Raw genomic sequence first — 56171 nt, 5'->3', positions numbered from 1 at the left:
CGGCGTCACCGAGCAGCACCTCGGCCAGCACGATGCGGTGGTCGCCCGCGGGGACGCGACCGACGACGCGGCACACCAGGCGGGCGAGGACTCCGTCCAGCACGGGCACGCCCTCGGCACCGTCGCGCCAGACGGTGGGCGGGGCGAAGCGGTCGGCGCCGCTGCGGGCGAAGGTGGCGGCCAGCTCCCGTTGGTGCTCGCCGAGGACGTGCACGCCGACGTGCTCCGCGCGGGAGACGGCGGGCCAGCTGGAGGAACCGGTGCCGATCCCGAAGGAAAGCAGGGGCGGCTCGGCCGAGACCGAGGTCAGGGAGGTGGCGGTGAAGCCGACCGGGCCGTCCCCGCCGCGCGCGGTGATCACGGCGACGCCCGCGGCGTGCCGCCGGAAGACGGACCGCAGCAGGTCGGGGCCGGCGAGCCGGTGGGCGCCTGCCAGGTCGGAGAGGGCCGTCATGCGGGGTGTCCTTCTGCGGTTCGCCCCGGCCGGGACGGAAGGGTACGGCCGGAAGACATGGGAGCCAGACTGACGATCATCTTCTCCTACCGTCAAGGGCGGCCTCCCCCAGCGCGGCGATCACGTCCGCCTTGCGCGGCGGGCCCGCCGCCCTGCGCACCACCCGGCCGCCGGCGTCGAGCACCAGCACGGTCGGCGTCCTGACGATGTCCAGCGCGCGCACCAGCTCCAGACGTGCCTCGGCGTCGATCTCGACATGGGCGACGCCCTCGACCATCCCGGCCACCTCGCCGAGGACCCGCCGGGTGGCCCGGCAGGGCGCGCAGAAGGCGCTGGAGAACTGGACCAGCGTGGCGCGTTCGCCGAGTTCGGCCCCCAGGTCGGGGGCGCCGAGCCGGCTGCCGTCGTCCGCCTCGCGCACCTGTACCCTCCGCTCCGCCGCCGTCGCGGCCGTGCCGTGTCCGCGCAGTCGCGGGCGAGCGGCCGGTGCCCGTCCGGCCCGGCCGTCCTGTGGTGCAGCGCCCCGGGGGCCGCGAGGATTCCCGGATGCCCCGGCAGTGACCCGAAGTGACGAGAATCTCGCCGCCTCCGGGCACCAGGACTGGTTCCACGGCCGTTCTTGGGGCACGATCTGCGACAAGCCGAAAACCTACGGCTGCGTAACTTCCGACTGGGAGCCTCTCTTCCCAGGCAGAGCAGGAGGGGTCCGTCCCGCCCATGGCAGAACTCGTCTACCGCCCGGTCATCGGTCTCGCCCGCACGATGTTCAAGGTGTGGGACCTCAGGATCGACTGCCGAGGGGCGGAGAACATCCCGCGCACGGGCGGCGCCGTCCTGGTCAGCAATCACATCAGCTACCTGGACTTCGTCTTCAACGGCCTGGCGGCGCTGCCGCAGAAGCGGCTGGTGCGCTTCATGGCGAAGGAATCCGTCTTCCGGCACCGGATCTCCGGTCCGCTGATGCGCGGCATGAAACACATCCCGGTGGACCGCAGGCAGGGCGACGCCGCCTATGCGCACGCCCTGGACTCGCTGCGCTCGGGCGAGATCGTCGGGGTCTTCCCCGAGGCGACGATCTCCCAGTCGTTCACGCTGAAGAGCTTCAAGTCGGGTGCCGCGCGGCTGGCGCAGGAGGCGGGCGTCCCGCTGGTGCCGATGGCGGTGTGGGGGACGCAGCGGCTGTGGACCAAGGGCCACCCGCGCAACTTCCGGCGCAGCCACACCCCCATCACGATCAGGGTAGGCGAGGCACTGGAGGCCTCCCGCGACAAGTACGCGGGTGCGATCACCCGTCAGCTGCGCGAGCGGGTGCAGGATCTGCTGGAGGCGGCCCAGCGCGCCTACCCGGTACGGCCGAAGGGTCCGGAGGACACCTGGTGGCTCCCGGCCCACCTCGGCGGCACCGCCCCGACACAGGAGCAGCTCCGGGCGGCAGAGGCACGCTGACCTCCGGTCCCTGGCGGCCTCCGGGCCTCAGCCCTGCCGTGTGCCGCTCGCCCACCCGGCGGGGTGCACGGTGATCCAGGTTCCCGGGCTGAACCTCTCCAGCAGCTCGGCGAGTTCCCCGGCCGCCGCCTCGGCCTCGGCGACCGGCATCGGTGCCAGGGTCTCCAGCAGGAAGACGCCCGAGACGCTCTCCTCGGTGAGCCGGGTGCGCGGCCCCTGGCGCCAGTTCCAGCGCCGGCAAGTCACTCCCAGGTCGTCACGCCACACCACCTCGCCCACGTCGGGGTGCTCGACGACCTCCTCGCCGGCGGCGACGGTCACGAATCTCTCCTCCCCCGTGGCGCGTACGAGGCGCATGCCGCCCTCGACGCGGTCGATGTCCTCACCGCCGACCGGGACCAGGTGGGCGACGCTGACGGCGTTGTAGAGGTCGACCAGGAGGTTGATGCGGGGCAGACCGGCCGCGGACAGGGCCCGCTTCGCCAGCGCCTCCGCGGAGTTGCGGGTGCGCGACGGTCTGGCGCCGAAGGCCGTGTACGCCTCCCGCCAGGCGGCCATGTGCGGGTCCTCGTGCGGGGCGCGGCCGTCCAGGCGGGCGGCGAGCCGACGGGTGGCCTCGTCGAGTAGGGCGGAGGACGCCTCGCTGCTCGGGCCGTTGACCAGGCCGTGCGCCTCGACGGCGAGATGGGTGAAGCCGGGTGCGAGCGTACGCACCTCGTCGGCCACGCTCAGGGTGAGGGTCATCGCCTGCCTCAGAGTGCGGTGGGGAGGATCTGCCGGAGGTGGGTCCGGTCCGTGGCGGCCCGCAGGACGTCCAGCACGACCGGGTGCGGTTCACTGTACAGCTCCGGATAGTCCATCTCATTACACTCAGGGTCGGGTGTGAACGCGAGCCGCTCGTCACCCAGGGAGAACCGGGCGTCCACCCCGGGCTTGTTGCCGCGGGGGTCCTGCCGGTGCCAGCCGCCGTTGAACCGTACGGCGATCAGGCCGTGCACCACGTCGAACCGCTGGTAGCACAGCGCCGTCGGAATGTCCTCGGCCCGCAGCAGCGCGGCCAGGGCGTGGGCCTTGGCACAGCAGATCCCGGTGCGCCGCGCCAGGACGTCGGAGGCGCGCCAGGTGACACGGGGGTCGCCGGAGTCCTGGGAGTGCGGGATGGTGTCGCGCACGAACTCGAATGCAAGCCGGGCATAGGCATACGAGTCCTCGGCCTCGCCGGCGAGCCGGGCAGCCGTCTCCCGGACCAGCGGGTGGTCATGGTCGATGACCTCGTCGGCGGCCAAGTAGGCGGACAGGTCGGGGTTCTGCTGGATCAGCTGCATGCCCGGGAGCATAGGAATGCGGCCACCTGACGGTCAATGATTTTTCAGATGGCCGCATATTTATGCGGCTTTGGAGGGACGCTGACGTCAGCGCGCCATCTCCTCCTTGAGCGCCGCCACGAACGCGTCCACGTCATCCTCGGTGGTGTCGAACGAGCACATCCAGCGGACGTCTCCTGCGGCCTCGTCCCAGAAGTAGAAGCGGAACCGCTGCTGCAGCCGCTCGCTCACGTCGTGCGGCAGCCGGGCGAAGACCGCGTTGGCCTGCACCGGATAGCGGATCTCCACCCCGTGCACGGCGCGCACGCCCTCGGCCAGCCGCTGGGCCATCTCGTTGCCGTGCCGGGCGTTGCGCAGCCACAGGTCCTTGGCGAGCAGCGCCTCCAGCTGCACCGAGACGAACCGCATCTTGGAGGCCAGCTGCATCGACAGCTTGCGCAGATGCTTCATGCGGCGCACGGCGTCCTGGTTGAGGACCACGACCGCCTCGCCGAACAAGGCGCCGTTCTTGGTGCCGCCCAGGGAGAGCAGGTCGACGCCGACCGCGTTGGTGAACGTGCGCATGGGCACGTCCAGGGAGGCGGCGGCGTTCGCTATCCGGGAGCCGTCGAGATGCACCTTCATGCCGCGGGCGTGGGCGTGCTCGCAGATGGCCCGGATCTCGTCCGGGGTGTAGAGGGTGCCGAGCTCGGTGCTCTGGGTGATCGAGACCACCTGCGGCATGGCCCGGTGCTCGTCGTCCCAGCCGTACGCCTGCCGGTCGATCAGCTCCGGGGTGAGCTTGCCGTCGGGCGTGGGCACGGTGAGCAGCTTCAGCCCGCCGACCCGCTCCGGGGCCCCGCACTCGTCGACGTTGATGTGTGCGCTCTCGGCGCAGATCACCGCGCCCCAACGGTCGGTGACCGCCTGCAGGGCGACGACGTTGGCGCCGGTGCCGTTGAACACCGGGAACGCCTCGGCGGTGGGCCCGAAGTGGCTGCGGACCACCTGCTGGAGGTTCTCGGTGTAGACGTCCTCCCCGTAGGCGACCTGGTGCCCGCCGTTGGCCAGGGCCAGAGCGGCGAGCACCTCCGGGTGTGCGCCGGCGTAGTTGTCGCTGGCGAAGCCCCGGTACCCGGGGTCGTGGCGGCGGCGGGCGTCGGTCTTCGGGGGGTTCACGGCTTCTCGGTCAGCCACAGACGGTTTCCGTTCACTTCCGCGGCGGGCTTGTCCCAGACGCCGGCGACGGCCTCCGCCAGGTCCTTGACGTCCGTGAAGCCCGCGAACTTCGCGTTGGGCCGCTCGGCGCGCATCGCGTCGTGTACCAACGCCTTGACCACCAGGATCGCAGCCGCGGAGGTCGGCCCCTGCTCGCCCCCCGCCTTGCGGAAGTAGTCCGCCAGGGCCAGCGTCCACGCCTCGGCGGCGGCCTTGGCGGCGCCGTACGCGGCGTTGCCCGCCGTGGGCCTGCTCGCCCCGGCCGCGCTGATCAGCAGGTAGCGGCCGCGGTCGCTGCGCTGCAGCGCCTCGTGGAAGGCGAGGGAGGTGTGCTGGACCGTGCGGATCAGCAGCATCTCCAGCAGGTCCCAGTCGTCGAGCCTCGTCTTGGTGAAGGTCTCGCTGCCGCGCCAGCCGCCGACGAGGTGCACCAGGCCGTCGACGCGCCCGAACTCCTTCTCGATGCGGTCGGCCCACCGGCGGGTGGAGTCCAGGTCGAGCAGGTCGACCGTCTCGCCGGTGACCGTCGCTCCGCCGTGCGCGTAGCGGGCCGCGTCCACGGCTTCGGCCAGCCGCTCCGGATCGTTGTCCGAGCCGACCACGACCGCACCCGCATCGGCGAGCCGCAGCAGTGCCGCCCGGCCGGCGGGGCCGCCCGCACCGGCCACCGCGATCACCGCGCCGTCAAGCGCCCCGTTCCCCATGGTCCTCGCCTCCCGAGCCTGTGTCTGCGTGTCGGTGGTGCGGTCGCTCACGCGGCCGCCCGCCCGGCGCCGTCCGAGGTGATGCCGCGGGTCGCCGCGATCACCTTCCTGAGTTTCTTGGACAGGGCCTCGTAGAACATGCTCAGCGGAAACTCGTCCGGAAGCACGTCATCGACGAGTTTCCGCGGCGGCTGGGTCAGGTCCAGGGCGTCGGGGCCCTTGGCCCAGGTGGAGCCCGGGTGCGGGGCGAGGTAGGTGGAGACCAGCTCGTACCCGGCGAACCAGTGGACGAGCTTGGGGCGGTCGATGCCCTCGCGGTAGAGCTGCTCGATCTCGCCGCACAGCTGGTTGGTGACCTGCGGGGCGCGCTCCCAGTCGATGGAGAGCCTGTTGTCGGTCCACCGGACGACGTCGTGCTTGTGCAGATAGGCGAAGAGCAGCTGGCCGCCGAGCCCGTCGTAGTTGCGGACCCGCTCGCCGGTGACCGGGAACCGGAACATGCGGTCGAACAGGACCGCCACCTGCACGTCGCGGGCCTGCGGGACGCCCTCTCCGGCCAGCTTCACGGCCTCCCTGAAGGCGGTCAGGTCGCAGCGCAGCTCCTCCAGGCCGTACATCCAGAACGGCTGGCGCTGCTTGATCATGAACGGGTCGAACGGCAGGTCGCCGTGGCTGTGAGTGCGGTCGTGGACCATGTCCCACAGCACGAACGCCTCTTCACAGCGCTTCTGGTCGTGCACCATCGCAGCGACGTCCTCGGGCAGCTCCAGGCCCAGGATGTCGACGGCGGCCTCGGTGACCCGGCGGAAGCGCGCGGCCTCGCGGTCGCAGAAGATGCCGCCCCAGGAGAAGCGCTCGGGGGCCTCGCGGACGGCGATGGTCTCCGGGAAGAGCACCGCGGAGTTGGTGTCGTAGCCCGCGGTGAAGTCCTCGAAGGTGATGCCGCAGAACAGCGGGTTGTCGTAGCGGGTGCGCTCCAGCTCGGCCAGCCAGTCCGGCCACACCATGCGCAGCACGACCGCCTCGAGGTTGCGGTCCGGGTTGCCGTTCTGCGTGTACATCGGGAAGACGACGAGGTGCTGCAGGCCGTCCTGCCGGTTCGCGGCCGGCTGGAAGGCCAGCAGCGAGTCCAGGAAGTCGGGCACCTGGAAGCCGCTCTCGGCCCAGCGGCCGAGGTCCGCCACGAGGGCCTCGTGGTAGTCCCGGTCGTGCGGCAGCAGCGGGGACAACTCCCGGACGGCCTGCTGGACCTGCGCGACGGCCTGCTCGGACTCGGCGCGCCCCGGGGCGCCCTCGGCCTCGAAGTCGATCGACCCGTCCTTGGACTGCCATGGCCGGATCCGCTCCACGGCATCCTTGAGCACGGGCCAGGCCGGGTGCTCGATCACCCTGCCCACCGAAGGAACCTTCTCCTCCGAACCCACCTGCACAAGAATTTCCGTCATGTCTCATCCTCCACGGGAGAACCTCGCGTCGGCTCACACCGTACGCATATGACGTTTCAGCCAGCAAGAGGGGCCTCAGGAAATTATCCTGCCGCACCCTGGGCTTCACCGCATTTTTTCCTGCGAGACGCCGCTGGTGTGTGCTGCGCCACGGAAACGGAGCCCTCCCCGCCGTATACGGAGCGCGGCGCAGGGGAAGAGGTCCGGTTGTTGGCCCCGGTCGTCGACGGGAAATGAGCGGACCTTGAACTTCCTCACCATCGGTCACCGCGGAGTGGCGGGTGTCGAGCCCGAGAACACGCTGCGCTCCTTCGTCGCCGCCGAGCGGGCCGGCCTCGACGTCGTGGAACTGGACCTGCATCTGAGCAAGGACGGCGCACTGGTCGTCATGCACGACGCCGACGTGGACCGCACCACCGACGGCAGCGGGCCGATCGCCGAGAAGACGCTGGCCGAACTGCGTGCCCTGGACGCGGGCCGAGGCGAGCGCGTCCCGGTCTTCGAGGAGGTGGTGGACGCCGTGTCGCTGCCGCTGCAGGCCGAGATCAAGGACGCGGCGGCGGCGCGGGCGCTGGCCGAGGTGATGCTGCGGCGGGGCCTGGCCGACCGGGTGGAGGTGATCTCGTTCCACGACGAGGCGATCGTCGAGATCGCCGGACTGGTGCCGGGGGTGCGGACCGCGCTGGTCGCCGAGTACTACGGTCCCGAGGTGGTGGACCGGGCCGTCGCGGCCGGGGCGGTGACCGTCTGCCTGGATGTGCGCCGCCTCACCCTGGAGACCGTGGAGCGGGCGCGCGCCGCGGGCCTGCGGGTGCTGTCCTGGACGGTCAACACCCAGCAGCAGCTGCGGCTGGTACGGGCGCTGGGGCTGGACGGCGCGACCACCGACTACCCGGAGATCCGGCGCAGCGCCCGCTTCACCGCGTGAACGTCATGCGGTGAGCCCCCGGCCGAGCGGCTTGACCAGCAGCTCGAACTGCAGGTCCGCGCGCTGCGGGATCCCGAAGCGCTCGTCGCCGTACGGGAAGGGCGTCATCCGGCCGGTACGGCGGTAGCCGCGGCGCTCGTACCAGGAGATCAGGTCCTCGCGCACGGAGATCACGGTCATGTGCATCTCCGTGACGCCCCATGCCTCGCGGACCTGCCGCTCCGCCTCCGCGATGATCACCTTGCCGAGTCCGGCGCCCTGCATATCCGGACTGACCGCGAACATCCCGAAGTAGGCGTGGGCGTCTCGGTGTTCGAGCTGGCAGCAGGCCACGGTCCGGCCGTCCCGTTCGACGGTCAGCAGCCTGCTCTCGGGCGACTTGATCACCTCCAGCACGCCCTCGGGATCGGTCCGCTGCCCCCCGAGGATGTCCGCCTCGGTGGTCCAGCCCGCCCGGCTGGAGTCCCCCCGGTACGCCGACTCTATGAGCGCCACCAGGTCGTCGACGTCGGTGTCGACGGCGTCGCGGAAGGTCAGTCCGGTGGCGGCGGTGTCCATGGCACGGATCTCCGGCTTCTCGGCGCGGCCCGGCGCCGGTCGTCGCGGGGCGGTGGGCACCGAAGAGCGTAACCCGGGCACTAGGCTCCGGTGCATGGTGCATGTACTCAGCAGCCGCATCCTGCTCCGTCCCACCGACCCCGACCGGAGCCGCGCCTTCTACGGCGAGCAGCTCGGGCTCGCCGTGCACCGGGAGTTCGGCACCGGGCCGGAGCGGGGCACCGTCTACTTCCTCGGCGGCGGTTTCCTGGAGGTCTCCGGCCGTGCCGAGGGTCCGATGGAACCCGGTCTGAAGGTGTGGATGCAGGTCCAGGACGCGGCGGCGGCCCACGACGAGCTGCGCGCCAGGGGCGTGGAGATCGTCCGCCCGCCGCTGCGGGAGCCGTGGGGACTGATCGAGATGTGGATCGCGGACCCGGACGGCACCCGGATCGTGCTGGTCGAGGTGCCCGCTGACCATCCGCTGCGGTACCGGCCGGGCATCTGATCACGCAGGGCGGCGCCGCACGACGCGGCGCGGCCCCGGTACGGGCCCCGCCCGGTACCGGGGCCCCGGTACCGGGGCACAGCCGTGCGCGGGCTCAGTGCCGCAGGCCGCCCAGCCTGCCCTCCAGCTGGACGAGGAGGTCGCCGAGCAGGGCGGCGAGGTCGTCCCGGTGGGCGGCCGGCAGACCGGACAGCGCGTCGGTCTCGTAGCCGAGTTGCTCGGGGAGGACCGCGTCGACGAGGTCACGGCCCGCGTCCGTGAGGCGGACGTGGGCGACGCGGCGGTCACGGCTGTCGGCGCGGCGCTCGACCAGCCCGCGCTCGGTGAGCTGCCGGAGCCGTTTGGTGACGGCGGCACCGGACGAGAAGGTCTCCCGGGCCAGCTCGCCCGGGGTCAGCTCGTGCCCGGTCCGGCGCAGCGCACCGAGCAGATCGAACTCGGGGCGGCTGAGCCCGGCCCGGCGCAGCGGGGCGTCCTCGGCCTGCTGGAGGAGCGCGGCGCAGCGGTTGATCCGGCCGATGATCTCCATGGGGCCGGTGTCGAGGCCGGGGTGGACGGCCCGCCACTGCCGGACGACTCCGGCCACGGTGTCCCCGCCCCGTGCGCCCGCCCCCGCGGGCCCGTTCGCCGGGTCGTTGCCGGTTGCCGTCATGGCCGTACGTCCTCCGTGGTCGGGTCGGTGTCACGGTGCGGACGCGGCTGCCGGCGTCGCACCGAGGCAGCGAGCGTACGGTGTCCGGCCTGCTCGGCGAGGGCGACCCGCTCCTGGGGGAGCGAACACCGCGGCCACTCGCCCCCGGCGGCATCGGCGGTGGCCCGCAGCTCGGCCGGCGCGGCGACCAGCCGGCGCCGCGCGGCCGCCAGGGCGCGGGGCGCGGGGGCCGGTTCGGCCAGGAGCCGGGCGGTGCGCTCGCGGGCCCGGTGGGCGGCGGTCAGCGCCTGCTCGACGCGGTCGGCCGCGCGCCGGTCGGTGACTGCGACGGCGACCAGGAAGCCGGCCAGGGCGCCGACGAGGGTGTCCACCACCCGCTCGGCGATCAGCTCGCCGGGCCGCAGACAGCCGGCGAACTCGGTGATCAGCAGCGCCATCGGGGTCACGCAGACCGTGCCGAGCCAGTAGTTCCGGGTGATGAGCGCCTCGGCGCCGAAGGTGAGGGCGAGACAGCACAGGACGAGCAGAGCCCGGTGCAGATGGGCGAGCGGGGCGACGGCGGCGAAGAGCAGCACTCCGGCCAGGTTGCCCACGACGCGCTGGACGGTCCGGTTCCAGGTCAGGGCGAGGCCGGCCTGGTAGAGCGCGGCGGCGGTGACGAGGGCCCAGTAGGGGCGGCCGACACCGAGGGCGAGCGAGGCGTATCCGGCGAGTGCGCAGCCGAGGGCGGTGCGGACGGCGATCGGGGCGATCGGGCCGAGCCGCCACCAGGGCGGGTGGCCGGTCGCCGGCCCGGATTCCGCGCCGGGGCGTTCGTCCGCGCGGATCTCCGGGCCGGTCTCGGTGCCGGATTCCGCGCTGCCGGATTCCGCGCTGCCGGATTCCGCGCTGCCGGATTCCGCGGTGCCGGGGATCCGGCCGGTGCCGCGCAGTCCGCGGGCCCAGCAGCGCAGCCGCTCCGGGTCGGCGTCGGCGGGCGCGGCGAGCGCGGCCTCGGCGCGGACCAGGAGCCGTTCCAGGGCGCGCCGGGCGGTGGCGCGACGGCCGGCGGGCGGCAGCGACAGCAGCGCCTGCCAGGCCGTCCGCACGGCGGCGTACCCGGCGTCACGGACCCCGGTGTGACCCTCCCCGGTGCCGCGGGTGTCGGCGTACGCGGCGGCCGCACGCAGGGCGTGGGCGGTGGCACGGCGCTCGGGGCCGTGCGGACGGACCAGGCCGGGGGCCATGCCGACCAGCCAGGCCCAGCCGCCCGCCGCGGCGGCCAGCGCCAGATGTCCGGGGACCTGGGCTGCGGTCTGCGGGACGAACAGGGAGGCCGAGCTGATGAACGTGGGGACGACGTTGCCCGGCGGGCCGATGCGGGTGGCGTCGCACAGCACCTTCTGCGCGGCGGCGAGCAGGGCGCCGGCAGCGACCAGGACGACCGGGTCGCGGGTGAGGGAGGCAGTGACCAGGGCGGCGGCCAGACCGCCGAGCATGCCGAGGACCACCCAGGCCAGGGCGCGGGCACGGGCGGCGTAGGGGCGGTTGTGGGCGTACAGGGCGCACAGCGAGCCGGCCATGGTGTACATGGCCAGGTCGAGGCGGCCGAGCGCCAGCAGGGTCAGGTTGGGCGGGGCAGCGGCGGCGACGGAGCTCAGGGCCGGCTTGAACCAGATCTCGGAGGGACGGCGCAGCCGGAGCGCACCGGCCGGCGACAGCCGCCGGCGGGGCCGGTCACCGGGGACGGAGGTCGTCGCACTGCTCATGACCTTGACCTTAACAGGTGTTTCACTTGTAAAAGATAGCCTCGCTCCCGGGGAGCCCCGCGGCATGCTCCCCGGATGCACCTTTGCGCTCGCGTGCGCACCGCACCGACCGGGCATCCCTCGCCCGACCGTCGGTGTCGGATGTCGGGGCGGACCGCCGAGCGGGGAGGTGCCAGTGCACGGACCGGCGTCGTCCGGCTGGCTGCTGGTCGCGCTGTGCGCGGCGACCGGCGCCTACTGTGTGCTGCGGATGCGCAGCGGTGCCGCGGAACAGCGCCGGTCGGCGGGCGGCGAGGCGGTGATGGGCTTCGGCATGGCCGGCATGGCCGTGCCCGCTGCGGTGTTCACGCCGCCCGGCTGGGCCTGGCCCGGTTACGCCGCCCTGTTCGGGGCCGTCGGGCTGCACAGCCTGTGGGCGGCCCGGAGCGGCCGGCACCATCTGCACCACCTCGTCGGTTCCGGTGCCATGGTCTACATGTCGGTCGTGATGACGGTCTCCCCGGCCGCCGTCCACGGCCACACCGCTGCGCACGGCGGCTCCGGTGTTCCCCTGCTGACGGGTGCGCTGCTGCTCTACTTCGCCGGTTACGTGCTGCTGACCGGGGTGCGCCTGGTGCCCGTGGCCGCCGTCGACGACGGTCCGGCGGCCACGGGGTGGGGCGACCGGCCGGAGCTGGCGCGGGCGTGCCGGCTGTCGATGGGGATCGCGATGCTCGCCATGCTGCTGACCATGTGACCCGGCACCGCATCTCGCGCAGGTCCCGGTTACCGGTGGTCCGCCCGTGGCCCGCCGGGCGCCGTTGCCTGCGTCACTTTGCGGCGGCAGGCCGTGGCCCGCGCGGCCCGGCGCTCATAGGCTGCCCGCATGATCCTCCCCGCGGCCCTGTTGCTGCTCGGTGCCCTGACCGCCGTCGTCGCTCCCCGGCTGCTCGCCCGGGCCGACTGGACGGACCGCGAACCGGTGGTCGCGCTGTGGGCCTGGCAGTGCGTGGTGGCGGCCGTGCTGGTGTGCTGCGCGCTGTCGATGACGCTGAGCGCGGCGGCGGCGTGGCACTCGGTGGGCGGTTCCGTGTTCGCCCCCGCGCCGCACGGGGTGGTCGAGGCCTATGCGCTCGGCACGGCGGGCCACGGTGCGGCCACCACCGCGGTGGCGCTGGCCTGCGGCGGGCTGTGGAGCGCGGCGATGCTGGTGCGGGAGGTGCTACGGGCCCGGGCGCGGCGTCGCCTGCGCCGCGCGGAACTGCGCGACCGGGCTCCGCTGCTGCCGGGCGAGGTCCCGGGCCGGGACCGGCTGGTCGTCCTGGAGGGTGAGCGGCCGGACGCCTGGTGGCTGCCCGGCACTCCCCCGCAACTGGTGGTCACCACCGCCGCGTTGCACCGTCTGAAAGGCCGCCAGCTGGATGCGGTGCTGGCGCACGAGCAGGGGCATGCGCAGGCCCGGCACGACTGGCTGCTGCACTGCTCCGCCGCGCTCGCGGGCGGTTTCCCGCAGGTTCCGGTGTTCGCCGCGTTCCGCGACGAGATGCACCGTCTGGTGGAACTGGCCGCGGACGACGTGGCCTCCCGCCGCTTCGGCCGGCTGACGACGGCCCTGGCACTGGTGGAACTGAACGAGGGCCGCGGTGTGTTCGGCCCGTGTCCCGCCGCACAGGCCCAGGTCCCGCAGCGGGTGCACCGGCTGCTCGCCCCCCAGGACCGGCTGCCGGCGGGCAGACGGCTGCGGCTGACCGCGGCGGCCTCCCTGGTACCGGTCGTTCCCGTGCTGGTGGCGTTCGTCCCCGGGCTGCGCGCGCTGGGATAGCAGACCGGCCCGGTCCCCCGTTCGGCGGTGCCGCGGTGGGTGATTGGCTCCGCGCCGGGCGCTTCGGCGACCATCGAAGGATGCCGACGCCGCCCCTCGCCTCGCCGCCCCGCCCGCGTGCGGCCGTCACCCTGGCCTGGCTGCTGGGCGTGTGCTCCACGCTGCTGCTGCTGCTCGTCGTGACCGGATGGCGGCCCCTGGTCGCGCTGGACGAGGAGGTCGCGCGGAGCACGCACCGCTGGGCGGTCGAGGAACCGGGCGTCACCCGCGCCTGCCGGATCCTGACGGACTGGGTGTGGGACCCGTGGGCGATGCGGCTGCTGTGCGGGGGCGCGGTGGTGTGGCTGGTGGTGTGGCGGGGGGACCGGTGGACCGCCGGGTGGCTGGCCGCGGCCTGCGCCCTGGGAACTCTGGCGCAGCAGGGCCTGAAGTCGCTGGTCGGGCGGGACCGGCCGGACTGGCCGGACCCCGTGGACAGAGCCGACTACGCGGCCTTCCCGTCCGGGCACGCCATGACCGCGGCCTTCGTGTGCGGTCTGCTGCTGTGGCTGCTGCACCGCTGCGGCGCCCCGCCCGCGGTGCGCCGGGCCGGGCTCACCGTGGCGGTGCTCTCCGTGGCCGGTGTCGGCTTGACCCGGGTGTGGCTGGGCGTGCACTGGGCGACGGATGTCGTCGGCGGCTGGCTGCTGGGCGGGCTGACGGTGGCTCTGGCGGTTCTCGCCCACCGGCGGTGGCACGGCGACCGGTCCGCCTAGCATCGCGGGCACGACCGCCGTGCTGTTCGACTTCTCCGGGACCCTGTTCCGCATCGACTCCACCGGAGCATGGCTGCGCGCGGTCCTCGTACGGGCCGGGGTGACGACCGTGCCCGAGTCCGAGCCGTCCGTCAGGGCACGGGCGCTGGAGACGGCCGGGGCACTGCCCGGTGGGGCGGAACCGCTGCGGGTGCCCCTGAGCCTCGCCGCTCTGTGGGAGGTGCGGGACCAGAGCACCCGGCTGCACCGGGAGGCGTGCACCGGGCTGTCCCGGCAGGTGCCGCTGCCGCGGCCCGACCTGCCCGACGCGCTGTACGACCGGCACACTGTGCCGGCCGCGTGGCAGCCGTACCCGGACGCCGGCGAGGGGCTGCGCACGCTGCCCGTGCGCGGGATCGCCGTGGGCGTGGTCAGCGGTATCGGGTGGGACCTGCGCCCGCTCGTCCGCGCGCACGGCCTCGGCCCCCGGGTGGACACCCATGTGCTGTCGTGCCAGCACGGCGTCCGCAAGCCGGATCCGCGGCTGTTCGCCACCGCCTGCACGGACCTCGGCGTCGCCCCGGGCCGCACCGCCGTCGGCCCGATGGTCGGGGACGACCGCCGGGCCGACGGCGGTCGCGGCGGCCCTCGGGTGCACCGTCCGCTCTCGTGGGCCGGCTGCCGGTGGCCGAGCGGCCGGACGCCCTGCGCGCGGTCCTGGACCTGATCCGGACCGACCTGGCGTGACCGGTCGGCCTCACGTGACCGGTCGGCCCGACGGGCCGAGGCGTTCGTGCGCCTGTACTGCGCCCTTGTGACCCCCGTCCGAGGGGTCGACCGTGATGCGTGGTCGGAGGACACCGCGCTGACAGGGGGCTTCAGGTGGGAGACAGGTTGGAGGAGGCGACGAGGCGGCTGACGCTCTGGCGGGCGGTCGTCCTGCACCGCGCGGCGGCGGCGACACAGGGGCTGCACCAGCGGCGCAACGCCGCCGTGCATGCGGCGCACCTGCGCGGGGTACCGGTGCCGGAACTCGCGGCGCGGCTGCGTCTGTCGCAGGGGCGGGTGCGCACGGTGCTCAGGAAGCAGGCGCTCACCGGAGAGGGGACACCTCGGGCGGCTCCGCGGGAGCGGCCCGCAGGGGACGGGGCGCCCGGGGAAGGACAGCCGCCGGCTGTGGAGGAGGCCGCCTGACGATGCGCGGCACCGGAGCACCGAAGGGACCCGCGGCCGCGAGCGGGGCGGGCAGACGGGCCCGCCCGTCTCGGACGATCCCCCGTGTCGCCCGAGACGGACGGCGACCGGACTGGCCCGCGGCGGAACCGGTCCGGGAGCGCTGAGTATAGTTGGCTGGCAGCCAGTCAACGCAGGAGTTACAGGATGTCCCCGCGGAGCGCCTCGGTCAATGAAGAGTTGCGCAGGCGGTCGAAAGAGCGGCTCCTCCAGGCCGCGGTGGAGCTGGTGGGCGAGCACGGCTACGAGTCGACAACGCTGTCGGACATCGCCGACCGGGCGGGCTCCGCACGCGGACTGGTGTCGTACTACTTCCCCGGCAAGCGGCGGCTCGTGCAGTCCGCCGTGCACCGGCTGATGCACCGCACGCTGGAGGAGGCGCTGGAGCGCGAGCCGCGCACCGAGGACGGCGCGGAGCGGCTGGCGCGGGCCGTCGACGCGATCCTGGGCCTCGCCCGGGACCGGCCCGTGCTCATGCGCCAGCACATGGCGGGGCTGCTGCAGGCCGAGGGCTTCGTGCCCTGCCCGGAGCAGCAGCGGCTGGCCGAGCTGCTGCGGGACACCGTCGCCCGGCACGGCTCACGGGACGTCGACCGTGACTACCCGATGCTGCGGGCGCAGCTGATGGGCGCCGTCTACGCAGCCCTGGTGCCGGGGGTGCCGATGCCGGTGCCGGTGCTGCGCGCCGAGTTGTTCGCGCGCTACCGGCTGGCCTGGGAACTGGGGGACCCGCCGGGCGCCGAGGCGCCCGGCGGGCGGGACGGGACGGATCTGTCCCGGTTCTTCGCGACCGGGTCCGCTCCGCCGTGCGGGCCGGCCGGGACTGCCGGGCCCGGCCGGCCGGATCAGTCTCGCCGGCCGAAGTAGTCGGGCTGCGTCTGGACGTTCAGCTCACGCAGGCGGACCCGCTCGGCCGGGTCCGTGCGCCGGTCGCTGAGCTCGAGGACGTCGAGGCCCTTGGCGATGTCGTTCGAGTAGATGTAGCCGTTGTAGTAGTACGCCGACCAGGAGCCGCCGGTGGTGATCCGGTCCGTGGTCAGCGGGCCGCGTTCGAAGTACGCGATCTCCCTCGGTCGCCGGGAGTCGGTGAACTCCCAGACGGAGACGCCGCCCTGGTACCAGGCCTGCACCATGATGTCGCGGCCCCTGACCGGGATCAGCGAGCCGTTGTGGGCCACGCAGTTCTCGGTGTCCGCCTGGTGGCGCGGGATCTTGAAGTAGCTGCGGAAGACCAGCTTGCTCCGCTTGCCCTTGCCGACGATGTCGTAGATACCGTCCGCTCCGCGGTTCGGCCCGATCTCCGCGTTGCAGGTGGCTCCTCCGCCACCGCCCAGCTCGTCGGTGAACACGACCTTGTTCGCCCGCTGGTTGAAGGTGGCCGAGTGCCAGAAGGCGAAGTTGACGTTGTCCTGGACCTGGTCGATCACCCGCGGGCGCTCCGGGTTCCTGATGGAGAACAGGATGCCGTCGCCCATGCAGGCACCGGCCGCCAGGTCCCTGGACGGCAGCACGGTGATGTCGTGGCAGCCGGTGGTCTTGGACACCCCCGGGTTGGTGGGCCCGCCCGGGTTGCCCCCGCCGTCCGGGCCGTCACCGGGGAACAGCACCGGGAAGGCGACGACCTTCGCCTTCTCGGGGGCCCTGCGCGGCACCTTGATGACCGAGATGCCGTCGTGCGGCGGCCGGCAGTCGGGGTAGGCGGCGTTCGGCGAGTAGGAGGCGACATAGATGTAGACGTTGCGGCGCTCGGGCACCAGCGTGTGGGTGTGCGAGCCGCAGGCGGTCTCGACCGCGGCGACGTACTTCGGGTTGCGCTTGTCGCTGATGTCGAAGACCTTCATGCCCTCCCACGAGGACTTCTCCGTCGCCGGCTGGGTGGTGCTGTGGCAACTGCTGTCGCTGCGCGAGGAGTCGGTGGACAGGAACAGCAGGTCGCCGGAGACGGAGATGTCGTTCTGGCCGCCCGGACACAGCACCTGGGCGACCGTCCTCGGGGCCCTGGGGTTGCTGATGTCGAAGATGCGGAAGCCGTCGTAGTTGCCGGCGAAGGCGTACTTCCCCTGGAAGGCCAGGTCGGAGTTGGTGCCCGGCAGCACGTCCTTGGGGATGTTGGCGAGGTGCCGGATGTTGTCGGAGTGGACGACCTCGTCCCGGGCGGGTATCTCGCCGCTCTCGAGGGCGTCCTGCACCTCGGCCCGGTCGCTGCCGGACACCTCCCGGGAGGCGGCCGGACCGTCCCCCGGGTCGGGGGTCGCGGTGGCCGGAGCTGCGGTGAGCAGTGCGGCCAGGAGTCCGGCGGCGGCGGCCGCAACTCCCAGGCGTCTGCCTCGTGTTCGCGGGTCGTTCAACAGGATCACTGTCTTCCTCCCTCGGTCCGTTCGCTCGGGAACGGCACACACCTCCGCAGTATCGTCTTCGCCATGCACATACCAACAGAGGGCAACGGTCACATGGTGAAGTTTTCTGATCAGTGACACGCGGAAGCGTGCTAACACGGTCACGGCACTCACGAGGTGCCGCCCCTCGCACCCGCCCCAGGAGGTCGTCGTGCCCTTCCGTCCCGCGTCCCGTGCGTCGCTCGCCACCGCCTCGCTGGCCGCCCTGGCCGTACTCGCGCTCGGGGCGTGCGACTCCGGCGAGGAGACCGGGTCCGCCGCGGCGGACGGGCCTTCGGTCCTCGTGCCGGGCCTGCCGGGCGAGGACAACCGCACCCTGTCCGCCGAGGAGGCCCGCGAGCAGCGCACCGACGACGATTCACCCAACGCCGCGGACGTCACCTACGCACGCATGATGATCGTGCACCACGAACAGGCGCTGGTCATGACCGACCTGGCGCCGGACCGGGCCGCGTCGGGCGGGGTCAAGCGGCTCGCCGAGCGCATCGCCGCCGCCCAGGGGCCGGAGATCGACGCCATGCGCGGCTGGCTGACCGGGCACGGCAAGAAGGAGACAGAGACGGGTCCGGACGGCGGGCACGGCGGGCACGACCACTCCGCGATGCCCGGGATGGCGACCGAGGCGCAGCTGAAGAAGCTGCGCCAGGCGCGCGGCGAGGCGTTCGACCAGCTCTTCCTCACCCTGATGATCACCCACCACGAGGGCGCGCTCACCATGGTCGCCGACGTGAAGGCCCAGGGGAACAACGTGCAGATCGAGGAGATGGCGGACGACGTGGTGGCGACCCAGACCAGCGAGATCGTGCGGATGCGCGGGATGCTGTGACCGAGGCACCGCCCGAGGCCCCGCCAGGGCGGGTGCGGAGGCCGGCCGGGCCCGGTCAGCGGCGCGTGCGGCGCGGTGTCAGCAGGCCCTCGTCCCGCGCCCGGCCGATCAGCCGGAGCGCCCGGCGGCGGCTGTGCCCGGTGGCGCACATCACCGCGAGCACCGGGTCGGCTCCCTGCCGGTGTGCGGTGCGGTACGTCTGCGCCAGCTGCCGCTGCCCCTCCCGGCCGCCCGGCCAGGCCGGCCTCGCCCGGCGCCCGGTGGGGCGAGGTGCTCCGCCGGACACCGGTCGGCAGGCCTCGGCCAGCGGGCCCTCCAGCCATTCGCCGAGCACCGCGAGGTCGTCGAGGGACAGCGGCGGCTCGGCCCGTACGTCCTCGATCCGCACGCCCTGCGCGGACAGCACCGCGAGCGCCTCCACCCGGGCCCCGTCGGCGAAGGCCAGCCGGACCTCGAACCACGAGGTGACGCCGCCGCTCGCCCGCACGTTCCACGCGTGTCGCACGGTCGTCTCACCATCGCCCGGACAGCGGTCGGAAAGCTGAAGAGAACGATCAGCGAAGGATGCTTCGAGCATACACGGAACGTAACCTCATGATCACACTCCATACGAACGGACACGCGTCCCGTACGGCGCACCGCACCCTGTCAGCGGACGGTGCGCGGTGCCATGCTGGAAGCACCCTGGGAAGGGAGACCCGCCGTGCTGCGTGTCGCCGTCGTCGGTTCGGGACCGAGCGGGTGCTACACCGCGCAGAGCCTCGTGCAGCAGGACGCCGCGGTGCAGGTCGACGTCCTGGACCGGCTGCCCTGCCCGTACGGCCTGGTGCGGTACGGGGTGGCGCCGGACCACGAGAAGATCAAGTCCCTGCAGAACACCCTGCGCACGGTACTGGAGCACGAACGCGTCCGGTTCCTCGGCGGCATCCCGGTCGGCGCGGGCGGCGTGCCCGCCGACCGGCTGCACGACCTGTACCACGCGGTCGTGTACTGCGTCGGCGCCGCCACCGACCGGCGGCTGGGCGTCCCCGGCGAGGATCTGCCCGGCAGCTGGTCCGCGACCGAGTTCGTGTCCTGGTACAGCGCGCATCCGGACGCCACGGAGGACGGGTTCCTGCACGGCGTCCGCTCGGCGGTGGTCATCGGGGTGGGCAACGTCGCCGTGGACGTCACCCGGATGCTGGCCCGCGGTCCGGCCGAGCTGAGCCGAACCGACATGCCGCAGGCGGCGCTCACCGCGCTCGCCGACGGTCGGGTGCGGGACGTCCGCATGGTGGGCCGGCGCGGCCCCTCGCAGGCCCGGTTCACCACCAAGGAGCTGCGCGAGCTGGGCACCCTGCCGGACACCGGGGTCACGGTGGATCCGGCGGAGGCGGCGCTGGACCCCGCGTACCTGGACCCCTCCGCGCTGCCGGGACCGCGGCGCCGCAATGTCGAGGTGCTGCGCGGCTGGGCCGCCCGGCCCCCGGGGGACGCCGCCCACCGGATCGGCCTGCGCTTCTTCCTCCGCCCCGTGGAACTGCTGGCCGAGGCGGGGCGGGTGGGCGCCGTGCGCTTCGAGCGGACGGCACCGGACGGCGCCGGCGGCGTGCGGGGCACCGGACGGTACGAGGAGATCGAGGCGCAGCTGGTGCTGCGGTCGGTGGGGTACCGCGGAGTGCCGGTGGAGGGGCTGCCGTTCGACGCCGTGAGCGGCACCGTGCCGCATGTGGCCGGGCGGGTGCGGCGCGACGGCGACGTCGTCCCCGGAGTGTACGTCGCCGGCTGGATCAAGCGCGGCCCGACGGGGGTCATCGGCACCAACCGCCCCTGCGCGAAGGAGACGGTGGCCTCGGTGCTGGAGGACTCCGCGGTACTCGCCGGCCGGGAGCTGCCCGCCGACCCGCTGCCGGCGCTGCGCGCCGAGGGGCTCCGGCCGGTCGAGTGGTCGGGCTGGCGGGCCATCGAGCGCGCCGAGGCGGAGCTGGGCGCCGCCCTCGGGCGCGGGGTGGTCAAGCTGCCCGACTGGGAGTCCCTGCTGACGGCGGCGCGGACGGCGCAGGACTGAGCCCGGGGGGACGGGTCGCCGGCCGCGCGCCCGCCGGCTCCGGCCCGCTCGGCCGCCGCCCGGTCCTCCCCGCCACGTCGGCCGTCCGGCCGGCATGCTGCCGTGGCCTGGGTGACCTGGGGCGACGGGCAGCCCGGAGGTGATTGTCAGTGGCGGGGTGCAGACTGGCCGGTGTCCAGGACGAAGGCGTCGACGAAGACGCCGCGGAGGTGATCGGCATGACCGAGGTACTGCTCGCCGTGGGCACCCGCAAGGGTCTGTTCATCGGGCGCCGACGGGCTGGCGCCTGGGAGTTCGACGAGAGTCCCTACTTCAACGCGCAGGCCGTGTACTCGGTCGCGATCGACACACGCGGGGCGAACCCGCGGCTGCTGGCCGGCGGCGACAGTGCGCACTGGGGCCCGTCGGTGTTCCACTCCGACGACCTGGGGCGCAGTTGGACCGAGCCGGCTCGGCCGGCCGTCAAGTTCCCCAAGGACACGGGGGCTTCGCTGGAGCGGGTGTGGCAGCTGCACCCGGCCGCCGCGGAGCCCGACGTGGTCTACGCGGGCACGGAACCGGCCGCGCTGTACCGCTCGGAGGACCGCGGGGAGACCTTCGAGCTGGTCCGTCCGCTGTGGGAGCACCCGACCCGGTCGCAGTGGATGCCCGGCGGCGGGGGCGAGGGGCTGCACACGGTGCTCACCGACGCCCGCGACCCACGGGCCGTGACCGTCGCCGTCTCCACCGCGGGCGTGTTCCGCACCACCGACGGCGGTGCGAGCTGGGCGCCCTCCAACTCCGGTGTCTCCGCGGTGTTCCTGCCGGACCCCGACCCCGAGTTCGGCCAGTGCGTGCACAAGGTGGCCAGGGACGCGGCCGACCCCGACCGGCTGTATCTGCAGAACCACTGGGGCGTCTACCGCAGCGACGACGCCGGCGCGCACTGGACCGACATCGGCGAGGGCCTGCCGTCCACGTTCGGATTCGCCGCGGCGGCCCATCCGCACCGGGGCGACACGGCGTATGTGTTCCCGATCAACGCCGACTCCGACCGGGTACCGGCCGACCGGCGGTGCCGGGTCTTCCGGACCGCGGACGCGGGCCGGAGCTGGGAGCCCCTCTCGGCGGGCCTGCCCCGGGAGGACCACTACGGGACGGTCCTGCGCGACGCGCTGTGCACGGACGACGAGGACCGCGCAGGCGTGTACTTCGGCAATCGCAACGGAGAGCTGTTCGCCTCGGACGACGAGGGTGACAGCTGGCGGCAGTTGGCCTCGCATCTGCCGGACGTGCTGTGTGTGCGGGCCGCGGTGGTCGGATGAGCCGGACCGGGGGGAGTCGGCCGGGGCCCGGCCTTGGCCACCGGTTGATCGCCGTCACCCGTACGGCAGTAGGGTGACGCCGTGGCACCACGACCCTTGCACGAAATCGTCGAATCAGGCTGGGCCAAGGCCCTGGAACCGGTCGCCGGGCGGATCACCGCCATGGGCGAGTTCCTGCGCGCGGAGATCGCCGCCGGCCGTACCTACCTCCCGTCCGGGCCGCATGTCCTGAGGGCCTTCCAGCAGCCCTTCGACGAGGTACGGGTCCTGATCGTGGGACAGGACCCGTATCCGACGCCGGGCCATGCGGTGGGGCTGTCCTTCTCGGTCGCCCCGGAGGTGCGCCCACTGCCCGGCAGCCTCCTCAACATCTACCGCGAGCTCGGCACCGACCTGGGCCTGCCCCAGCCGGCCAGCGGGGACCTGACGCCGTGGACCCAGCAGGGGGTGCTGCTGCTCAACAGGGCGCTCACCACCGCTCCGCGCCGTCCGGGCGCCCACCGGGGCAAAGGCTGGGAGGAGGTCACGGAGCAGGCCATCCGGGCGCTGGCCGGGCGCGGCAAGCCGCTGGTGTCCATCCTGTGGGGCCGCGACGCCCGCAACCTGCGTCCACTGCTCGGCGATCTCCCGGCGGTGGAGTCCGCCCATCCCTCCCCGATGTCCGCCGACCGCGGATTCTTCGGCTCCCGCCCCTTCAGCAGGGCCAACGACCTGCTGATGCGGCAGAGCGGGCAGCCGGTCGACTGGCGTCTGCCGTGACGGACGGCTTCCTGGCCGTCGACTCCGGCGGCTCCGGCCTGCGCCTGGCCGTCGGCACCGCGGAGCGCGGACCGCTGGGACGGCGAGTGTCGCGGGAGCCGGTGCGCACCGGGGCACGGGGTGTCGACCCGGAGCATCTGCTGGAGCAGCTGCTGCCGATGGCGCGGGCGCTGTCGGCGGAGGCAGGGCTGGAGCGGATCGGCACCGTCGTCGTCGGAGCCGCCGGACTGGCCACTCTCGGCGACGCCCTGCGCGCCGAGCTGCCGGGCGCGCTCGACCGGGAGCTGGGCGCCCGGACGGTGGCGCTCGCCGCCGACGCCGTGACCGCCTACGTCGGCGCCCTGGGGCCGCGGGCCGGTGCCGTGGTCGCCGCGGGCACCGGACTGGTCGCGGTCGGCACCGATCTGGCGCGGTGGCGCCGGGCGGACGGCTGGGGCCATCTGCTGGGCGACTGCGGAGGCGGCGCATGGATCGGCCGGGCCGGCCTGGAGGCGGCACTGCGCGCCCATGACGGCAGGGAGGGCGGGTCCGCCGTGCTGCTGGCCCGCGCCGAGGAGCGGTTCGGTCCGGTGGCGGAGCTGCCCGGCCGGCTCTATCCGCGGCCGGACCGGCCCGCCGTGCTCGCGTCCTTCGCACCCGACGTGGCCGCCGGAGCCGACGGCGACCCGGTCGCCGCGGGCATTCTGCGCGCCGCCGCCCGGCACCTGGCCGACTCGGCCGCCGCGGTGTGCCCGGCCGGGGGCGCGCCCCGGGTGGCCGTCACCGGCGGGTTGCTGAGGCTCGGCGAGCCGCTCACGGTACCGCTGGAGGAGGAGCTGGCGCGGCGGCTGCCGCAGGCCCGTCCGGTACCGGCCACGGGCGAGCCGCTGGACGGCGCGGTGCGGATCGCGGGCGACCTGGCCACCGGGTCCCTCACGCTCCCGGACGACGCCCGGATGCTGACGGTGACGACTTGCTGAACGCCTGACGGCGGGTGACCGGATCGCTCCCCCGCGGGGAGGGGAATCATGCCGATGTCGGCCGATCCGTACATCACTCTTCCGACAAAACCGGACGGATACCGCTCACCTGCACCCTCCCCGAACAGGGGAGCACACAAAGCCAGTAACATGCGGCGCCATGAGTTCCCCCACTGGGCCCGCGTCCGGCCTGCCAGTACGAATGCCGCGCCCCCGCCAGCCCGGACGGCACCGCCGTCCCGAACCCGCGGTGGCTCCCGAGGGCGCGCCCGCGCTCGTCCTCGCGGTGCCGGGCACGCCCAGTGGTGCCACGCGGGGGCTCGCCGAGGAAGTCGTCAGCATCGCCCGCTCCGAGCTGCCGGGACTCGACGCGCTGATCGGGTACCTCGACGGGGACGACACGGAGTTCCCGACGCTGCAGTCCGTGCTCGTGCACACCGCCCAGGAGCGCACCGCCCGCTACGAGCAGGCGCTCGCCGCCGGTGTCGAGGCCCGGGAGCCCGAGGGCCCGGTCGCCGTGGTGGTGCCGCTGCTGGCCGGCCCGGACAGCGCCCTGCTGCGCCGGATCCGTCAGGCCGTGATGGACAGCCGGGTCGCCGCCGAGCTGACCGATGTGCTGGGCCCGCACCCGCTGCTGGCGGAGGCGCTGCACGTGCGCCTCTCCGAGGCCGGTCTGGCCCGCGCGGACCGCGCCCGGCTGTTCACCGTGGCGACCGCAGCGGACGGCATCATCCTGGCGTCCGTGGGCGGCGAGGAAGCCGTGCAGGCCGCCGGGATCACCGGCATGCTGCTGGCCGCGCGGCTGGCCGTGCCGGTGATGGCCGCGGCGCTGGACCAGGAGGGTTCGATCGTCTCCGTGGCCGAGCAGCTGCGTTCCTCCGGCTCGCAGCAGCTGGCACTCGCACCGTATCTGATCGGCCCCGAGATCGACGCGGCCCTGCTGGAGGAGGCCGCCAAGGAGGCGGGCTGCTCGGCGGCCGAGGCGCTCGGCCCGTATCCGGCCGTGGGCAAGCTGGCGCTGGCCAAGTACACGACGGCGCTGGGCATCACCCCGCAGCAGCCGCAGGGCGCGCAGGTCCGCTGACCCGTCGCCCCCGGCCCGCGTACCACTGCAAGGGCCCGCTCCGGACGCGGAGCGGGCCCTTCGCGTACGGAGCACGGCCGGTTCGACGGGCCGTCGGAGAGCCGTTCGGAGTCGCGTTCGGGGCCTCGGCTGGGCCCCGGCCTGCGGCCTGTGGCCGCACCGGGCGGCGCGGTGCGGCCGGCTGCCGTCCGCACAACGCCGTGCCGGGCGGCACAGGACGGACCGGCGCACGTCAGCGCACCAGGACGGTCGCCCGGACAGACCGCCGATGCACCCCGTGTCAGGGCCGCCGTACCCCAGGGGCGCGGCGGCACGCCGCGGGCGGGTACGGTCGGCGGCTCAGCCGAGGACCACGCAGGAGGCCGCCGGGACGTCGATGGCCCCGGCCGGCCGGGGCATTCCGGTCCGGTCGTCGACCGCGAACCAGGTCACGTCCCCGGAGCGCTCGTTCGCCGCGTACAGCACGCCGTGCGACTCCGCGAGCGCCCTGGGCCAGTGGCCGCCGCAGGGCACGGTCCCGGTCAGCCGCAGCCCCTCTCCCTCCACGGCGAGCACCGAGAGCACGTCCTCGCCGCGGGTCGCGGTCCACACGAACCGCCCGTCGGGCGAGGCGACGATGCCGGAGGGATACGCGTCCCCGGCCGGGGCGCCCGGCAGCACCGCCGTCTCGGTGAGCGGACGCAGCGAGCCGGCGGTCGCGTCCCAGCGGCAGACGGTGACCGTCGGCGCGAGCTCGTTGACGACGTACGCGAGCGAGCCGCTCGGGTGGAAGGCCAGGTGACGGGGGCCGGAGCCGGGGCGCAGCGCGATCTCCCGGTGCACTGACAGGGCGGCGTCGGTGAGGGTACAGACCCGCACCGAGTCGGTGCCCAGGTCCACGCAGAGCGCCCACCGCCCGCTCGGGTCGGGCTGCACCTGGTGGGCGTGCGGGCTCTGCTGCCGTGCCGGATGCGGGCCGGAGCCGGTGTGCCGCAGGGCGCCGGACGGCGCCTCGGCGAGCGTGCCGTCCGGGCGGACCGGCAGGGCGGTGACGCTGCCGGATCCGTAGTTGGCGGTCAGCAGGTGCCCGGCGAACAGACTCAGGTGCGTGGGCCCCTTGCCGCCGACGGACACCCGCGGGCCGGCCTGCTCGGGCGTCTCGCCGTGGACACGGTACGCGGCCGCCGCCCCGTCGTCGGTCTCGCTGACGGCGTAGAGGGTGCCGCCGTCGGGCGCCAGGGCCAGATAGGAGGGGTCGGGGACGCCGTCCAGGCTGCCCAGTACGGTCAGCGCGCCGCTGTCCGGGGCGACCGCGGCCCACACGATGCCGGGGCCGCCGGCCGCCGTGAACGACCCGATGAACGCCCGCCGCTGCCGCCCGCCGCCCGCTGCCACCGCTGTCCCCTCTCGTCCTGGTCCGTCCGGGGTGACGCTAGCAGTTGATCATGTAAGGTCTAGACCAGACTGCCCGAGGGGCGGGCGTCGTGTCGGCTCAGGCGCCGACCAGGGGCGACCGCGAGGGGGCGCGCAGGGGCGCGGCGAGTTCGGCCAGGGCGCGCTCCACGCCGTGCAGATGGGCCAGGGCGGGCTCGCCCGCCTGCGGCCGTTCGTCGTGCGCGGGGAGGTCCCGGCCGTCCGTGAGCGCCTCGACCGCGGCCTCGACCCGCCAGCAGGCCGCGGCCAGCCGGGCGTCGTGCGAGGCCTCGGGGTCGGCGGCCACGGCGACCAGTCCACGGATCTCCCGGGCGCAGTCGTCGAGCAGCGCGAGCACCCGGCGGGCCCGCCGCTTGCGGCCGAGCATCGGGTTCAGCGGGTGCACCAGCGGTGCGACCGCGAGCCGCACCCGGCCGAGCAGCTGCTCCAGTTCGGCCACCCGGGGTGCCGGGTCCGCGCCCTCGGCGCCCGCGAGACGGGCGGCGGCCTCCGCCGTGCACGCGTGGACGCAGCGCAGCGCCCGCTGGATCCAGCCGTCGTTGACGGCGTGCGTGGTGACCGGCAGGAGCAGCAGTACCGCGAGCGCGGCACCGAGCGCGCCCACACCGGTCTCGGCCAGCCGCAGGGCGAGCAGACCGGGGCTGAGCACGCCCAGGAGCCCGTAGAGCAGCGAGGCGAGCAGGGTGACGCAGAGCATCATCCAGGAGTACGACACGGCGGCCGTGTAGAAGATGCCGAAGACACAGACCGCCGCGAGGACCGCGGTGGGCACGGCCGAGCCGGCCACCGGGACGGCGACGACCAGGCCGAGCCCGATACCGACCACCGTTCCGAGGACCCTGCGGAAGCCGCGCACCAGGGTCTCGCCACGCGAAGTGGTGTTGACGAAGATCCACCAGGTGGCGCCGACCGCCCAGTACCAGCGCTGTCCGGACACCAGCTGGCCCACGACGAGGGCGAAGCCCGCGCCGGCCGTGGCCTGGATCGCCTGGCGGGTGGTGATACGGGCCAGGCCGGTGCCGGCCGGCGGGGCGGGGGCTGCGGCCGGCGGGATCCGGCGCTCGTAGCACCACACGCCGAAGCGCACCGCCGCGGCGGTGGCCACGGAGAGCAGCACGGCCACGTACAGCTCGGGGAGCTGGCCGGTGGTGGCGTGCAGGAACTGCGCCACGAAGAAGGTCATGAACGCGAACACACCGAGGCTGTGCCCGCGCGGACCCCAGCGGCGGGCGTACACGCCCGCGCCGACGATGGCGAGGAAGGTCAGGTCGCGGGCGACCGGCTGGTCGTGCAGGGCGGCCGCGGCGGCGAGCACGGGCAGGCCGACGGCCGGCAGCAGCGCGGTGGTGACCGCCTGGCCGCGCACGGTGGCGTCGGTGACGGTGAACAGGGCGAGCAGCGCGGCGAGCCCGCCGGTGACGGCACCGGCGAGCGAGTGTCCGGCCAGGCCGCAGACGACCACGGCCAGCCCGATGCCGAGCACGGCCCGGGTGGCGAAGCGCAGCCGCGCCCGCCCCGGGTCCGGAGCCACGAACACCCTCTTCAGCACTGCGTACCGCCCCCTCGGACTTCGGAGATCACGTCGGCATGAAAAAGGCGCCGCGGGATCCGCAGCGCCATCGACGCCTCTATATCAGCATCTCTGCCGCCACTGGCTCAAGAGCCGCTTCCAGCGATAGGCCATTGGTACAGTGGACAGGCGCGTGGACGGTCCACGGGCGGGCCATCGGCCCAACGGTGGACAGGAGGCAGGGACCACATGGCCGTGGACGAACTGGACACCCGTATCCTTCGGCTGCTGCTGGAGCAGCCGCGCACCAGCGTGCGCGAGTACGCCCGCATTCTCGGGGTGGCCCGAGGCACGGTGCAGGCGCGTCTCGACCGGCTGGAGCGGGACGGTGTGATCACCGGGACGGCCCCCAGCCTCTCCCCCGCCGCGCTCGGCCACCCGGTGCTGGCCTTCGTCCACATCGAGGTCACCCAGGGGCATCTGGACGACGTGGGGGACGCGCTTGCCGGGGTGCCCGAGATCGTCGAGGCCTTCTCCATCACCGGCGGCGGAGATCTGGTGACCCGGGTGGTCGCGCGGGACAACGCCCATCTGGAGGACGTGATCCAGAAGCTGATCAGCCTGCCCGGTGTGGTCCGCACCCGTACCGAGGTGGCGCTGCGCGAGCGCGTCGCGCCGCGGCTGCTGCCGCTGGTGGAGTCGATCGGGCGGGCCGCCGCCGAGTGACGGTCCGTGGGCGTGGGGAGGTTTTACCCGCGACGGTGATCGGATCGCCCCGCTGATCCGTATCTCCTGGTGTCCGAGCCTGTCTTCGTCCCAGGAGGCCCGATGCGCATCACGCGCACCACGGCAGGAGCCGGCTTCGTCGGCGGTGCCCTGGTCCTCACCCTCAGCGCGCTCGCCTACCCCGCGGTACTCGGGGTGCAGAACACCGCGGGCGGCAAGGACCGCGTGGTCGCCAACACGCGGTTCGGACCGCTCACCGAGGCCGACCGCGACTTCGTGGTCAAGGTCCGGGCGGCCGGACTGTGGGAGTACCCGCTGGGGCTGATGGCGATCGAACGGGGCACGACGCCGGAGATGAAGGAGGCCGGCGAGCATCTGGTCGTGGGGCACGCGCGGCTCGACGCCACCTGCCGCAAGATCGCGCCCGACTTGGGCATCACGCTGCCCAACCAGGCCTCTCCGCAGCAGCAGCAGTTCGTGTCGACCGTGGACGGGACCACGGGAAGGCAGTTCGACACCACCGCGGTCAACATCATGCGGATCACGCACGGCCAGATCTTCCCGGCCATCGCCAACATCCGGGCCAACACCAAGAACTCGCTGGTACGTCAGCTGGCCGACCAGGCCAACGACACCGTGCTCGATCACATCACGGTGCTGGAGAAGACCGGCCTGGTCAACTTCGACCAGGTCAACTTCCAGCAGACCGCCCCGCCGGACCTGCCCGACGTGCAGCTCACCCCGCCGCCGCCGCGGCCCGGTGAGCCGGTGACCGCCCTGACCGAACCGCCGGGGCTGGAGGTGAACACCACCTCGCCGACACCCACCCCGTCGGCCGGCTGACGGCGCCCTGGCGGGGCGGGCTCGCGCAGCCGCCCGGAACGACCTTCGGCGGGGCGGCCTTCCGCAGGCGTCAGGAACCCCGGCGCGGCCGGCCCCGCCGGCCGCCGCCCCTGGTGCCGCCGGGCCCGGAGCCGCGCCGGGCACCCCCGGCGGACGTCCTGCCCCCGGCCCGCCCGCCCGACCTGCCCGGCCTTCCGGCGGGCTGCTGTCCGGACTGCGTGCGCGCGGCGGGCGTACGGCGTGTCCCGCCGGGCTCGGCGTCCTGCTGCTGGGCGGCCGGTCTGCGCCCCCGGGTGCTGTTGACGGTCCGGCCGCGGACGATGCCGATGAACTCCTCGACCAGGTCGGTGTGTGCGTCCTGCGGCCAGGACAGTGCCACGCCGGACTGCGGTGCGTCGGCGACGGGCCGGTGGGCGAGGTCCTTGCGGTGGTGCAGCCGGGCCAGGGAGAGCGGGACGACGAGGACGCCGATGCCGGCCGCCACCAGTTCCACGGCGTCCGCGGTGGTCGCGGGACGCTCGAGGGCAGGGCGGCCCGGCAGCCGCTCCCAGCCGAGAACGTCGTCGAGTGGGTGCAGCACGATGTCGTCGGCCAGGTCCTCCAGGGACACCTCGTCGGCCGCCGTGACCAGATGGTCCTTGGGGACCACCACCACGGTCGTCTCGGTGTAGAGAGGGATGGCGCTGAGGAGCGTCCGGTCGACCGGCAGCCGCACCAGGCCCGCGTCGGCCTCGCGGCCGAGCAGCACCTCGCCCGCCCGGGCGGCGGTGATCAGGGCCAGCGACAGCGGGACGTCCGGCAGCCGCTCGCGCCAGATGCGCACCCATTTGTCGGGCATCACCCCCGGGACGTAGGCGAGCCGGAACGCGGGGGATTCTTCCGAGCCTGTCACCCGGCCAGGTTACCGGGCGTGGTCGGGGCCGCGAGACCGGCTTGCTCGGGCGGGAGACCAGCTTGCTCGGGCCGGGTGACCAGCTTGCTCGGGCCTGGAGACCAGCTTGCTCGGGCCGGGAGACCAGCTTGCTGGGGCCGGGAGACCGGCGTGGTCGGGCGGGAGACCGGCGTGGTCGGGGGCCGCGCACATGCTCGATACCCTGGACGCCATGACGTCGCACCAGAGCACCCAGACCATGAAGCCCGCGACCGCGGCGAAGAAGCTGGGTGTGTACCTCGAGGCCACCCCCGCCGAGTTCCGGGAGGGCGTCGTCTCGCGCGCCGAACTGAACGCGCTCCAGGCCGACCCTCCCGCCTGGCTGCGGGACCTGCGCCGGGACGGTCCGCACCCCCGCCCGGTGGTCGCCGCCAGACTGGGCGTCTCCATCGCCGGGCTGCGGCGCGGCGGCGTGACCGAGGCGCTCACCACCGAGCAGATCGAGGCCCTGAAGCAGGATCGGCCCGAGTGGCTGGAGCGCGAGCGCGCCGTCCAGGCCGACGTCCGCAAGGAGACGGCCCGGGTGAAGAAGCTGCACGCCGAGCGGGCGGAGCGGGCCTGACCCTCCTCCCGGTGTCACCGGAGCCCGGTGGGAAACCCGGCGCCGTAGGGCGGCCGACGGGCCGGAGGGAGTGAGGACGGATGAAGTACGGCGATCTGGTCCACACGGTCCGGGAGCAGAGCCAGGGGATCGGCCGGGACGAGGCCGAGCGCGCGGTGTCGGCGGTGCTCGGCACCCTGGTGGAGCGGCTTCCCGCGGGGCTGGCCCGGCATCTGGTCGCCCAGCTGCCGCACGAGCTGGCCTGGCTGACGGGCAGCGCTGCGGTCGCGCGCTCAGGGCCCGACGGGTCGGAGCGGCCGGTGTCCGGCGAGCGGTTCGGGCTCACCGCGTTCGCCGGACGGGTGGCCTGGCGGGCCGGGATCGGTGAGGAGGAGGCGCTGCAGCGCTCGGCCGTGGTGCTGAACGTGCTGGACGCCTTCGTCTCCCCCGAGGAGATGAGCAAGGTGGCGGGGGCGCTGCCCGCCGACATCCGGGAGCTGCTGCCGGTCACGCGCGCGCTGGAGACGGAGGTCTGACGCGCCGGCCCGGACCCCGGACCCCACCTGCGGCGCGGGCCCGCCGCCTCCGGCTCGGTCGCCGCCCCGGGGAACTGCCTCGCACCCCGCTCCGCCTCCGGGACCTCTGCGTGGTCCGCGGGCCGCCCACCACGTGCGGCCGGCACCTGCGGTCGGCACCTGCGGTCAGCCCGCCGCAGCGGTCAGCCCTCCGCCTCCGGCCTGCCGAACAGGTCCGCCCAGCCCGGCGGCAGCTGGGCCAGCAGATGGCTCAGCCGCCCCGACGGCACCGAGTCGGAGACGGTGGACAGCACCGCGCAGGCGTCCCACTCCGCGGTCCGCGGCCTCGCCCCGGTCTGCTGGGCCACCCGGCGCAGGAACTCCTCCCGGCCGAACGACTCGGGGGTCCCGCGCTCCAGACGCAGCACGTCGTCCAGGGGGGCGGGCAGCTCCGAGGCGAGGTCCGATGCCTCGTCGGGGACGATCCGGGACGCCAGCACCCACAGGACCGCCTCGCTGACCTGCTCGGCCTCCTCCTGGCTGTGGTACTCCCCGCGGTCGCGGACCCGGGTCAGGAAATCGTCGAGCCTCACGACGCGCCTCCTTCTGCCGGTCCCCGCCCGGGTGCCCGCGGCAGGCGCGCCGTAACCGCCGGACCCGCGCAGGGGCCGGTCAGGCGGCCGTCCCCGCGGCACCGGCAGCCCCCGCGGCCGGGGACCGGACGAGGCGCTCCCTGGCCGGGGCGCCGTGCTCCGGCTCGCGCCCGTCGTCCGCGCCTTCCTCGGCATCCCGGTGGATCGGCACGTCCGTGCCGGTCAGCGGTAAGCCCGTACCGCCGCGCCGGGCGGCGACGATCTCCGCCGCGATGGACAGGGCGGTCTCCTCGGGGGTCCGGGCGCCCAGGTCCAGGCCGATCGGAGAACGCAGCCGGGCCAGCTCCCGCTCGCCGAGGCCCGCGGCGCGCAGCCGGCCCTCGCGGTCGGCGTGGGTGCGGCGCGAGCCCATCGCCCCGACGTACGCCACCGGCAGCCGCAGCGCCTCCGTCAGCAGCGGTATGTCGAACTTGGCGTCGTGGGTGAGGACGCACAGCACCGTCCGGGCGTCGGTGGCGGTGCGCTGCAGATAGCGGTGCGGCCAGTCGACGACGACCTCGTCGGCGTCGGGGAAGCGGGCCCGGGTGGCGAAGACCGGCCGGGCGTCGCACACGGTGACGTGGTAGCCGAGGAAGCGGGCGGTGCGCACCAGTGCCGCGGCGAAGTCGATCGCACCGAAGACGATCATGCGGGGCGGCGGCGCGCTCGTCTCGACCAGCAGGGTGAGGCCGCCTGGACAGTGCGAGCCGTCCTCGGCGATGTCCACGACGCCGGTACGGCCGGTGTCCAGCAGGGCGCGGGCCTCGGCCGCCGCCGTACGGTCCAGGGCGGCGGAGCCGCCTAGCCCGCCCTGGGAGGTGCCGTCCGGGCGCACCAGCAGCGCATGCCCGAGAAGCTCCACGGGGCCTCGCACGACCCGGGCGAGGGCGGCGGGCTCGCGCCCGGCGGCGGCCCGCGCCGCCGCCCCGAGCACGGCCCGGCCTGCCTCGTCGGCACGCACCGGCGCCACCAGCACATCGATGACCCCGCCGCAGGTCAGCCCGACCGCGAAGGCGTCGTCGTCGCTGTACCCGTACCGCTGCCGGACGGCCGTCCCGTCGGCGAGGACCCGGGTGCACAGCTCGTGGACCGCGCCTTCCACGCAGCCTCCGGAGACGGAGCCGATCGCCGTGCCGTCCGCGTCGACCGCCAGGGCGGCGCCCGGGCCGCGGGGTGCGCTGCCGTCGACGGAGACGACGGTGGCGACCGCGAACTCCCGGCCCTGCTCCAGCCATTCGTGCAGTTCGCCCGCGATGTCAAGCATCCGGGCCCCCTGCGGCGAGGACGCGGTCGGGCCGGATCGGCAGCCGGCGGTGGCGGCGGCCGGTGGCGTGCCAGACGGCGTTGGCGATGGCCGCGGCGGCACCGACGATGCCGATCTCGCCGATGCCCTTGATGCCGACCGGGTCGTCCGGGTAGGGGTCGTCCACCCAGTCCGCCTCGATGTGCGGCACGTCTGCGTGCGCGGCGATGTGGTAGCCGGCGAGATCGGCGCCGTAGTGGCCGCCGGTGATCCGGTCGCGCACCGTCTCCTCGTGCAGGGCCATGGACAGGCCCCAGGTCATGCCGCCGATGAACTGCCCGCGCGCGGTGAGCGGGTTGACGATGCGGCCGGCCGCGAAGATGCCGAGCATGCGGCGCACCCGCACCTCGCCGGTGCCAGGGTCGACGGCGACCTCGGCGAACTGCGCGCCGAAGGAGTACCGTTCGCGCGCTTCGAGGGCGGCGATGGCCTCGGTGGTGTCGGAGCGCACGGTGATGCCCTCCGGCGGCAGGGCGCCCGCGCCCAGGGCGAGGCGCTCGCGCAGTTCCCCGGCGGCGGCCGTGACCGCCCATGCCCAGGAGCGGGTTCCGGTGGAGCCGCCGGCGATCATCGCCGGTCCGAAGGCGCTGTCGCCGATCCGGACCCGGACCCGGTCGGGGGCCACCCGGAGGGCGTCGGCGGCGACCAGGGTGAGGGCGGTACGGGCGCCGGTGCCGATGTCGGCGGCGGCGATCCGCACGGTGAAGGTGCCGTCGGGCTCCGCCGTCACCGCCGCCGTGGAGGGGCCTGCGCCGGACGGGAACGACGCGGCGGCGGTGCCGGTGCCGAGCAGCCAGCGGCCCTCCCTGCGGACGCCGGGGCGCGGGTCACGGCGGTCCCAGCCGAACCGGCGGGCGCCCTCGCGGAAGCACGCGTCCAGGTTGCGCCCGCTGAACGGCAGCCCGGACACCGGCCCGTGGTCGGGCTCGTTGCGCAGCCGCAGTTCGACGGGATCGAGGCCGAGCTTCTCGGCGAGTTCGTCGAGCGCCGACTCCAGTGCGAAGGAGCCCGGCGCCTCGCCCGGCGCGCGCATCCAGGTCGGGGAGGGCACGTCGAGGCGGACCACCTCGTGGGCGGTGCGGTGGGCGTGGGCGTCGTACATCACCCGGGAGGGCAGCGTGGCGGGCTCCACGAACTCGTAGACGGCGGAGGTCCGGTTCACCGAGTGGTGGTCCAGTGCGCGCAGCCGTCCGTCGGTGTCGGCACCGAGCCTGATCCGCTGGACGGTGGGGCTGCGGTGCCCGGTGAGGGAGAACATCTGCCGGCGGGTCAGGACGACGCGCACCGGGCGGTCCAGGACGCTCGCGGCCATCGCGGCGGCGACCTGGTGGGCGCGGATGCCCTTGCTGCCGAAGCCGCCGCCGACGTGCTCGGAGCGCACCCGCACCGCCGAGGGGTCGAGCGAGAAGAGGTTCGCCAGCTCGCCCTGGATCCAGGTGGCACCCTGGTTGGAGTCGACGACGTCGAGCCGGCCGTCCTCCCAGCGGGCGGTCGCCGCGTGCGGCTCCATCATGGCGTGCTGCTCTTCGGGAGTGGTGTACTCCGCGTCCAGGACGACGGCGCAGGCGGCGAGTTCGGCGGTGAGGTCGCCCTTCTCGGTGACGGCCGGCATCTGGCCCTCGGCCGGGTACGCCGCGGGGCGGTCGGCGGTGAAGTCGACGTCGTGCGGTTCCTCGTCGTACGTCACGGCGAGGGTCTCGGCGGCTTCCCGGGCCTGTTCCGGTGTCTCGGCCACGACGAGTGCGACGGGCCAGGCCGCGTGCGGCACCCGGTCGTCCTGGAGGACGGCGGCGGTCGGGTCGGGGGCGCCCAGCATGCCGACGTAGTCGGTGTTCAGGCGCGGGGCGTTGCCGTGGTGCAGGACGGCGAGCACGCCGGGCAGCGCCAGGACGGGCTCGCTGTCGATGGCGCGGATGCGGCCCCGGGTCACGCTGGACGTGACCAGCCAGCCGTGCACGAGACCGGGGAACGGCAGCTCCGCGGCGTAGCGGGCGGCTCCGGTGACCTTGTCGCGGCCCTCCACGCGGGTGTGCGCGGTGCCGACGGCGCCCTGGGCGGTGGTGACGCCGGCGGTGGCGGTGGCGGTGGTGGAGGTGGTCATCGGGCGGCCTCCACGGCGAGTTCGGTGAGCACGGCCACGACGAGGTTGCGCAGGAGGGTCACCTTGTACGCGTTGCCGGGCAGGGGCGTGGCCGCGGCGAGCTCGGTGTCCGCGGCGGCGGCGAAGGCGGTGGCGTCGGCCGGGGCGCCGGTCAGGGCCCGTTCGGCGGCGCGGGCCCGCCACGGGTGGGAGGCGACCGCGCCGAGGGCCAGCCGGACCTCGCGCACGGTGCCGTCCCGTACGTCGAGCGCGGCGGCGACCGAGCCGATGGCGAAGGCGTACGAGGCGCGCTCGCGCACCTTGCGGTAGCGGGAGCGGGCGGCGGCCGGGGCGGGCGGAAGGGTGACCCCGGTGATCAGCGCACCGGGCGGCAGCGCGGTCTCACGGTGCGGGGTGTCGCCGACGGGGAGGTAGAGGTCCCCGAGCGGCAATGCTCCCGGCCCGTCGGCCGTTTCGTAGGTGACGACCGCGTCCAGGGCGGTGAGCGCCACGCCCATGTCGGAGGGGTGCACCGCCACGCAGTGCTCGGAGGCCCCGAGGATCGCGTGGTTGTGGTGCTCGCCCTCGATCGCGGGGCAACCGCTGCCGGGATCTCGCTTGTTGCAGGGTCGGGTCGGATCGGTGAAGTAGCCGCAGCGGGTGCGCTGGAGCAGATTGCCGCCGACGGTGGCCATGTTGCGCAGCTGTCCGGAGGCGCCGGCCAGCACGGCCTGGGCCAGCACCGGGTAGCGGCGGCGGACGGCGGGGTGGGCGGCGAGGTCGCTGTTGGTGGCGGTGGCTCCGATGCGCAGGCCGCCCTCGGGCGTGGGTTCGATGCCGTCGAGGGGCAGTTCGCGGACGTCGACGAGCCGGGCGGGCCGTTCGACGCCGGTCTTCATCAGGTCGACGAGATTGGTGCCGCCACCGAGGAACCGGGCGGCCGGGTCGGCGTCGAGGAGGGCGACGGCACCGGGGACGTCGGTGGCGCGCTGGTATCCGAACTCCCTCATACGGCGGCCTCCTCGGACTCGGCGGCGCGTGCCACCGCCTGGACGATGGACACGTATGCGCCGCAACGGCACAGGTTGCCGCTCATCCGCTCGCGGATCTCCTCCGCGGTCAGCGGCGGCGGCCCGGCCTCGGGGCGCACGTCGTCGGTGGCGGCGCTGGGCCAGCCCGCCGCGTGCTCGCGCAGGACGGCGACGGCCGAGCAGATCTGGCCGGGCGTGCAGTAGCCGCACTGGTAGCCGTCGGCGTCGAGGAAGGCCTGCTGCACCGGGTGCAGCCGCTCCTGGTCGGCCAGGCCCTCGATGGTGGTGATCTCGCGGCCGTCGGCGGCCACCGCCAGTTGCAGGCAGGCGACGGCGCGGCGGCCGTCGAGCAGGACGGTGCAGGCACCGCACTGCCCCTGGTCACAGCCCTTCTTGGTGCCGGTCAGATCGAGCCGCTCGCGCAGCGCGTCGAGCAGGGTGGTGCGGTGGTCGACGGACAGCGGGTACTTCTCGCCGTTGACGTGCAGGGTGATGTCACTGGACGGCGACAGCGGGGCTGGGGCCATGATCAGCCTTCTTCTGTGTCTGGTGAAAGGTAAGGCGCTGTGCAGGAGATGGCGCCGGCTGTGTGTGGGGTGGCGCTGTACGTGGCAGGGGCCGGCGGCGCCGGAAGGGCGCGGCGCGGGAAACGGAGTGCGTGGCCGTGGCAGTCCGTCCGGTCGCAGCGCCGGGGTCCGACGCTAAGGTGGAGGCAACCGGACGACTGTCCGTTCATGAGAAAACGTAACGGACAGCTGTCCGGTTAGCAAGGCCGGAATTCGGCCGCGGACCCGCCGGGAGGACGAGTGGGGCAGCCGAGGAGGGACACACCGCTGCGCTCCGACGCGCAGCGCAACCGCGAGCGGATCCTCGCCGTGGCCCTGGCCGAACTGACCCGGTGCCCGGACGTCCCGCTGAGCACGATCGCCCGGAAGGCGGGGGTCGGACAGGGCACCTTCTACCGCAACTTCCCCAGCCGCGAGGCCCTCGTCCTGGAGATCTACCGCCACGAGATGCAGCAGGTCGCCGACCGCGCGGCCGGACTGCTCGCCGACCGGGAACCCGACCGGGCGCTGCGGGAGTGGATGGACCACCTGGCCCGGTTCGCCATGACCAAGGCGGGCCTCGCGGACGCCATCCGCCAGGCGACGAGCACACCCGGCGGCCCGGGCAGGCCCGCCAACACCCCGGTGCTGGAGGCGACCGAGCTGCTGCTGCGCAGCAACGAGGAGGCCGGCACCATCCGTGCGGGTGTGACCCCGGAGGACTTTCTCCTCGCCATCGCCGGCCTGTGGCAGATCGAACCCCGCGGCGACTGGCAGACACGCGCGGGCCGGCTGCTGGACCTCGTCATGGACGGCCTGCGGGCGGGCGCGCCCGGTCGCTGAGGGCGCGCGGGAGAGCCGGATCCGGGAGCCCGGGACTTCTCGGTCACGCGTGCGATATCTGCACGCCTGCGAATGCACCCGTGCGCCCCCGCGTACTGGGGATGGCAAGCGGCCACGGGGAGTTGGACCGGGCAGAACAAAGACTTGAGCAACAGACCGGTGTGCATCACCGGTTGTGTCCGCGTGTCGGCCGAAGCAGGTGGTGATCCATGAGCGAGGCCCAGCCCGAACCCGTCTGGACGTCAGGCACTGCACCCGGCATATTCCCGTTTGCCGGTCACGCTATCGCATTGTTCCGTCGCCCGCTGGATTTTCTCGAATCCCTGCCCGTCCACGGCGATCTGGTGGAGATACGCCTGGGACCACGGCGTGCCTGGGTGGCCTGTGATCCGCGGCTGGTCCACCGGATCCTCATGGACCCGCGGACCTTCGACAAGGGCGGCCCGCTGTACGACCGGCTGCGCACCCTGATGGGCGACGGCCTGGTGACCTGCCGTCAGGACGACCACCGGCGGCAGCGCAGGATGCTCCAGCCCGCCTTCCGCCCGTCCCGCGCCGCCGACTGCACCCGGGTGGTCACCGAGGAGACCGAGGCCGTGTGCCGGGGCTGGCGCGCCGGGCAGCGCGTCGACGTCACGGCGGAGATGCTGGCCCTGACCACGGGGGTGACCAGCCGGCTGCTCTTCTCCGACTCCCTGGACGCCGGGCGGGCCGCCGCCGTACGCGCGTGCCTGGCCGTCGTCGTCCGCGGTCTCTTCGTCCGTACGGTCGTCCCGGTCGACGCCCTGTACCGTCTGCCCACGCCGGGCAACCGGCGCTACCGGCACGCGGTGCTCCGGCTGCACACCCTCATCGACGCGATCATCGCCGAGCGGCGGCGCGGTCCGTCCCGTGACGGCCAGGACGACCTGCTGGGGACGCTGCTGGAGGCCGCGGCCGGCGACGGGGCGGACGCGCCCACCGAGCGCGAGGTCCGCGACCAGCTCGTCACCCTCCTGCTCACCGGCGTGGAGAGCACCGCGATGTGTCTGGCGTCGGCGTTCGGCCTGCTCGCGGACCATCCGGAGGCGGAGCGCCTGCTGCACGACGAGGTGGACGGCGTGCTGGCCGGCCGGCCCGCACCGGGCCCCGGGGAGCTGGAGCGGCTCGTCCACACGCGCTGCGTCGTCACCGAGACCCTGCGACTGCGCCCCCCGGGCTGGCTGTTCACCCGGATCACCACCCGGGAGACGGAACTGGCCGGGCGGATCCTGCCCCGCGGCGCGACCGTCCTGTACAGCCCCTATCTCCTGCACCACCGGGCGGCCTCGTTCCCGGAGCCCGAGCAGTTCCGGCCCGAGCGGTGGCTGCCGGACCGGGACACGCCGGTGCCGGGCGGGGCGATGGTGCCGTTCGCGGCCGGCAGCCGCAAGTGCATCGGCGACGCACTCGCCATGGCCCAGGCCACCGCGGCGGTCGCGGCCGTCGCCCGCGACTGGCGGCTGCGCCCGGTGTCCGGACCCGCCGGCCGGCCGCGTCCCGCCGCGACGCTGGGTCCCCGCTCGCTGGTCCTGCTCGCCGAGCCCCGGGCACGGGCGCGGGCCCGCCGAACGGCCACCGCGCAGTCCCCCGCGCCCCGAGCGGCGCCCCACCACCCCCGTACCGGATTCCCGATGGGCAGGTGACACGGCAGGTGACGAAGACGTCCGCGGCGTACGAGGCCGTCCCGGTGTTCCCGGTCGGCACCCCGCAGCCGGCCGGCAGTCTCCAGGAGCTGATCGAGGCGACCCTCTACATGCCGTTCCCGTTCCGCACCAACCCCCATGAAGACCGGGCCGCGGCGGGCGTCGACGCCTGGCTGGCCCGCTGGGGGATCACCGATGACCCCGCCGTCGCCGACATGATCGTCCGCACCCGCCCGGCGGCGCTGGCGGCCTACAACAGCCCGGCGACGGACGCCGAGCTGCTCCAGCTCGTGGCCGACCAGATCGCCTATCAGTTCGCCTTCGACGACCGGGCGGAGGAGCTGGGGCGGCACAGCCCGGAGCTGCTGCTGCCGTTGGTCTGCGAGAGCACCGACATCCTGCGCGACGACCGGCCCCCCGGCACCCCGCTGGGGGCCGCGCTGGCCGACCTCCACCGGCGGGTCCAGCAGCGGTGCACCCCGGCGCAGGCTGCGCGCTGGGCCTGGAACAGCAGGGAGTACGTGCACGGACTGCTGTACGAGGCGGTGGCGCAGAGCCGGCCGGTCCCCGTGCGGGTCGGTATGTGCACCTCGATCCGGGCACTGATCGCCGGGGTCGAACCGTTCTACCCGCTGTGCGAGGCGGCACAGGCCGGGGAGCTGGACCCGGAGGAGCTGTACCACCCCGTCATGCGGCGGCTGGCGCGGCTCTCGGCGGACGCGGCGGTGTGGATACCCGACCTCTTCTCCGCGGTGAAGGAGCACCGCACCGGCGGCATGATCAACCTCGCCCTCGCCTACCAGCACGCGCACCACTGCTCCCTTCCGCACGCGGTCACCCTGGCGGTCGGGCGGATCAACACCACCATCGCGGAGTTCGAGAGCCTGTACCGGAGCATCGCGCCGGAGCTGAGCGCGTCCGGCGTCGGCTACGTGGACGGCATGGCCGGCTGGATCCGCGGCTGCTACTACTGGTCGCGCACCGTGCCGCGGTACGCGGAGACGGCGGCGGTGCCCGCACCGGTGTGACGCCCGGGGCCGGACGCCGGGGCTCTCCCACGGCGTCCGGTCTCCGCGGCCCGCGCGCCGCAGCGCACTCGACGGCGTCACCGCGCGACGCCGATCCGACCGACATTACCCGGGCGAACTGAGTCCCAAGCACTCTGTACGGCTTATTCACCCGTCCTCGTCGTTGTCGTCTCAGAATCCGGGCCTTGGCCCGGTCCGGCGCGTACGCTCGGCGCTGTTCCCCGAGGGCCGACTACAGGAAGCAGTACGGCACATGGCGGATGGGCTGCGGCAAGCTGGCACCGGACGTCGGCCGTTGCTCGAGCGCCGCCATGAACTGGCGCTGCTCGACTCCGCGTTGACACACCTGTGCGACACGAACGAGGGGGCGCCCCGCGCCAGGCGGGGCGGCATGCTGGTCTTCACCGGGCCCGCCGGGCTGGGCAAGACGACGCTGCTGGCCCAGGCGCGCGCCCTGGCCGCCGAACGCGGCTGCACGGTGCTGTCGGGCAAGGGCGGTGAGAACGAGCAGGAGCTGGCCTTCCGGGTGGTGCGACAGCTGCTGCAGCCCACCCTGGCGGCGCTGGAGGAGTCCGAGCGCCGCGCCTTCCTCGGCAGCTGGTACGACATCGTCGCCACCGCGCTCGGCCTGGAGGCGTCGGCCACCACGCGGACGCCGGACCCGACCGGGGTACGGGACGGCCTGGACTGGGTGATGACCCAGCTGAGCGTGCGGCGGGCCCCCGTGGTGCTGGTCCTGGACGACCTGCACTGGGCCGACGTGGAGTCCCTGGGCTGGCTCGGCTCCTTCGCCCCGCGGGCCGAGGACCTGCCGCTGCTGATCGTCGCCGCGTACCGCCCCGACGAACTGCCGCCGGCCGCACACGGCTTCCGCGCGCTCGTGGAGCGTCAGGACGACCGTCCGCATGCGCTGGCTCCGCTCACCGCGGACGCGGTGGCGCGGATCGTCAGGACCGAGGTGGGCGGTGCTGCCGAGGACGCGTTCTGCGCCGAGTGCTGGACGGTCACGTGCGGCAGCCCGTTCGAGACGGTGGAACTCGCCATCCGGCTCGGCGAGGACGGGGTCCGGGGCACCGAGGATGATCTGCCGCGGATGCGCAGCCTGGCCTCGGCGGTGAAGGGACCGGGGCTGCTGGACCGGCTGCAGCGGCTGGGGGCGTCCACGGTCCGCTTCGCCTGGGCCGCAGCGGTGCTGGGCACCTCCGTCTCGCCCGACCTGGCCGCCGCCCTCGCGGTGGTCGGGAGTGCGGAGGCCACCGAGGCGGCGGAGCGGCTGCGGGCCGCGCGGATCCTGACGGCGCCGCCCGGGCCCGGGGGCGGCCTGGAGTTCGTCCATCCGCTGATCGCCACCGCCGTCTACCGGAACATTCCGGCCGGGCTGCGCGTCGGACTGCACAACGCGGCGGCGGAGGCCGTGCTGGCAGCCGGGCTGGGCCCGACCGCCGCCGCGCGGCATCTGCTGGAGGTGCCCTGCGAGGGCCGGCCGGCGGCAGTGGCCTGCCTACGGGACGCCGCCCGCGAATACCTGCGGGCCGGGGCACCGGAGGCCGCCCGCCGGGTGCTCTCCCGTGCCCTGCAGGAGCCGCCGCTCCCGCAGGACCGGGCCGCGCTGCTGCACGAACTGGCGGGTGCCACCTTCCTGATCGACCCCGCGGCCACGGCCAGCCACCTCCGGCAGGCCCTGGCGGAGCCGGACGTCGACCCGGACCTGCGTGCCTCCATCGTCTACCGCCTGTCCCAGGCACTGGCGCACACCGACCGGATGGCGGAGGCCGCGGAGGTGGCGGGCCAGGAGGCGCGGCGGAGCACCAATCCGCGCATCCGGCTGCGTATGCGGGCCGACCACTTCGTGTGGAGCGCGTTCCGCACCGACGAGCCCGACTCACCGGCCCGCTCCCGGAGGCTGGCGCGGCTGGCCGCGGGGCTGCGCGGCCGGGGCCTGGAGGAGCGCTACATCCTCGGTCTGCGGGCCTGGGACGCCCTGGTGCGGGGCGAACCGCGGCGGACCGCGCTGGACTGCGCCGAGAACGCCCTGCGCGGCGGACTGAGCTGGACCGACGAGAACCGCGGCTTCGAGGTGCCGGTGTCGGTCGCCCTGGTGTTCATGTACGCCGACCAGCCGGGGCGGGCCGAGGAGCTGTTCACCCGGGGCATCGCCGAGTGCGAGGAGAAGGGCTGGCGCGGCTCGCACCTGGCCCTGGGCCACGCACTGTTCGGCTATATCCGCTACCGGCGGGGCAATCTGACCGAGGCCGAGGTGCTGGCCCGGGAGGGGCTGCGGATCGCCGAGCGGGTGGAGGGCGCGGTGCCCGCCCAGTGGTTCGCCGTCGGCATCCTCGTGCAGACGCTGCTGGCCCGCGGCCGGACCGCCGCCGCACGACGGATCGCCGACTCCCACCGCTACTGCGAGGTGGTCCCGAACGCCGTCATCTATCCCGATCCGCGTACCGTCCACGCCGAACTGCTGCTGGCCGAAGGGCGGCACCGGGCCGCCGAGCGGCTGCTGACCGAGGTGGGCGACCGGCTGGACGAGCGCGCCTGGCGCAACCCGGCGTGGTGTCCGTGGCAGCTCCATCTGGCGTCGGCCGTGGCGGACACCGACCCCGCCCGCGCGGTCCGGCTGGCCCGGGAGGCGGTCAAGCGGGCCCGGGACTTCGGTGCCGCGTCCGTGATCGGGCAGGCCCTGCACGCGGAGGCCGAGGCGGCCGGCGGGCCGGAAGGTCTCGAACGCTACGCGGAGGCGGTCGAGGAGCTGGAGCGATCGCCGGCATCCTACGAACTGGCCCGTGCACTGGTCGGTCACGGGGCGGCGCTGGCCCGCGGCGGGCGGGTCCCGGAGGCCGCGGACCGGCTCTACCAGGGGCTGGAACGGGCGGTGCACTGCGGCGCCGAGCGGCTCGCGGCCCGCGCCCGCGCGGAGCTGTCCGCGGCCGGACTGCGTCCGCTGCCGCTGCGGTACGCACAGACGGACACGCTGACGGCGCGCGAGCGCAAGGCCGCGGAGATGACCGCGCAGGGGGATCCGGTGGCGGTGATCGCCAAGGAGCTCCGGCTCACCGAGCAGGGCGTCCGGCAGCTGCTGTCCTCGGTCTACCGCACCCTGGGCACCGACTCGGGTGGCCTGGTCCGGGCGCTGGACGCGATTCCGCGGCCCCGGCGCTGACCGCCCCGATGCCCGCCGGGCCGGGGGCTACCCCTGTGCGCGGGCCGCGCCGTCGGCCGGGGTGCGGTGGCGGTAGCGGCGTTCGGGGCGGCCGGCGACGCCGTAGCGCAGGGAGACCTCGGCGCTGCCGGCGGTGTGGAAGTACTCCAGGTAGCGGCGGGCGCTGACCCGGGAGACGCCGGTCAACGCGGCACACTCGGTGGCGGACAGCGTGCCCTCGGCGTCCCGCAGGGTGCGTGCGATCAGCTCGGCGGTCTCCACGCTCATGCCCTTGGGCAGTGCCGGGGCCGCGTTCGGCACCGCCGTTCCCGCCAGCACCCGGTCCACATCGGCCTGGCTGCGCACGACGGTGTCCCGCAGCCGGCCGCGGCGGTCGGCGTACCGCTCCAGGCGGGCGCGCAGGTCCTCGGACTCGAACGGTTTGAGCAGGTAGTCGACGACTCCGTGGCGCAGGGCGTCGCGGACGGCGTCGGCCTCCCGGGCCGCGCTGATGACCATCACGTCGCAGTCGTGGCCCGCGGTGCGCAGCCGGGGAATGACGTCCAGACCGAACCCGTCCGGCAGATACAGGTCGAGCAGGACCAGGTCGGGGCGGAGTTCGTCGACGGCGGCGACGGCCTGCTCTCCGGTGCCGGCGACGCCGACGACGCGGAAGGGTGCGACGCGTTCGACGTAGGCGCGGTGGATCCGGGCCACCATGAAGTCGTCGTCCACGACCAGCGCGTCGATCGTCGCCGTGGTGGCAGATGTCCGCCGTGTATCTCTGGCTCCGCGCGTGCCGCTCATCGTGTCGCTCCTTCCGCCACCGCGTCGGCGAGGTGGCTGACGGTCATGCCTGCCGTGGACATCGCCCCGTCGGGCGGGTCGGTCACCGAGATCTCACGGCCGTGACACTCGCAGACCAGCCGGGTCGGCGCCAGACCGATACCGCGCCCCGAGCCCTCCCGGGGCGGTCTCGGTGCCAGGTCGGCCCCGCCGCCCATGACCGTCCGGCCCCCGGCGTCCGGCGACCATCACCACGGTGGCCCCGGACTGCGTCCCTGCGGCGCTCACCAGCGCGGCGAGCGCCGGGCCGGGAACGCGCCGCTGCAGCCGGCTGCGCATCAGCGGGGTGACGGCCGGCTGTTCGGCGAGGGCGGTGACGCGGCGGCCCTCGACGCGGTGGAAGGTGGCCTTCGCCCGGGCGAGGGAGACCGCGGCGACCGCGAGCAGCACCACCAGGACGCCGGCGGCGAGCCGGAGGACCCGCGCCTCCCCGGCGATGGTCTGGCGACGGAGGGCGGGAACCACGGCGGACCCGATCCGTACGGCCGGCGAGTGGCGGGCGGCGGAGCAGCCCGTGTACCGGGTCGCCATGATGGCGCCGGCCTGCCGTGAAGGAAGAGGTGCCGTAGCACACCGGGGCGGTGGTGACCGCAAAGAACACAATCTCCGTTGGTTCCGCAAGGAAGACACGCCGCCGGGGCGCAGGCACCATGTGGCCCGATTCACGCCCCCTCTCCCCCACAGGGCTTCCGTTTCCGATCGACCGCGACGACAGGTGGTGGCATTCGTGCGCCTGCGCACCCCCCTCGCCCTGCTAGGGGCCGCCCTGCTCGTGCTGGTCGGGCCGCCGCTGCTGAAGACCGGCGGCGGCTCCGACTCCGGCACGCACATCCCGGGACTGCGCTTCATGGTTCCCAACACCCCCGGCGGGGGTTACGACATCACGGCCCGTACGGCCGCGAAGAACGCCGAGGACGCCGGGCTGGCCCGCAGCATCGAGGTGTTCAACCTCCCCGGCGCCGGTGGCACCGTCGGTCTGACCCGGCTGGTGAGCGAGCACGGCAACGGCAGGCTCGCGATGACGATGGGGCTCGGGGTGGTGGGCGCGGTCCGCTCCAACCACGCCCCCAAGACGCTCGCCGACACCACCCCGATCGCCCGGCTCACCGAGGAGCAGGACGTCGTGGTGGTCGCCGAGGACTCCCCGTACCGGACCATCGACGAGCTGATCGACGCCTGGCGGCAGGACCCGGGCAAGCTGCCGGTGGGCGGCGGTTCCTCGCCCGGCGGACCCGACCATCTGGCACCGATGCTGATGGCGCAGGCCGCGGGGATCGAACCCCGGCAGGTCAACTACATCCCGTTCGACGGCGGGGGCGAGCTGCTCGCCTCGATCCTGGGCAACAAGGTCGCCTTCGGGGTCTCCGGAGTGGGCGAGTACCTCGACCAGATCAGGGCCGGTGAGCTGCGGCTGCTGGCGGTCACCGGACCGGAGCGGGTGGCGGGACTCGACGCGCCCACGCTCCTGGAGGCCGGGTACGACGTGAACTTCACCAACTGGCGCGGGGTCGTCGCACCGCCCGGCCTGTCCGAGGAGGAACGCGAGCGGCTGACCCTTCTGATCGAGAAGCTGCACGACTCTCCCGAGTGGCGGACGTCGATGGAGCAGAACGGCTGGGACGACGCCTTCCTCAGCGGTGACGAGTTCGGCGCGTTCCTCGAGGAGCAGGACCAGCGCGTGGTGTCGGTACTGAAGGAGCTGGGACTGTGACCACACGAACGGGTCTCCCCGCCACCGAGGCGCCCGGGCGACGCTCCTGGCTCGGCCGGCATTCCGAACTCGGCGTGTGCGTACTCCTGCTGGCGCTCGGGGTACTGGTGCTGGCCGATGCGCTGACCATGGACGTGGACATCACCCAGCGCGGGCCGGTCGGTCCGCGGACGGTGCCGGTGGTCGTCGGCGCGGGCCTGCTGGTCGTCGCCGCGCTGCTGGCCGTGGACGTACTGCGCGGCGGCCGGGGCGAGGCGGAGGGCGGCGAGGACGTCGACCTGTCCGAGCCCGCCGACTGGCGCACGGTGCTGCTGCTGGCCGGGGTGTTTCTCGGCGCGGCGGTGCTGATCGAGCCGCTCGGCTTCCCCGTGGCCGGGGGGCTGCTGTTCTGGGGAGCGGCGTTCGCACTGGGGAGCCGCCGCGTCGACCGCGACCCGCTGATCGCCGCGGTGCTGTCGCTGGTCACCTACGCCGTCTTCGACCACCTGCTCGGAGTGCCGCTGCCCGGCGGTCCGCTGATGGGAGTGCTGTGACATGGATGCCCTGGACTCCCTGCTGAACGGGTTCGGCACCGCACTGACGCCCGTCAACCTGCTCTGGGCCGCGATCGGGGTGCTGCTGGGCACCGCGATCGGGGTGCTGCCCGGCATCGGGCCCGCGATGGCCGTGGCACTGCTGCTGCCGGTGACCTACGGGCTGGACCCGATCGCCGCGTTCATCATGTTCGCCGGCATCTACTACGGTGCGATGTTCGGTGGTTCGACGACGTCCATCCTGCTCAACACACCGGGTGAGAGCGCCGCCGTGGTCGCGGCCATGGAGGGCAACCCGATGGCCAAGGCGGGACGGGGCGCGCAGGCGCTGGCCGCCGCGGCCATCGGTCACTTCGCGGGCGGCATGGTGGGCACGATCCTGCTGGTGGCGCTCGCCCCGACGGTCGCCGAGCTGGCGGTGGACATCGGCGCGCCGGACTATCTCGCCATCATGGTGCTGGCGTTCATCGCGGTGACGTCGGTGCTGGGCTCCTCGCGGGTGAGAGGGCTGGCCTCGTTGCTGATCGGCCTCACCATCGGTCTGGTGGGCCTGGACCAGATGACCGGGCAGCAGCGGCTGACCTTCGGTTCGCTGCAACTCGCCGACGGTGTCGACGTGGTGATCGTGGCGGTCGGACTGTTCGCGATCGGCGAGGCGCTGTGGGTGGCGGCCCATCTGCGGCGCCGGCCCGGCGAGCCGATCCCGGTGGGCCGCCCGTGGCTGGGCCGCGGCGATGTGCGGCGGACCTGGAAGTCCTGGCTGCGCGGCCCGTTCATCGGCTTCCCGTTCGGGGCGATCCCGGCGGGCGGCGCGGAGATCCCGACCTTTCTGTCGTATGTCACCGAGAAGCGGCTGTCGAAGCACAAGGACCAGTGGGGCAAAGGTGCCATCGAGGGCGTGGCCGGGCCGGAGTCCGCGGCGTCGGCCTCGGCGGCGGGCACTCTGGTGTCCATGCTGACCCTGGGGCTGCCGACCACGGCGGTCGCGGCGGTGATGCTGGCCGCGTTCCAGCAGTACGGCATCCAGCCCGGTCCACTGCTCTTCGAACGCGAACCCGAGCTGGTGTGGGGTCTGATCGCCTCCCTCTTCGTCGGGATGGTGCTGCTGCTGGCGCTCAACCTGCCGCTGGCACCGCTCTGGGCCCGGCTGCTGCGCATCCCCCGCCCTTATCTGTATGCGGGAATCCTGTTCTTCGCGGCGGTCGGTGCGTACGCGGTCGGCGGCGAGGTCGTCGATCTGGTGACGCTGCTGATCATCGGTCTGGTCGGGTTCGGTATGCGGCGCTACGGGCTGCCGGTGCTGCCCGCGGTGATCGGGGTGATCCTCGGCCCGGCCGCCGAACAGCAGCTGCGTCGCGCGCTGCAGATCAGCGACGGCAGTGTCGGCGGACTTGTCGACACACCGTTCTCGGTGACGGTGTACGCGGTGATCGTGGTGCTGCTGGCCTGGCCGCTGCTGAAGCGGCTGCTGCTCCGGCGGGGCGGCACGGCCTGATCCGGGTCGCGGGGCCAGGGGGGCGGGCGCTCCCGCGGGCGACTCCGCCCCCTTCGCCGGTTGCCGGACGCCGCCGCCCAGTTGGCCGAATGCGTGCGCTACATTTTGCAGCGCCTTGACCACGATCACCACGATCTCCCCCACCACTCGGAGCCGGCACCCCATGAGCGACATCGTCAACGGACTCGGCAGGACCACCGCGTACGGTGGGCTCGGCCTGGTCCTGCTGATCCTGGGCATATTCCTGGTCGACGTGCTGCTGCCCGGCAAGCTGGGCCGGCAGATCTGGGAGGAGCGCAACCGCAACGCCACCGTCGTGCTGAGCTCCGCGCTGCTGGGGATCGGCGGCATCGTGTTCACCTCCATCTGGACGACCTACGACAACTTCGGCAAGGGCCTGCTGTCCACGGCGATCTTCGGGCTGCTGGGACTGGTGATGATGGCCGTGGCGTTCCTGGTGCTGGACCTGATCACACCGGGCCGGCTGGGTGCGACGCTGGTGGAAGAGGAGCCGCACCCCGCGGTGTGGGTGACGGCGTCCTGCAACCTGGCGGTGTCCGCCGTCATGTGTGCGTCGATCGCCTGATCCGGCGCGCCGGGCCGGGCACAGGGGTCACTGGAGCCGTCGGATGTCGCCGCGGACGCGGTAGAAACCGCCCGACGCGGGGTGCAGGGCGTCGACCACGTACCGTGCGCCCGGCTCCCGTATCGCCCGTGGGAACTGCACGTTCCACGACGGGTCGTAGCCGTCGGTGACCACATGGACCCGGGTGCGGCCGCCTTCCTGCACACACTCGACGACCACCGATCCGGCGGGAGCCGCGGTGACGGTGGCCACTGATCCGGCGGCCGTGGCCGGTGCATAGGTCGGCAGGGATGCGGCGAACTTGATGTCGCGGGCGACCGGGACGGAACCCTGCTGGGCGGCGGTGACCGCGGCCTCACTGGCGTCCACGCACACCAGAGAGCCGTCCGTGGTGACCAGATAGAGGCGCTCGTCGCGGTACTGCATGGACAGCGCGGATCCGCCGCCCGTCCCCAGCTTCCACAGGCGGGTGCCGTCCCGGTCGAAGCAGTACACCGAGGAGGCGGCGTCCCCGGCGAAGACGTACCGGCCGCCGGGCGAGGTGGCGCACGAGTACACCGCGCTGTCGCACTGGTACGTCGCCTCCAGGACGCCGGTCGCCTTCGACAGCCGCTGGACCACCTGGCGCGCCGTGCCCGCGTACACCGCGTCGTCCTCCTGCCAGCCGAAGAGCACACTGCCGTGGGTGGGGGTGTGCCACAACTCGGTGCCGCCGTCCGGGGCGTGGGCCGTCACTCCGCGCGAGTGACCGTGGTAGACGGCGCGGTCGTCGGCGCGCACCATCCAGGCGTGCTCGCCGCGTCCGCCGCGCGCCCACTGGTGCTCGTCCTCGTGGTCGATGACGGTGAGCCGCCCGGCCCGGTCCGCGACTTGCAGCACGCCCTCGTGGATGTCGAGCCAGAAGATGTCGACGTCGGCGTCGATGTCGTAGGCGGCGAACGGCAGTTTGGACGACAGGTCGTAGACCCGGCCGTCGTCGCAGCCGGCGTAGATCCAGAAGTCGTCGGCGACCAGGCACTTGACGCCGTCCGGGAGCTGGAAGCGGGCGAGGACCTCGCCGCCGTGGGCCAGGGTGTAGACGTCGCCCGCCTGGTTGCCCACCCAGCAGCGCTCGTCGTCGATGTGGATGCCGAAGGCCGAGGAACCGGTGCGGAACCGCCACAGCACGGGGGCGACCGCGCGGGCCGTGGAGGGCGCCGAGGTCACCTGCCTGCGGGTGACGGCGCGGGGCGGGCGCTGCCCCGGGACGGCCGGGGCGTACCCCTTGCGCACCTTCTCGCCGATCTTCTTGGCGGCGGCGGCCTGGGCCTTCCCCGCCGTGGGGAAGGTAGACGTCTGGATCTGTCCGGCGGCCCCGATCCGCCCGTAGCGCACGGACACGACCTGTCCCTGGACCGTCACTTCGTAGAACTTGTGCGCACCTCCACCGTCCTGCGACAGCTCCAGATACGTCGTCGACATGGCAGACCTCTCCCCCAGGCCGGACCTGCGGCGTTTCCGCGGGTTCCACTGCCTTGAACAGTAGGGCGAGCCACTGACAACAGCCCGGGTACCGAGCGGCGCTCGCGGCGGAGCGGCCGGCCCCGACCCGCAGCCCGTATCGCGGCCTGGGGCGCCTGGTACACGCTGCGGCCCGCCGAGAGGCCGCAGCCCCGGGCGCCGCCCGTCAGGCCGCTCGCCGTCGGCTGCCCCGCCGGCGGCCTCGGTGCGCGGGCGGGGCGGTCGACGCCGGCCCCGGGCTGCTACGAGTCCCCGGCCGCGCCTGGGAATCCGCTGCGAGACCAGCCTGCCCGCGGCGCGGGCGGTTCTGCGGGAGAACACCTGGCAGGCCGCCCGGATGCCGGTGGCCGGGGAGGACGGTGTGGTCGCTCCCGGCCAGATCTGCATCCCCGTCCGGTCGGGCGGGGGCGGGACGAGTCGCTCGTGCTCCTGCCGGCGCCCTGGCCGTGCAGGGCATGGAGTGGCAGGAGGCGGCCGCCCTGGCCCAGGCGTGGCCGGAGGGCCGAGGAAGCCTGCCGACTCGGGCCGGTCGGGCTTCGCCGCGCATCCCGTGCGGTCCAGCGGACTGCAGCGTCCCGCGGCGCGCGGACGTGACCCGAGAGGTCGGGTGGACGGCGGAGGTCACTCCGCGACGGCGGAGGCGGCGGACGGAACGAGCGTGCCAGGCGCGCACATGCGGGCGCATCGGCCGGCCTCGTGCACCCGGCCATCGGGGTGCAGTACATGTACACGGGTGCCGACGGCGAAGGTCGCCAGCGGTTCGAGCCCCATCGCCACGGCGGCGATGTAGGAGCCGCCCACCTGCTGGGTGTCGCAGACGGTGCCGATCCGGAACAGATACCGGGACTCCGACGCCACATCCTCGTCCCCGCCCGCCCGCAGCACGATCCGCTGGTCGGGGGCGACGGCCCGGGCCGCCACGGCCACGGCAATGTTCTCCAGTACGTCCGAAGCAGCGGCGACGATCGCCCGCGCACGGGGCAGCGCGAGCTTCCGCAGCAGGAAACGGTCGCCCGCGCGCCCGAACATCACCGGTATCCCGAGCGACTTCGCCACCGGCACACAGGCCGCGCGGCGGTCGCGCTCCACGGCCACCACCCCGATACCGAGACGCTGCAGTTCCAGGCAGAGCCGCAGCCCCACCTGACCGAGCCCCACGACGATGACATGACCGCGTCTGGGCACCACCCGCGCGCCGACGAGGCCCGTCAGCCGGCCGGAGGTCATCCGGTCGACCAGACCAGCGGTGAAGAGCGCGGAGAAGCCGAGGACGCACAGCAGGCTCGCGGTGGACAGCATCAGGTACCACGCCGGTGCGTGGCCGTCCGCCCCGCCCGCGTCGACCGTGGTCAGGACCATCGCCGAGTGCCAGGCGGCGGCGACGAGGGGCTCGCCCCGCACGAGCGCGCCCAGCACGGTGTCCAGCAGGAAGACGAAGACCAGTCCCGCCAGCCCGACGAGCAGCGCGTGCGTGCTTCCGTCGAGCGGTCTGACCTGGGCGTGCACCCGGTGCCACAGCCTGCGCGCCGCGCCGGTCCGCACCTCGGGCGACGACTCCACCCGCAGACCGGCCGGGACGCCGTCCGCTCCGTCCCCCGGATCGTCCCCGGCGCCGCCCCGCGTGCTCGCCACGCCCAGCCGCTTCCCGTCCGGAGTGCGGCACAGGGTCACCAGGCGCTCCGCGACGCAGGGGCCGAGCAGGGCCGGCACCAGGGCGTCCGTCATGCCGATCACCGTGCAGTTGGGGACCGAGCGCACGACCTCACCGGCCACCGTCCGGTCGAACAGCGTCACCAGCAACCGTATCCCGGGGCGTGCGTGCTCGACGAGCAGTGCGTACCGAAGGGCCTGGATGTCCTCCCGCGAGACGACCACCACGACGTCGACGTCCGGCTCCAGCGCGGCACCGAGCGCCTGTGCCGACGGCTCTGCCAGCCGGTCGACCCGTGCTCCCCACGCCGTCGCGTAGTCGGCGACGGCGGCCGTCAGCTCGTCGTCGCCGACCAGCAGCAGCCGCCTGCTCGTGAGACCGTCACCCGGTTCGGGGACCAGCACCGGCACTCCTCGAAGATCGATCGACCAGCTCCCCTCGACCCTACGGAGGGCCGCCCCTGGACTCTTTGTGCATGTCTCCAGGAGCCTGCCGGGCGCATTGGCCGATCGCACGACAGGAGGAGGCCGTCCCAGACTGTTGTATGGGCTTGTGCCCACCGAGTACCGTCGGGGCCACCGGCATGCCACGGTGAGCGGCATCGCACCCCGTGGCCGACGGTCACACGGTGTGGAAGCCCAGGCCGAGGGGGCCCGGCCCCGGTCTCTCCCGCATGGATCTCGCCTGGCACATCCGCTCATGTGCAGGACAGGTGGTCACCATGGATGACACAAAAAGGTCGGCCGGCGCCGTGGTGCGGCAGCTGATGCTCGCGCTCGGCGATCCGGTCATCGGGCTGGTCGCCGCGCCCGGAGGTCTTGACGTCGAGATCAACGACGTCGTCATCCTGGACGCCGACGACGCGCCGGACTCCTACCGTGGCGACCTGGTGCTGATCATCGGCGCACGGGGCCGGCGGGTCCACCGTCTCGCACGCGCGGCCGCGGGCCAGGGGGCCGCGGCCGTGGCCCTGAAGACGGAGCACGGTGAGGATCTCGACGAGCTGAAACGCATCGCCGAGGACACCGGGATCGTGGTGCTCGGCGTACGGCCCGAGGTCCGCTGGGCCCAACTCGACTCCCTGGCCCGGGGCGTTGTCGCGGACGCCCGGGTCATGGTGCCGGAAGCCGGACGGCAGGCCGACCTGTTCGCCCTCGCGCAGACGGTCGCCGCTCTCACCGGCGGCATCGTCAGCATCGAGGACAGCGCCAACCGCGTTCTGGCCTACTCCCGTTCCGACGACGAGGTCGACGAACTGCGCCGGCTGTCGATCCTGGGCTGGCAGGGACCGGCAGACTACCTGGCCCTGCTCCGCGAGTGGGGGGTCTTCGACCGGCTGCGCGCCGGGGACGACGTGGTCCACATCGACGAGCGGCCGGAGCGGGGGATCAGAAGGCGCCTCGCCGTCGGCATCCGGGTCGACGAGCAGCTCCTCGGTTCCATCTGGGTACAGGAAGGCCGGGAACCGCTGGCGGACAACGCGGAGAACGCACTGGTCGGCGGCGCGCGGGCGGCTGCCCTGCAGCTTGTCCGGCGGCGTACGGGCGCCTCGCCTGACCTGGAGTTCGAGCAGAGTCTGTTCCGCCGGATGCTGGAGGGGCATCTCGCCCCCCGGACGTTCGCCGACAACATCGGCGCCGATCCGGACGAACCGGCGGTCGTGGCGGCGTTCACCCTGGATGCGGGCACCGCGGGAGGCGGCGCGGGCGGCGACGCCGGCCGTCCGGCCTTCGAGATGCGCAGGGCGACCATGGCGAGCCTGATCTCCGTGCACGCGGCGGCGTACCGGCGGCGGTCCCTGGTCACGACCGCCGACTCTCGCGTCTACATGCTGCTCCCGGGCCTTCCGGAGCAGGCCGGGGAGAGCATCGCCTGCGGGCTGGCAGGCGAGATCGTGCGGGCGGCGAGCCAGCGTCTGCAGCTCGACGTACGCGCCGCCGTCGGCTCGGTGGTCGGCGGTCTGCACGCGATCGCCCAGTCGAGGGCCGAGGCGGACCAGGTACTGGACATCGTCCTGCGCGGCGGCAGGCAGCGCGTTGCCACCATCGCCGACGTACGTTCCGAGGTCCTGCTGAGCGAGGCCCTCGCACTGCTGGAGCAGCACCCGCGCCTGCGGGATCCCCGTATCACCGCCCTTCTCGCCTACGAGGCCGAGCACGAGTCCGGACTTGTGCCGTCGGTGCTCGCGTACTTGGGGACACTCGGAAACGTGCGGGCGGCCGCACGATCGCTGCACGTCCATCCGAACACTCTGCGCTACCGGCTGAAGCGGGCCGAGACGGTCAGCGGGATCGATCTCACCGATCCTCATCAGTGCCTCTTCTCCCATCTGCAACTGCTGCTGGAGAACGGGTCGATGGCGGTGCCGCCCAGCAAGTGACCCGGGCGCTCCGGCGCGTACGTGTGCGCACCTGCCGTAGCCCCGGGCCGTGTCCTCCGCTATGTCGTGGGTTCGGCCGGCTCCGGCTCGTCCTCCCGCTCCTCGCCGGAGCGAAGTGCCGTGCGGAACCGCGCCAGTTCCCGCTTGACGACCGGTGCGAGCAGATAGAGACCGATGATGTTGATCAGCGCGAGGAGGAACAGCACGGCGTCGGTGAACGCCAGCACGCTGCCGAAGGTGAGAACGGCGCCGATGACGATGAAGGTGCAGAACACCGACTGGTAGACGCGCTCGCTGAGCTTGCTCCTCCCGAAGAGGTGGGTCCATGCCTTCTGGCCGTAGTACGCCCAGGTGATCATGGTGGAGACGGCGAAGAGGACCACTGCCACGGTGAGGATGACGGGGAACCACGGCAGGACGGTCTCGAATGCCGAAGAGGTGACGGTGACGCCGTCCACGGTGTTGCCGTTCGCGGCGTAGTCCGCCTTCGCGTCCTCCCAGAGCTGGGTGTCTGCGATGACGATGGTCAACGCGGTCATGGTGCAGACGACCACGGTATCGATGAACGGTTCGAGGAGGGCGACCAATCCCTCGGTCGCCGGGTAGCGCGTCTTCACGGCCGAGTGCGCGATCGGCGCGGAGCCCAGGCCCGCCTCGTTGGAGAACGCAGCACGGGTGAAGCCGACGATCAGCGCTCCGATGGTGCCGCCGACGACACCCTCCCCGGTGAACGCGCCGCGGAAGATCTCGCCGAAGGCCGCCGGAACGTCAGTGAAGTTGGCCAGGATGACGATCAGGCAGCCGCAAACGTACACGATCGCCATGGCCGGGACCAGACGGCTGGTCACGCGGCCGATCGACTTGATGCCGCCGATGATGACGAATCCGACGACGAGGGCGAGCAGGACGCCCAGCACCAGCGCCGAACCGTCGCCCGCAAGGGGACCGTCCTCCCCGCCGGTGATGTCGCGGATCTGGATGACGGTCTGGTTGGCCTGGAACATGTTGCCGCCGCCGATCCCGAAGAGCAGGATCATGACGGCGGCGAGCGCCGCGAGGGCCTGTCCGAGGAACCGGCCGGCTGATCCGGGCAGCCGCTCCGCGATGCCCTTGCGCAGATACTGCATCGGACCGCCGGAGACGCTTCCGTCCGGGTGGTGATCGCGGTAGCGGACGCCGAGGGTGCACTCGACGAACTTGGAGCACATGCCCAGCAGGCCGCAGAGCACCATCCAGAACGTGGCTCCCGCCCCGCCGATGGTGACGGCCACACCGACTCCCGCGATGTTGCCCAGGCCGACGGTCCCGGACACGGCCGACGTCAGCGCCTGGAAGTGGGTGATCTCGCCCGGATCGTCCTTGCGGCTGTGCCGGCCGCGGAGGATCTGCAGGGCCACCGGGAGGCCGCGTACCTGGATCAGTCCGAAGTAGAGGGTGAAGACCGCGCCCGCAAGCACGAGCCAGGCCACGATCCAGGGGAAGCTGATCCCGAAAAGGGACACCTCACCGAAGACGAAGTCGCCCAGCCCGGTGGCGATCGGATCGAAGACCGCGTTGATCTTCTCCTCCACGGTCCCGAGGAATCCGCTCTCCGCCCCTTGGGCGAGTGCGGGAAGCTCTTCGGGAGCGGCAGGCGGATGGTGTGTCAGAAGCATTGAGGTCCCCTTCTCCCGGAGCCGGGGACGACGACGCCGTCGGGAGGACGCCGTCGGGGCGTCCCGGGCCCCGGATCGCCGTTCGGGGAACCGTAGGACCGCGCCGCTCGGCTCGGTTTCGTCCGGTTGGCCAAAGAACCGGCCCGGAAGCTGGTGACCTGCACCGCATCATGATCGCGCGGGCCCGCGCGGTCAGGGGCGATGCGGAACACGGACCGGGCGCCGTGCCGCAGCGCCGGCACGACGGAGGAGGCACCGTCCTCGATGGCGATGGTGACCAGCTCGGCTGCGGTCGTACGCGAGGTCCGGCACGGCGAAGGAGCCGAACGAGCGCCACCGAGCCGGCCGGCGCCGACGGCCCGGAAGCTGCAGGACGACGAGCGCCCGGCCACAGTCGGCCTCGCCCCGGACCGGATCGCCACGCCCCGGGTCGACGACGCCGACCACTGCACCATCCCGGTCCCCGAGTCCGCGACGGCAGCCGACCCGGGGACGACGCGCCAGGAGCCGGGGCAGTTGCAGCCACGGGTTCTCGGCGGCTATCCGAGAAACGACAGGCGCACCCGGCGGTCGGCATTGTCCTTGTTGGTGTCCACCAGGCACACCGACTGCCATGTGCCCAGCTCCAGTCGCCCGTCGAGCACCGGCAGGGTCGCGTGCGGGGGGACGAACGCGGGCAGGACGTGGTCGCGGCCGTGGCCGGGGCTGCCGTGCCGGTGCTGCCAGCGGTCGTCGGCGGGCAGCAGGCCGTGCAGGGCCGTCAGCAGGTCGTGGTCGCTGCCCGCACCGGTCTCGATGATCGCGATGCCGGCGGTGGCGTGCGGGACGAAGACGTTGAGCAGGCCGTCGCGGCCGGCTGCCGCCTCGCGCAGGAAGGACGCGCAGTCGCCGGTGATGTCGACGACCCGCTCCGTGGAGCCGGTGGTGAGGTCGAGGACCCGGGTGGTGAAGGCATCTGGCATGGTTCCCATCCTGACGCA

At 73.7% G+C, this 56171-nt stretch carries 53 protein-coding genes and 1 pseudogene (1 of these 54 running past the window's edge); 28 read left to right on the top strand and 26 right to left on the bottom strand.

The window, feature by feature from the left end:
- Nucleotides 1-454: the 5' portion of a flavin reductase family protein gene (locus tag V5O46_RS11315; protein WP_332884394.1), read on the bottom strand. The gene continues 59 nt to the left of window position 1, outside the view; 454 of the gene's 513 nt are visible here — the first part of the coding sequence; it begins with the start codon at nt 452-454; its stop codon lies beyond the left edge, outside the window.
- A gap of 76 nt (nt 455-530) precedes the next feature.
- The gene (locus V5O46_RS11310) at nt 531-923 is read right to left on the bottom strand and encodes a TlpA family protein disulfide reductase (protein ID WP_332884498.1); all 393 of its coding nucleotides are present in this window, start codon (nt 921-923) and stop codon (nt 531-533) included.
- Between the two features lie 248 nt (nt 924-1171).
- Here V5O46_RS11310 and V5O46_RS11305 point away from each other — a divergent pair, with 248 nt between their 5' ends.
- A complete protein-coding gene (locus tag V5O46_RS11305; RefSeq protein WP_332884393.1) occupies nt 1172-1900 on the top strand; it encodes a lysophospholipid acyltransferase family protein in 729 nt (242 codons plus the stop codon).
- A 27-nt stretch (nt 1901-1927) separates the two neighbouring features.
- On the opposite strand, the gene V5O46_RS11300 is transcribed toward V5O46_RS11305, so the two are convergent.
- From V5O46_RS11300 to V5O46_RS11280, 5 genes are all read right to left on the bottom strand, one after another.
- On the bottom strand, nt 1928-2644 hold the full coding sequence (locus V5O46_RS11300) for a B3/B4 domain-containing protein (RefSeq protein WP_332884392.1): 717 nt from the start codon (nt 2642-2644) through the stop codon (nt 1928-1930).
- An 8-nt stretch (nt 2645-2652) separates the two neighbouring features.
- Nucleotides 2653-3225: a transglutaminase domain-containing protein gene (locus V5O46_RS11295; protein ID WP_332884391.1), complete on the bottom strand. Its 573-nt coding sequence runs from the start codon at nt 3223-3225 to the stop codon at nt 2653-2655.
- Between the two features lie 87 nt (nt 3226-3312).
- The gene (locus tag V5O46_RS11290) at nt 3313-4383 is read right to left on the bottom strand and encodes a threonine aldolase family protein (protein ID WP_332884390.1); all 1071 of its coding nucleotides are present in this window, start codon (nt 4381-4383) and stop codon (nt 3313-3315) included.
- The gene (locus V5O46_RS11285; RefSeq protein WP_332884389.1) at nt 4380-5126 is read right to left on the bottom strand and encodes an SDR family NAD(P)-dependent oxidoreductase; all 747 of its coding nucleotides are present in this window, start codon (nt 5124-5126) and stop codon (nt 4380-4382) included. The genes V5O46_RS11290 and V5O46_RS11285 overlap by 4 nt, the downstream gene beginning before the upstream one ends.
- Nucleotides 5127-5173: 47 nt before the next feature.
- A complete protein-coding gene (locus tag V5O46_RS11280; RefSeq protein WP_332884388.1) occupies nt 5174-6571 on the bottom strand; it encodes a DUF6421 family protein in 1398 nt (465 codons plus the stop codon).
- Between the two features lie 244 nt (nt 6572-6815).
- Here V5O46_RS11280 and V5O46_RS11275 point away from each other — a divergent pair, with 244 nt between their 5' ends.
- Nucleotides 6816-7499 (top strand): glycerophosphodiester phosphodiesterase, encoded by a 684-nt coding sequence (locus V5O46_RS11275; protein WP_332884387.1) that lies wholly within the window; start codon nt 6816-6818, stop codon nt 7497-7499.
- Nucleotides 7500-7502: 3 nt separating this feature from the next.
- On the opposite strand, the gene V5O46_RS11270 is transcribed toward V5O46_RS11275, so the two are convergent.
- A complete protein-coding gene (locus V5O46_RS11270) occupies nt 7503-8057 on the bottom strand; it encodes a GNAT family N-acetyltransferase (protein WP_332884497.1) in 555 nt (184 codons plus the stop codon).
- 94 nt (nt 8058-8151) lie between these two features.
- Here V5O46_RS11270 and V5O46_RS11265 point away from each other — a divergent pair, with 94 nt between their 5' ends.
- Nucleotides 8152-8544: a VOC family protein gene (locus V5O46_RS11265; protein WP_332884386.1), complete on the top strand. Its 393-nt coding sequence runs from the start codon at nt 8152-8154 to the stop codon at nt 8542-8544.
- Between the two features lie 94 nt (nt 8545-8638).
- Here V5O46_RS11265 and V5O46_RS11260 read toward each other — a convergent pair whose 3' ends face one another.
- Nucleotides 8639-9196, bottom strand: coding sequence for a MarR family winged helix-turn-helix transcriptional regulator (locus tag V5O46_RS11260; protein WP_332884385.1), 558 nt, complete (start codon nt 9194-9196; stop codon nt 8639-8641).
- Nucleotides 9193-10944 (bottom strand): FUSC family protein, encoded by a 1752-nt coding sequence (locus tag V5O46_RS11255; protein ID WP_332884384.1) that lies wholly within the window; start codon nt 10942-10944, stop codon nt 9193-9195. The genes V5O46_RS11260 and V5O46_RS11255 overlap by 4 nt, the downstream gene beginning before the upstream one ends.
- A 175-nt stretch (nt 10945-11119) precedes the next feature.
- Between V5O46_RS11255 and V5O46_RS11250 the strand changes: the two genes are divergently transcribed.
- The 6 genes and pseudogenes from V5O46_RS11250 (at nt 11120) to V5O46_RS11225 (ending at nt 15579) form a co-directional block, all read left to right on the top strand.
- On the top strand, nt 11120-11680 hold the full coding sequence (locus tag V5O46_RS11250; protein WP_332884383.1) for a DUF5134 domain-containing protein: 561 nt from the start codon (nt 11120-11122) through the stop codon (nt 11678-11680).
- A 129-nt stretch (nt 11681-11809) separates the two neighbouring features.
- Complete coding sequence (locus tag V5O46_RS11245) at nt 11810-12745, top strand: M56 family metallopeptidase (protein ID WP_332884382.1); 936 nt, start codon at nt 11810-11812, stop codon at nt 12743-12745.
- Between the two features lie 80 nt (nt 12746-12825).
- Entirely contained in the window at nt 12826-13500 is a 675-nt protein-coding gene (locus V5O46_RS11240) for a phosphatase PAP2 family protein (RefSeq protein WP_332884381.1), read from the top strand.
- 1 nt (nt 13501) lies between these two features.
- A pseudogene (locus V5O46_RS11235) lies at nt 13502-14226 on the top strand (HAD family hydrolase).
- 135 nt (nt 14227-14361) lie between these two features.
- Nucleotides 14362-14673: a hypothetical protein gene (locus V5O46_RS11230; RefSeq protein WP_332884380.1), complete on the top strand. Its 312-nt coding sequence runs from the start codon at nt 14362-14364 to the stop codon at nt 14671-14673.
- A gap of 186 nt (nt 14674-14859) precedes the next feature.
- Nucleotides 14860-15579 carry a TetR/AcrR family transcriptional regulator gene (locus tag V5O46_RS11225; protein WP_332884379.1) on the top strand — a complete coding sequence of 240 codons (720 nt, stop codon included), beginning with the start codon at nt 14860-14862 and terminating at the stop codon, nt 15577-15579.
- On the opposite strand, the gene V5O46_RS11220 is transcribed toward V5O46_RS11225, so the two are convergent.
- Entirely contained in the window at nt 15558-17069 is a 1512-nt protein-coding gene (locus V5O46_RS11220) for an LVIVD repeat-containing protein (protein ID WP_332884378.1), read from the bottom strand. The two genes, V5O46_RS11225 and V5O46_RS11220, sit on opposite strands and share 22 nt — an antisense overlap.
- Before the next feature lie 190 nt (nt 17070-17259).
- Here V5O46_RS11220 and V5O46_RS11215 point away from each other — a divergent pair, with 190 nt between their 5' ends.
- Complete coding sequence (locus tag V5O46_RS11215; RefSeq protein WP_332884377.1) at nt 17260-17934, top strand: DUF305 domain-containing protein; 675 nt, start codon at nt 17260-17262, stop codon at nt 17932-17934.
- Nucleotides 17935-17989: 55 nt separating this feature from the next.
- Here V5O46_RS11215 and V5O46_RS11210 read toward each other — a convergent pair whose 3' ends face one another.
- The gene (locus V5O46_RS11210) at nt 17990-18439 is read right to left on the bottom strand and encodes a DUF6214 family protein (protein ID WP_332884376.1); all 450 of its coding nucleotides are present in this window, start codon (nt 18437-18439) and stop codon (nt 17990-17992) included.
- A gap of 198 nt (nt 18440-18637) precedes the next feature.
- On the opposite strand from V5O46_RS11210, the gene V5O46_RS11205 reads away from it, so the two are divergent.
- The 5 genes from V5O46_RS11205 to V5O46_RS11185 all read left to right on the top strand — a co-directional run bounded on the left by V5O46_RS11205 (nt 18638) and on the right by V5O46_RS11185 (nt 24087).
- On the top strand, nt 18638-19981 hold the full coding sequence (locus V5O46_RS11205; protein WP_332884375.1) for an FAD-dependent oxidoreductase: 1344 nt from the start codon (nt 18638-18640) through the stop codon (nt 19979-19981).
- Between the two features lie 149 nt (nt 19982-20130).
- Nucleotides 20131-21285 carry a WD40/YVTN/BNR-like repeat-containing protein gene (locus V5O46_RS11200; protein WP_332884374.1) on the top strand — a complete coding sequence of 385 codons (1155 nt, stop codon included), beginning with the start codon at nt 20131-20133 and terminating at the stop codon, nt 21283-21285.
- An 81-nt stretch (nt 21286-21366) separates the two neighbouring features.
- Nucleotides 21367-22044 carry a uracil-DNA glycosylase gene (locus tag V5O46_RS11195; protein WP_332884373.1) on the top strand — a complete coding sequence of 226 codons (678 nt, stop codon included), beginning with the start codon at nt 21367-21369 and terminating at the stop codon, nt 22042-22044.
- Entirely contained in the window at nt 22041-23003 is a 963-nt protein-coding gene (locus V5O46_RS11190; protein WP_332884372.1) for an N-acetylglucosamine kinase, read from the top strand. The genes V5O46_RS11195 and V5O46_RS11190 overlap by 4 nt, the downstream gene beginning before the upstream one ends.
- Nucleotides 23004-23163: 160 nt before the next feature.
- Nucleotides 23164-24087 carry a sirohydrochlorin chelatase gene (locus V5O46_RS11185; protein WP_332884371.1) on the top strand — a complete coding sequence of 308 codons (924 nt, stop codon included), beginning with the start codon at nt 23164-23166 and terminating at the stop codon, nt 24085-24087.
- 339 nt (nt 24088-24426) lie between these two features.
- Here V5O46_RS11185 and V5O46_RS11180 read toward each other — a convergent pair whose 3' ends face one another.
- Together V5O46_RS11180 and V5O46_RS11175 are read right to left on the bottom strand one after the other, a co-directional pair.
- Nucleotides 24427-25461 (bottom strand): lactonase family protein, encoded by a 1035-nt coding sequence (locus V5O46_RS11180; RefSeq protein ID WP_332884370.1) that lies wholly within the window; start codon nt 25459-25461, stop codon nt 24427-24429.
- 97 nt (nt 25462-25558) lie between these two features.
- A complete protein-coding gene (locus V5O46_RS11175; protein ID WP_332884369.1) occupies nt 25559-27049 on the bottom strand; it encodes an FUSC family protein in 1491 nt (496 codons plus the stop codon).
- 210 nt (nt 27050-27259) lie between these two features.
- Here V5O46_RS11175 and V5O46_RS11170 point away from each other — a divergent pair, with 210 nt between their 5' ends.
- The gene (locus V5O46_RS11170; protein ID WP_332884368.1) at nt 27260-27736 is read left to right on the top strand and encodes an Lrp/AsnC family transcriptional regulator; all 477 of its coding nucleotides are present in this window, start codon (nt 27260-27262) and stop codon (nt 27734-27736) included.
- Between the two features lie 102 nt (nt 27737-27838).
- Nucleotides 27839-28579, top strand: coding sequence for a DUF4142 domain-containing protein (locus V5O46_RS11165; RefSeq protein WP_332884367.1), 741 nt, complete (start codon nt 27839-27841; stop codon nt 28577-28579).
- Between the two features lie 70 nt (nt 28580-28649).
- Here the strand turns inward: V5O46_RS11165 and V5O46_RS11160 are convergent, their stop codons facing one another.
- On the bottom strand, nt 28650-29471 hold the full coding sequence (locus V5O46_RS11160; protein WP_332884366.1) for a LysR family substrate-binding domain-containing protein: 822 nt from the start codon (nt 29469-29471) through the stop codon (nt 28650-28652).
- 211 nt (nt 29472-29682) lie between these two features.
- Here V5O46_RS11160 and V5O46_RS11155 point away from each other — a divergent pair, with 211 nt between their 5' ends.
- Nucleotides 29683-30072 carry a DUF5997 family protein gene (locus V5O46_RS11155; protein WP_332884365.1) on the top strand — a complete coding sequence of 130 codons (390 nt, stop codon included), beginning with the start codon at nt 29683-29685 and terminating at the stop codon, nt 30070-30072.
- A gap of 80 nt (nt 30073-30152) precedes the next feature.
- A complete protein-coding gene (locus V5O46_RS11150; protein ID WP_332884364.1) occupies nt 30153-30587 on the top strand; it encodes a DUF2267 domain-containing protein in 435 nt (144 codons plus the stop codon).
- 182 nt (nt 30588-30769) lie between these two features.
- On the opposite strand, the gene V5O46_RS11145 is transcribed toward V5O46_RS11150, so the two are convergent.
- From V5O46_RS11145 to V5O46_RS11125, 5 genes are all read right to left on the bottom strand, one after another.
- Nucleotides 30770-31159 (bottom strand): DUF2267 domain-containing protein, encoded by a 390-nt coding sequence (locus V5O46_RS11145; protein ID WP_332884363.1) that lies wholly within the window; start codon nt 31157-31159, stop codon nt 30770-30772.
- 79 nt (nt 31160-31238) lie between these two features.
- Nucleotides 31239-32462 carry an XdhC/CoxI family protein gene (locus tag V5O46_RS11140; RefSeq protein ID WP_332884362.1) on the bottom strand — a complete coding sequence of 408 codons (1224 nt, stop codon included), beginning with the start codon at nt 32460-32462 and terminating at the stop codon, nt 31239-31241.
- On the bottom strand, nt 32455-34602 hold the full coding sequence (locus V5O46_RS11135) for a xanthine dehydrogenase family protein molybdopterin-binding subunit (RefSeq protein ID WP_332884361.1): 2148 nt from the start codon (nt 34600-34602) through the stop codon (nt 32455-32457). Before V5O46_RS11135 ends, V5O46_RS11140 begins: the two co-directional genes overlap by 8 nt.
- Complete coding sequence (locus V5O46_RS11130; RefSeq protein WP_332884360.1) at nt 34599-35591, bottom strand: FAD binding domain-containing protein; 993 nt, start codon at nt 35589-35591, stop codon at nt 34599-34601. Before V5O46_RS11130 ends, V5O46_RS11135 begins: the two co-directional genes overlap by 4 nt.
- Nucleotides 35588-36139, bottom strand: a complete 552-nt coding sequence (locus V5O46_RS11125; protein ID WP_332884359.1) for a (2Fe-2S)-binding protein — start codon at nt 36137-36139, stop codon at nt 35588-35590. The genes V5O46_RS11130 and V5O46_RS11125 overlap by 4 nt, the downstream gene beginning before the upstream one ends.
- Before the next feature lie 279 nt (nt 36140-36418).
- Between V5O46_RS11125 and V5O46_RS11120 the strand changes: the two genes are divergently transcribed.
- The 4 genes from V5O46_RS11120 (at nt 36419) to V5O46_RS11105 (ending at nt 42855) form a co-directional block, all read left to right on the top strand.
- Nucleotides 36419-37000, top strand: coding sequence for a TetR/AcrR family transcriptional regulator (locus V5O46_RS11120; RefSeq protein ID WP_332884358.1), 582 nt, complete (start codon nt 36419-36421; stop codon nt 36998-37000).
- Between the two features lie 290 nt (nt 37001-37290).
- Nucleotides 37291-38664, top strand: a complete 1374-nt coding sequence (locus V5O46_RS11115) for a cytochrome P450 (RefSeq protein WP_332884357.1) — start codon at nt 37291-37293, stop codon at nt 38662-38664.
- Between the two features lie 8 nt (nt 38665-38672).
- Nucleotides 38673-39692, top strand: a complete 1020-nt coding sequence (locus V5O46_RS11110; protein WP_332884356.1) for a (-)-alpha-amorphene synthase — start codon at nt 38673-38675, stop codon at nt 39690-39692.
- Between the two features lie 253 nt (nt 39693-39945).
- On the top strand, nt 39946-42855 hold the full coding sequence (locus V5O46_RS11105) for an ATP-binding protein (protein ID WP_332884355.1): 2910 nt from the start codon (nt 39946-39948) through the stop codon (nt 42853-42855).
- 27 nt (nt 42856-42882) lie between these two features.
- Here V5O46_RS11105 and V5O46_RS11100 read toward each other — a convergent pair whose 3' ends face one another.
- Together V5O46_RS11100 and V5O46_RS11095 are read right to left on the bottom strand one after the other, a co-directional pair.
- Nucleotides 42883-43641 carry a response regulator gene (locus V5O46_RS11100; protein ID WP_332884354.1) on the bottom strand — a complete coding sequence of 253 codons (759 nt, stop codon included), beginning with the start codon at nt 43639-43641 and terminating at the stop codon, nt 42883-42885.
- 93 nt (nt 43642-43734) lie between these two features.
- The gene (locus V5O46_RS11095; protein ID WP_408648959.1) at nt 43735-44145 is read right to left on the bottom strand and encodes a hypothetical protein; all 411 of its coding nucleotides are present in this window, start codon (nt 44143-44145) and stop codon (nt 43735-43737) included.
- Between the two features lie 262 nt (nt 44146-44407).
- Between V5O46_RS11095 and V5O46_RS11090 the strand changes: the two genes are divergently transcribed.
- The 4 genes from V5O46_RS11090 (at nt 44408) to V5O46_RS11075 (ending at nt 48005) form a co-directional block, all read left to right on the top strand.
- Entirely contained in the window at nt 44408-45391 is a 984-nt protein-coding gene (locus V5O46_RS11090; protein ID WP_332884496.1) for a Bug family tripartite tricarboxylate transporter substrate binding protein, read from the top strand.
- Nucleotides 45388-45924 (top strand): tripartite tricarboxylate transporter TctB family protein, encoded by a 537-nt coding sequence (locus V5O46_RS11085; protein ID WP_332884353.1) that lies wholly within the window; start codon nt 45388-45390, stop codon nt 45922-45924. Before V5O46_RS11090 ends, V5O46_RS11085 begins: the two co-directional genes overlap by 4 nt.
- A 1-nt stretch (nt 45925) precedes the next feature.
- On the top strand, nt 45926-47419 hold the full coding sequence (locus V5O46_RS11080) for a tripartite tricarboxylate transporter permease (protein WP_332884352.1): 1494 nt from the start codon (nt 45926-45928) through the stop codon (nt 47417-47419).
- Nucleotides 47420-47582: 163 nt separating this feature from the next.
- Nucleotides 47583-48005, top strand: coding sequence for a DUF350 domain-containing protein (locus V5O46_RS11075; RefSeq protein ID WP_332884495.1), 423 nt, complete (start codon nt 47583-47585; stop codon nt 48003-48005).
- 27 nt (nt 48006-48032) lie between these two features.
- Here the strand turns inward: V5O46_RS11075 and V5O46_RS11070 are convergent, their stop codons facing one another.
- The gene (locus V5O46_RS11070; RefSeq protein WP_332884351.1) at nt 48033-49466 is read right to left on the bottom strand and encodes a WGR domain-containing protein; all 1434 of its coding nucleotides are present in this window, start codon (nt 49464-49466) and stop codon (nt 48033-48035) included.
- A gap of 660 nt (nt 49467-50126) precedes the next feature.
- The gene (locus V5O46_RS11065) at nt 50127-51560 is read right to left on the bottom strand and encodes an NAD-binding protein (RefSeq protein ID WP_332884350.1); all 1434 of its coding nucleotides are present in this window, start codon (nt 51558-51560) and stop codon (nt 50127-50129) included.
- 317 nt (nt 51561-51877) lie between these two features.
- On the opposite strand from V5O46_RS11065, the gene V5O46_RS11060 reads away from it, so the two are divergent.
- On the top strand, nt 51878-53536 hold the full coding sequence (locus V5O46_RS11060) for a PucR family transcriptional regulator (RefSeq protein WP_332884349.1): 1659 nt from the start codon (nt 51878-51880) through the stop codon (nt 53534-53536).
- Between the two features lie 59 nt (nt 53537-53595).
- On the opposite strand, the gene V5O46_RS11055 is transcribed toward V5O46_RS11060, so the two are convergent.
- Together V5O46_RS11055 and V5O46_RS11050 are read right to left on the bottom strand one after the other, a co-directional pair.
- The gene (locus V5O46_RS11055) at nt 53596-55191 is read right to left on the bottom strand and encodes an alanine/glycine:cation symporter family protein (protein WP_332884348.1); all 1596 of its coding nucleotides are present in this window, start codon (nt 55189-55191) and stop codon (nt 53596-53598) included.
- Between the two features lie 539 nt (nt 55192-55730).
- Complete coding sequence (locus V5O46_RS11050) at nt 55731-56153, bottom strand: secondary thiamine-phosphate synthase enzyme YjbQ (protein ID WP_332884347.1); 423 nt, start codon at nt 56151-56153, stop codon at nt 55731-55733.
- Nucleotides 56154-56171: the final 18 nt, after the last annotated feature.

The sequence above is a fragment of the Streptomyces poriticola genome (genome assembly GCF_036689765.1).
Classification (GTDB): Bacteria; Actinomycetota; Actinomycetes; order Streptomycetales; family Streptomycetaceae; genus Streptomyces; species Streptomyces poriticola.
Note: the sequence above shows the minus strand (reverse complement) of the source record. Positions and strands in the feature narration are given on the sequence as shown.

Excerpts from the sequence above, each read along its gene's own strand:
- V5O46_RS11050 (WP_332884347.1), bottom strand. The coding sequence starts at position 56,153 with ATGCCAGATGCCTTCACCACCCGGGTCCTCGACCTCACCACCGGCTCC.
- V5O46_RS11130 (WP_332884360.1), bottom strand. The coding sequence starts at position 35,591 with ATGAGGGAGTTCGGATACCAGCGCGCCACCGACGTCCCCGGTGCCGTC.
- V5O46_RS11075 (WP_332884495.1), top strand. The coding sequence starts at position 47,583 with ATGAGCGACATCGTCAACGGACTCGGCAGGACCACCGCGTACGGTGGG.
- V5O46_RS11245 (WP_332884382.1), top strand. The coding sequence starts at position 11,810 with ATGATCCTCCCCGCGGCCCTGTTGCTGCTCGGTGCCCTGACCGCCGTC.
- V5O46_RS11185 (WP_332884371.1), top strand. The coding sequence starts at position 23,164 with ATGAGTTCCCCCACTGGGCCCGCGTCCGGCCTGCCAGTACGAATGCCG.
- V5O46_RS11140 (WP_332884362.1), bottom strand. The coding sequence starts at position 32,462 with ATGCTTGACATCGCGGGCGAACTGCACGAATGGCTGGAGCAGGGCCGG.
- V5O46_RS11055 (WP_332884348.1), bottom strand. The coding sequence starts at position 55,191 with ATGCTTCTGACACACCATCCGCCTGCCGCTCCCGAAGAGCTTCCCGCA.
- V5O46_RS11105 (WP_332884355.1), top strand. The coding sequence starts at position 39,946 with ATGGCGGATGGGCTGCGGCAAGCTGGCACCGGACGTCGGCCGTTGCTC.
- V5O46_RS11240 (WP_332884381.1), top strand. The coding sequence starts at position 12,826 with ATGCCGACGCCGCCCCTCGCCTCGCCGCCCCGCCCGCGTGCGGCCGTC.
- V5O46_RS11305 (WP_332884393.1), top strand. The coding sequence starts at position 1,172 with ATGGCAGAACTCGTCTACCGCCCGGTCATCGGTCTCGCCCGCACGATG.
- V5O46_RS11280 (WP_332884388.1), bottom strand. The coding sequence starts at position 6,571 with ATGACGGAAATTCTTGTGCAGGTGGGTTCGGAGGAGAAGGTTCCTTCG.
- V5O46_RS11300 (WP_332884392.1), bottom strand. The coding sequence starts at position 2,644 with ATGACCCTCACCCTGAGCGTGGCCGACGAGGTGCGTACGCTCGCACCC.
- V5O46_RS11270 (WP_332884497.1), bottom strand. The coding sequence starts at position 8,057 with ATGGACACCGCCGCCACCGGACTGACCTTCCGCGACGCCGTCGACACC.
- V5O46_RS11265 (WP_332884386.1), top strand. The coding sequence starts at position 8,152 with ATGGTGCATGTACTCAGCAGCCGCATCCTGCTCCGTCCCACCGACCCC.
- V5O46_RS11260 (WP_332884385.1), bottom strand. The coding sequence starts at position 9,196 with ATGACGGCAACCGGCAACGACCCGGCGAACGGGCCCGCGGGGGCGGGC.
- V5O46_RS11070 (WP_332884351.1), bottom strand. The coding sequence starts at position 49,466 with ATGTCGACGACGTATCTGGAGCTGTCGCAGGACGGTGGAGGTGCGCAC.
- V5O46_RS11060 (WP_332884349.1), top strand. The coding sequence starts at position 51,878 with ATGGATGACACAAAAAGGTCGGCCGGCGCCGTGGTGCGGCAGCTGATG.
- V5O46_RS11155 (WP_332884365.1), top strand. The coding sequence starts at position 29,683 with ATGACGTCGCACCAGAGCACCCAGACCATGAAGCCCGCGACCGCGGCG.
- V5O46_RS11150 (WP_332884364.1), top strand. The coding sequence starts at position 30,153 with ATGAAGTACGGCGATCTGGTCCACACGGTCCGGGAGCAGAGCCAGGGG.
- V5O46_RS11225 (WP_332884379.1), top strand. The coding sequence starts at position 14,860 with ATGTCCCCGCGGAGCGCCTCGGTCAATGAAGAGTTGCGCAGGCGGTCG.
- V5O46_RS11285 (WP_332884389.1), bottom strand. The coding sequence starts at position 5,126 with ATGGGGAACGGGGCGCTTGACGGCGCGGTGATCGCGGTGGCCGGTGCG.
- V5O46_RS11295 (WP_332884391.1), bottom strand. The coding sequence starts at position 3,225 with ATGCAGCTGATCCAGCAGAACCCCGACCTGTCCGCCTACTTGGCCGCC.
- V5O46_RS11100 (WP_332884354.1), bottom strand. The coding sequence starts at position 43,641 with ATGAGCGGCACGCGCGGAGCCAGAGATACACGGCGGACATCTGCCACC.
- V5O46_RS11135 (WP_332884361.1), bottom strand. The coding sequence starts at position 34,602 with ATGACCACCTCCACCACCGCCACCGCCACCGCCGGCGTCACCACCGCC.
- V5O46_RS11165 (WP_332884367.1), top strand. The coding sequence starts at position 27,839 with ATGCGCATCACGCGCACCACGGCAGGAGCCGGCTTCGTCGGCGGTGCC.
- V5O46_RS11080 (WP_332884352.1), top strand. The coding sequence starts at position 45,926 with ATGGATGCCCTGGACTCCCTGCTGAACGGGTTCGGCACCGCACTGACG.
- V5O46_RS11255 (WP_332884384.1), bottom strand. The coding sequence starts at position 10,944 with ATGAGCAGTGCGACGACCTCCGTCCCCGGTGACCGGCCCCGCCGGCGG.
- V5O46_RS11125 (WP_332884359.1), bottom strand. The coding sequence starts at position 36,139 with ATGGCCCCAGCCCCGCTGTCGCCGTCCAGTGACATCACCCTGCACGTC.
- V5O46_RS11170 (WP_332884368.1), top strand. The coding sequence starts at position 27,260 with ATGGCCGTGGACGAACTGGACACCCGTATCCTTCGGCTGCTGCTGGAG.